This is a genomic window from Halalkalibacter wakoensis JCM 9140, from assembly GCF_000513095.1.
In the GTDB taxonomy this organism is placed as follows: domain Bacteria; phylum Bacillota; class Bacilli; order Bacillales; family Bacillaceae_D; genus Halalkalibacter; species Halalkalibacter wakoensis.
This window is the reverse complement of record NZ_BAUT01000004.1, coordinates 1-57671: the sequence shown is the minus strand read 5'-3', so window position 1 is coordinate 57671 and position 57671 is coordinate 1. Positions and strand designations below refer to the sequence as shown.

Here is a 57671-nt window from a genome sequence, read left to right as displayed (position 1 = left end):
ACCGCAAGTTCATTTTTTAAAAAATCAATATTTTTTTCATACATAATGGTCACTGGATTTTCCACTTTATTGTTACCCATGTTCGATCACCCCCATTCCTTTACATTATTTGCTTCAACTTGTATTTCCATTCATACGGTAGGCATAAACAAATAGATTAGGACATATACATGTGTCAAACTGTTTGTCCATTGGAGGCTAACGATGAATAAATGGAAATTCTCAATCGGATTATTAATTTCTTCTTTTCTTGTGGGGTTATTTCTTGTCTTTACTATTAAACCAGAACCATTGCATGATGCTCTTATTTTTTTCCCGTTAGATTCATCAGCCACATTTGATGAGGCTACATCCCAAATTGAATTTCAAGCAATGGAGGATGAGGATGAGTATATTTTGGACTGGAGTGTAACGTCTGTCTTAAATCAGCCAGCCTACCTAAGACAAGATGTTTCACTCTTATTCGAAGATGGCTATCTAAAAGATACCATGTCCTCTTGGGAAGAAGACACAGACTCCATTGAAATGGAAAAGGATGTACCTTCTGACGATAGTGGTCATTATAGAGTCGTTACTTTTCATCATGCAGAGTTGCATTATCCTAATGATGAAATTAAAAGCGCTCAAAAGCTAAGCTTCGATCAGATGTATGTAATTGATTCACCATTAAGCCCTTTACATGCATTTAGAACCCCGCAAACGGAAGAAGAGAAAGAAAGCAAACGAATTTTGGATTATATTTTGCAACAACAACAAGACTATGATTGGGACGCCCTTTTTGAATATTACAATATTCCAAAAGACCGTTATTTGCGCATCCCTTTAACTGATTTAGTTATGTATGAAGATGAGCCAATTCCAGGTTTATCAAAAGAAAAGACCGCTCAATTTCTAGGCGGCCTTTGGGAAGGATTATATAAAAATTATGTTTTAGGTATAACAAAGCAAGATGGTACGACGGTTAGTCCCATTGGCAGTACCGTACCTGTTATTTTAGTACCTGATACAGCTGATCATTTTTTTGTTTTATTTAGAACATCTGATGGTGAACCTGTTCAACTATTACAAACGCTTCAAAATTAATTTTCCTCTTTGACTCTTTCATACAAATCGAGGTACGCTTCGTCAGGATGAAGCTCAATTGCTCGCTTAAGTGAGCTACGGGCTTCCTCGATTTGTTCAAGTTCGATATAAACGAGAGATAAATTATAATGCGCTTCATGAAAAGAAGGTCTTTCTTCAATCGTTTTTATCAATAACTCTTTTGCAAACTCGTAGTTTTCAAACATGGCTTCAGCGTAGGCCAATAAGAAATACGCCTCAGGCATATCTGCTCCTTCCTCCACGGCTCGTTGTAAAAATGGATAAGCTGCTTCCAAATTATCCTGTTGTAAATACTCTTGCCCAATTTGTAATTCCAATAAAGGTGAACGAGTCTTTTGTTCATTGTTTAATCCAAACAAATAGAGCCCACCCATAAGAAAAATGGTCACGACTAGACTTAATAATTGTTTTGGAACCTTTCGGTGTTTAGGAAGTTGAACGACCATAGCAGCAAGAAATCCTCCGACTAGCCCACCAATATGTGCACCATTATCAACCATCGGGATCGAGAAACCAAAAACTAAATTAATGGCTAAAATGGTTAACAAACTTTTTCCCATAGTTCGAAAAAACAACTTTTTATACACGGTACCAAAATATAACAGAGCCCCAAAACAACCAAAGATTGCACCCGAAGCACCAGCTGCTACTTGTTCATTAAAAGCAAAGCTAGCAATAGAACCAAACAATCCGGCTACAAAATAAATAAAAAGAAAACGAGTGGTACCATACATTCTCTCGACTGCACCACCTAAATAAAATAATGCTAATGAGTTCATGAATAAGTGAAGAAAACCAATATGTAAAAACATGGCCGTAATAAGGCGCCACCATTCCCCTTCCATAATCAAAGGATTGTATTTGGCTCCATATTCAATCAATGTTAGTACGGATGTACTTCCTCCAGCTTGTTCTAATTGATAAAACATATATGAAAGCACGGCTAATAAACCCAATGTCGTCAAGGGTTTCCCATAGAAAAACAATGATTTTTCCTTTTGTTCACGTTCCCTTGTGACGTGATTGATTTGCTGTTTTAAATGCTCAATGGTTAAATTTAAATCTAAATCCTGTATCTGACCTTGTAAAGGAACAGAAGGAAGAGAAAGGGCTGACTGGTTTGCCCGGTCTATGATTTTGGATGTTACAGTTGTTCTCTTTCTTTTGCTTTCGAAAAAAGGCTTTTTGATGTCTTCCCATTCATCAACGGGCGGATATTCTGAAATATAAATATTTTCACCAATTAACCGACGGAACCGAAAGTGACGGCGAATCCGTTCAAATTGCTTTACTGATTCAGTAATGTCTCTTCTAAGCCAAATTGAAAAATCTATATCTACTCGAACAAATCGAATGATTCTCTTTGGATGTGTGTCCTCTTCTTCTAACCAGACTTCATTCCTACTCTGCTCAATCACCCTACATCCTTTTTCAAATATGTAGTGATGGACAGCTTTCCAAAAAACATAATCTTGTTGTCGCTCCATAACAACCTCCTCTCTTTAGTTATTAAACAGTATAGCAACATTTCCCTTTTCTAGAAGAGTCGTTTCAAAAAAAAAAGATAAAGGGTCTGTCTTCAGAAGCTACGCTACTAAATATGACAGACCCTTATCTCTATTAATAACTTTCTTGCGTACGGTTTGATTGAAAAACCGAACCAAGAATCTTATCGCGAACAAACGGGATTTGCATGGCAGCCATAACTGCTACCTTGCGTAGCATTCGACGACCTAGAAAAGCGTTAATGACGCGATAACGATACTTGTAAGCAAAATACATAGACAACACTAAAGATAGAATTGAAATGAGACGTTGAATCATAATCATCCCTCCTACTCTTAATGTGCCTGTGAATCCTGCCTTTTATCCACCGAGAAAAAAATTACAAAAGATTGTGAACGGGCTTTGTTGCTTCTTTTTAAAACACCAGCAGAGTGGTGTAGTTTTTTCTGCTCATCTTCATGTAAATTTAATTCTAGAACTTCTCGTATACCTTGGCGGTTCACAACTGCTGGAACACCAATATACACATCATCTAGTCCATACTGCCCTTTAAGTAAAGTTGAAATGGTCAACACAGAATTTTCATTTCTTAAGATCGCTTTAGTAAGACGAACTAAGCCCATTGCAATTCCATAGTATGTTGCACCTTTTCGTTCAATGATATGGTATGCGGCATCGCGAACATTCGTAAAAATCTTTTCAAGTTCATTCATATTGATATGATTCTCTTCATCAACATAAGTTAATATTGGTTTTCCACCAATGTCAGCATGGCTCCAAACCGGCAACTCGGTATCTCCATGCTCACCCATGATGTAAGCATGAACATTTCTAGAATCTACATCAAAGTATTGACCTAACAAAAAGCGAAAACGTGCTGTGTCTAAAATCGTACCTGATCCAATTACTCGTTCCATTGGAAGCCCAGAGAATTTCCAAGTAGCATAAGAAAGAATATCAACAGGATTTGTGGCTACAATAAAGATCCCATCAAATCCACTAGCCATAACGGACCCAACAATGGACTTAAATATTTTTGCATTTTTTTCAATTAAGTCAAGTCTTGTTTCACCAGGACCTTGATTTGCGCCGGCTGTAATGACAACAAGGTCAGCATCTTTGCAATCCTCATACGTCCCAGCCCAAATTTTCATAGGTGAACCAAATGGCATCCCATGGTTAAGATCCATCGCATCTCCTTCTGCCTTTTCCTTGTTTAGATCAACTAATACAAGCTCATCAACCACTTCTTGATTTAAGAGTGCGTAGGCATAGCTCGAGCCAACAAAACCAGTTCCAATAATAACGACTTTTGTCCCTTTCCCTTGTACCTTCATGCTCACAACACCTTTCTTTATAAAACAATTCAGATTAAGCGTTACCCTCCAATATATTTACTATACAATGTTTTTGCTCTTGAAATATCCTCTGTGCCTTGAATTAATACCCGTCCGTCTGGAAACAAGACGAGACGTTCCCCTTCAGCTAATTGAACTCTTAACAAAAAGGGTGTTTTTTTCAATTCAGCAACTGATTCAAGTTTAACTGACCACATCTCCAGGTCAATGGGCTCTTTACGTTGAATCTGAACTGTCTCTCTTCCGCATAAGGTTGTCACATGATCCTCTTCCTCTTGTAAAGAAGGATATTCTTGATTTTGGCAAGTTGGACAATTCGTTTTTGCTTTGTCCATTTTCAAGTCAAATTGATGATTGTTCCATAAATCAAAGCTTCGCAATGTTCCCCTTAGTGATTGTTCATCCTCAACTAAATACTTTATAACCTCTACCACTTGATAGGATGCCACAATATCAACGACTGGACTTATGACACCGATCGTATCACAGGTTTGACCTGTTCCTTCACCAGGATTAATAAAACAACGCAAGCAAGGCGTTTTCCCAGGAATAAACAAAGCAGACATTCCCCTTGCACTAACTGCGCCTCCATAAGCAAAAGGAATCCCTTTTTTAAAGCACATATCATTTAGTAAAAACCTTGTCCGAAAATTATCGGTTCCATCTAATACTAAATCAATACCTTCTAGTAATTTTGGTAAGTTGTCCATCGTTACATCCGTTACAATACCTTCAATGATCACACTAGAATTAATAGCTTTCAGTTTTCGCTCAGCTGCAACAGCCTTTGGCAAGCTTTCTTTGACGTCATCTTCATCAAAAAGCATTTGCCTTTGGAGATTGCTCATCTCAACATAATCACGATCAACCATTCTAACGAGTCCAACACCTGCTCGGACAAGGTGATTGGCTAAAACCGTCCCAAGAGCTCCAACCCCTACAATTAGTACTGACTTTTGTGCTAGTTTCTGCTGACCCTCTTCACCGATAGGCGAAAAGCGCATTTGCCTCGAATAACGTTCTAATGAATGATGTTCCATTTTTTCCTCCTTATAAAACCAACCATCCAATAACCATACCTAATACGGCGGCAAAGATAGTACAACCAACATTAACAAAATCATTGTTAACCCATTTTACACCTTTTATTTGAAATGTTCTTTCGTCACAATGAACAACACGTTCTGTTTCAATTCCACAATTCGAACAGCGATAGACCACCTGCCAAATGCCACCTATTATTGTATCAAACATATTCCCTAAAAAGCCTGCCATTGTTAGAAGCATGAGAACGGATAGTGATATACTTGGCCATAATAATTGGGAAAACCCAACAAGGACGAGACTACCTATAAGTGCTGCTACTGTACCAATTATTGTAATAGCTCCAGAGGTCCCAACAGAGACACGTTGCCTTTTTACAAGATGATATGGTCTTTGTCTGCTTAATGCCCCTATTTCTGATGCCCAAGTATCTGAATTCGCTGCAGCCAAACTCGCAATAAAACCAAAAAGTAAAAAATCAGCCGGATACAAGGAATAGAGCAAAGCAACAAAAGCCGCAGTTCCCCCATTGGCTAAAACTTGTATTGCATCCCGTTGATGACCTTTCTGTACAACTTCTCCGTCGTTTGCTGATTTGACAGAACCTATAATAGTAGAACTGAAAAAGAAAAGACCTAATACCGCTAATCCATTTAAGCCAAATCCAAAAACGATCAAGATTCCTACAACTATTGCAGCAATAGCACCATCTAATGTTAATTTCTTCTTAGCATAAGCAAAATACGCTATTAACAGAATACCTATAATTAACAAAATGATCATACATAAAACCCATCTACACCTATTACATGTTCAACTTCACAATCATGGGGATCAGTAGGAACTGAAGACACCATTTGACAAGGAAATGCAAGTGCAATCGTTGGAACATGAAGATCAGGTAGAAATCGATCGTAAAATCCCCCACCAAAACCTAAGCGCCTTCCTTCCACATCAAAAGCCAAACCTGGAACAATGACAATATCAAACATGCTATTAGGAACGGCCTGACAGTATTGCGTTTTAGGTTCTTTCAGTTGGTATGGTCGCTCTTCTAATTGTTCAAAACTAGTAATTTGGTAAAAATTCATCGTTTTTTTTGGAAAGTTCGTACGAGGAACGACTACTTTTTTTCCTTGCTTCCATGCTGTTTCAATTAAATAATATGTATCCACCTCTTTGCCTCTCGAAATGGTTAGAGCAATAACTTGAGCATGTTTCCAATAGGATGATTGTAGTAAATGGTGAGAAATATCCTTTGACCACTTGGACCAGTCTTGATGAGAAACTTCATGTAACAGACTCTTAACGTTCTCTCTCAATTCATTTTTTTTATCCATTGTTCGCTCACTTCCAAATAATTCTAATGAAATCTATCAAAAAATACAAAAAAAAGCAGCGGATAATCCAGCTGCTTACTTTGTTTCGCGGTGTAACGTATGACGCTTTAATCTTGGGCTGTATTTTTTGAATTCAATACGCTCAGGATTAGTACGTTTGTTTTTTGTAGTAATATAGTTACGATCTCCTGTTTCAGTGCAAGCAAGAGTTACTTGTACACGCATTTGCTATCCCTCCAAACTGTGCTTACTTCATACTTGAATATGATAGCAAATCTTTCACTTTGAATCAAGTGGTTTTTCTTTACAGCATTTGTTTTGTCACTTGTTCTAGTTCTTCTGAACCTATTTGAAGTTCATGCTTAGCCAAAACTTCTTCCTCACTCTGACCATGAAACTCCCACACTCGTCCATATACTTCTTGTAAAGGTAACAAAGTTAATTTCGTTACCATCATACTTTCAAGTCCTTCTTGACATAACGGTGATACCGCTAACATCCCTTTTGAATTGCACCAAATCTTTTCCTTTTTCCCTACGGCCAATTGACTTTCCTTTTCTTTAAAAAAGTCAGCAGCAAGAAGAGAAATAATGGGCTCACCGTAATGAATAATGGCTTGTTTTAATGGCGATACAAATGCAACTTTAGTAGAAGCACTCTCCATTTTTTGATGATGCATGAGGAACTTCATGTCTTTTTTATCATTAGATTGATTTTTGACGATGAATGTATAGAAAATACTACTATCCGTCTTCTTTTGTTCCTCTAACATTGTAACTTGAATTTTCCACTTTGGATGATAGGCAACCATAATGGAGAGGGTCCCACCTCTTATTTGTTTAGGTGAGATGTCCCATTGACCATCGTTTAGCCAAGAACTTGTTCCATCTATCCATATCCCGACATTTTTTAGTAACTGTCTTTCATTCTTCTGAAAAGCAAACATATTACGATGTTTGTTGTTTAATAACATTAATTTGTTCAATGTACTCACCTGCCAGTTGTTTTGCATGTGCACCATCTTTTGATTGGGCGTACACAGTAAATGTGCCACTTTCTTGATCAGGAACGATAAATGTCCAACTTTCTTCTGAATGTCTCACTTTCATTCCATCAATTAATTCAACATCTTCCCCTTTTAAGGATTCCATTAGCTTTCTCATGACAATTCCTTTTTGTTGTAATTTGCATGTTACTTCTTGTTTATAAATAGCTTGTGAAGGTAGTCTACTTAGAACAGTTGTTAAAGAAGATGCATTATCACTTAAATAATCTAGTAAACTAACAATCGCAAACGGCGCATCATAGGACATAATTTGAACATTTCCCTCAGCTTCCATCATGGCTCTCGCTGACGTCTTTGTTCGAACTAATTTCTTTTCATAGCTAGCTGCAATTTCTTCAAGCGCACTCGCTCCATATAAAGGAACAGCCAACTCTGGACGTAAACCTTTTTCTAATTGCATTTGAACAAAGAGCATCAGTTGTTCCTCTTCCGTAATTAGCTGTCCTTCCTCAGTCATCAAACTGATGAACTCTCCACTTTCACCTACTAAAATACCAAGATCGGCCTGAAGCTCTTTTATTTGAACTCTCATGTCATCAACATCGACCTTATTTGAAACCAATTCGATTGTACAACCTAACTGAGTCAGTATGTTTTTAATTGTATGGGCTTGACTAACTGATTCTTCATGAAGGATTACTTTAAACTTGCTTTTCTTAATTCTTCCAAGATCGATTTGTTCTAATAAATTTCGTACGTAAGCTCGCTCTAGTTCAACACTTGTATCATAATGACCCGCATATTCAAAGGCCACTCTTCTATAAGATTGAAAAGCTACTATTTGCTCAAGTTCACGCTGAGCACCAGAACTAATCGGTAACCCAGTTTCATTGAAGAACTCAATTAAAACTTGCTTACCTTGGTTTTTATCCGCTAAACGTATAAAAACGCCACCTTTTGCCTCTTCTTGTTGAACACTGTATCTTAAAACTGGTAACAGCGTTTTTCCAAGTTCAACTACATGAACACCAGCTGCCTGCAAACTTTGAACAAAAGCTAGTTTAATAACATTCGAGAAAAAATGGCTATCACTAGCAACAAACACTTTTTCACCTTGGTTTAAAAGTGATCCATAAGCAGCTCCTAATTTTGAGGCTTCCTCTGGAGTCATTTCAATATTGGCAACACCACTAGCTCTATGACCTTTTAACAATGATCTTGCTCCTACTTCATTCCACAAATAAGACTGTGGAATAGTCGTTTCTTCTTCCACTCTTTTATAGGGCCAAATTTTCACATCTGGTTGTATCGTTACATGCTCTCCTATCACCGTATGGTGACCAATTACTGCATCCTCAAATACAGTTGCTTTTGTTCCTACCGTAACCCCTTGACATAAAGTTACGCCCCTTAACTCACTATTATCACCAATATAGATACTGTCCCATAAGACAGAACGTTTAATTGAAGCACCATTAGAAATCGTTGATCCAGATCCAATAATCGAATCCTCGCCTAAATAGGCACCTGATCGAATGGTTGAATTAGATCCAATCGAAACAGGCCCATGCAGCTTGACGCCTTCTTCAATAATGACATTTTCTCCAACCCATATATTTGGCTCAATTTCCGTTCCACTAATTGAAGCTTCTAATTTTCTTGATAGTAAATCACTTTGAGCTTGACGATATTGTTTTAAATTTCCTATATCGGACCAATAGCCATCAGCCGCATAACCATACAACGCCGATTGATCTGCTAATAGCTGAGGAAAAACGTCTTTACTAAAATCTACAACAGCATTCTCTTTAATATAGGAAAAAATGTCAGGATTCATAATATAAATCCCTGTATTCACCGTATCGCTAAACACTTCGCTCCAGCTTGGCTTCTCTAAAAATCTCACAATTCTTTGTTTCTCATCTGTCATAATGACTCCAAATTCCAACGGACATTCTACTTGCTTCATAAAAATGGTTACAAGACTATCTTGTTCTGTATGAAAATCAATTCCTGATTGTAAGTTAAAGTCTGTTAAAGCATCCCCACTTACCACGACAAAAGGTTCATCAAGAAACTCTTCTGCTTGCTTAACGCTGCCAGCTGTTCCTAATGGTGTTGTTTCTTCAAAATAATGCAATTGCACTCCAAATTTTGAGCCGTCACCAAAGTAATCTTTGATGACATCAGATAGATATTGAACCGTAACCGCAATTTCGGTAATACCGTATTTCTTTAACAATTCAATGCTATATTGCATAACTGGTTTTTGAATAAGCGGAACCATTGGTTTTGGTACATTACAAGTTAGTGGACGTAATCTAGTCCCTTTCCCCCCTGCCATAATGACACCTTTCATGTAACAGCCTCCCTTAATTAAATGGTTATTGGTAATGAGTTAACAAGACATTTTTCAATTTCCTGTTCCGTTTGGTCAGCTATGGTTCCCCAGTTGAATTTTGATTTAACGTCACGCATCCCTTGGGTAGCTAATGCCTCCCTTAATATTGGATGATTATACAAATAGAGAACTTGTGTTACAAGACTTTGGACATCTCCAGGAATCATTTTCAATCCATTTTCTTCATGCTGGATAATACCAGATAAGCCCCCTGTATCCGACACAATAGTGGCTTTTCCAGCTGCGAGGCCTTCAAGAGCAACAATCCCAAATGGTTCATAATAGCTTGGGAAAATTGCGGCATCACAACGTGAAAACCATTCATTTCTTTCCTCATCACTAACGAAACCTAAAAACGTTATATGAGACTCTAGCTGCCTCTGTGAAACTTGACGTTGGTATTCATCAAGCATAGGTCCTTTACCAGCAATCACAAAACGCACCTTTTCATTTCTACGTTTTAACTGCTCCGCTGCGTCAATAACCGTTTGATAACCTTTTTCCTTTACCATGCGCCCGACAGAAAAAACAGTAAATGCATCCATACTTTCAATACCATGACTACTAAAAGGTTTTAATAGTTCCATATCGACGCCATTTGGAATAACAGATAGCTTGTCACCATCTATAGAAAAGATTGATTGGAGCTCCTCTTTCATATAATCGCTACAAACAATAATACGGTCTGCTTGATTACATAACTCCCATTCTTTTTGATTAATTTCATATTGTAATTCACTATGAATTCCATTGTTTCTCCCATGTTCTGTTGCATGGATTGTCACTAACAAAGGTAGATTTAGTATGTTCTTTGTTGCTATAGCCGACACACTTACCAACCAATCATGAGCATGTATAATATCGAATTTTTCCTTTCTAGCAAGCTTTTCGATATAACGTGTCATCTCAATATTTAAACTACCTACCCAATCAAAGAAATTCATTGCTTCTGGTTGTAAACCTTTTACACGATGTACATGAACACCTTGATTGTTCTCATATTGAGGGTAACCATTCACATGCGAAGTAATAACATGAACATCATGCCGGCCTGAGCCATTGCTCTTGATAAGTCATACACATGGCGTGATAAACCTCCTACCATCATAGGAGGAAATTCCCAACTTAACATTAAAATAGAGCGCTTTTGTTCCTCTATGTTTTTACTTTTTTTAGTTTGAATGTACGCATCATGCGCCGAGAAAAAGACTTGTTCATCAATGTCTTGAAGAAAAGGAAAACTTTGTTCCATTTTGGCAATCCATTGCTCATCTATGTCCCCATCCAACAATTTATCCTTCGTTACGTCAAATCGGTAAAGATGAGTTGAAAAACGCTCATTAGCATATTGAACCGCACTGTCCCCATCTATAATAAACGCCCAATCACTGCTAACGGCTAGCATCCACTCTCTAATCATCTGTTTTAAATAGCGCCTTTCAATGTCTGTAGGACACGCAAATAAAGCCACAACTGTTGCAATATCGGTCTCCATTCGATGATGATGACGATACAAATGTTGATTTTTATCATTTATCCATACATCACCATATCCATCTCTTCCCCATGTAGAAAAAGATACATGAGCTGTTTCAAAATCTTGATAATGTCGATCAATGTATGTTTCTGGTGAAATAAAATGAATACGATCCTTTCCTTTTTGGATTATTTGTCCAATCCAATCTGGTCCTTCAAACCACCAATGCCCAAACAACTCCGCATCAAAAGGAGTCATCATGATATATGGGGGGTAACATTGTTCTCCATGTTCGTTGATTTCTTGTTCGATTGAATGTAAGAAATGATCAGCATGCCTGTCAACTTTCCCTTCAGCCCAATCACGAACATAAATGGCTTTTGATTCACCCTCACCTGTAATTCGTTTATGTTTTATCCCTGTATCCATTCTAATTCCGTCTTCATGCACAAACGGTTTAATGTATTCCCACTCTCTCTCATAAGCAATATCGCGATAAAACTCACGGTAATCAACATCCCCTGGATATCCCAAAGTTGAACTCCATACCTTACTTGATAAACTAGTATGTCTAGGAAATAAAACTAAACCGTGTGGTGAATAAATAGGGGCCCCACTTCCTTTAGCGGGGATAGGATCTGCATTCAAGACTGCATGTTCATCAACAAATGTATAAGAAATTCCTTCTTCAATTAAAATACGGTCTATCCCGGGAGCAAACGCACATTCTGGCAACCAGAACCCCTTTGGTTTTTGACCAAAATGTTTCTCAAAACAATGTACCGCTTCCCTAACTTGGGATCTAATTGCAGCTTTCGTTTTCACAAATGGCAAAAATGCATGGGTTGCCGCACTCGTTATACATCTAATTATTCGTCTTTCAAATAAGTCTCTAAAGCCATTCAAAATATTTTTATCACACGCAACAAAAGTAGTCTTAATATTCTGATAACGATTTTTGTAAAAATTGACTAGGTTTTGTTCCTCTTCCGTTTTAGCTAACTGGCCTTCTTTATTCAACAACTCTTCTGTTTTAATTATGTAGTCTAGAAAACGCTCTTGAATGATCGTATCAGACAACATTTCTAAAACAGGTGGAGAGAAAGAAATGGTAACAACATCTTCTACCTCTACTTTTTGCAGTTCCCATAATAATGGTATGTACGATTCTGTTATAGCTTCAAACAACCATCGCTCTTCAAGCCGTCCTTGTTCTTTGTGACGAACATAGGGAAGGTGTGCGTGCAAGACTAAAGAAAAATAACCTTCCTTCAATGAAACCCCTCCTATTTTACTTTTTCATAGTATGAATACGTACTAAAATGTTCTAACCAATCTGGTTCATGCAAATTCCCTGACTTCCACTGATTTACTGCTTCAATGTGTAATCCTGTCATACCTTCCTCTGAACGAGGAGTGTCTATCGCATTTGAGCGCAATAAAGTTAGAAAAGAACGTTGCTTTGTTTCAATGCCAATATCAACGATGTATGTTCGATTGGGTTCTAGATTATGAACGATCCAATTATTGGTCATTTCTGGAATTGATATATCAAAAAACTTATGGGCATTATGTCCATTAAAATCAATCATTGTACAATCGTATACTCTTATTTTTTTTAGTAACTCATGCCACGGCGTACGAGTTTGATGTTCAGTCATTTGCCTAAGTGTTAAACTCATTTCCCAAAAAGCAAAAATTGTTGTTGGACTTTGAGGCAAGAGCGTTACTTCATCACGTTCGTAACTTGATGGTATTTTTGGAACGATATCCATTTGTTCGATCTCCTTATCTTCTTCTTGTTGTTGAAGGTGCTTTTGATAACGGTATTGTACTTTTCCAACTGTTGTATTTAATTCATCTGCTATTTTCCGAAATGAATATCCTTGTTCTCTTAAGGCAACGATTTGTTCGATCAACCATTTCACCTCCGTCTTAAATTGAGATCATGTCAAATATCAAGTAACTTTTTTATTTATGTAACAGTCTATAAAAATATGACTACGATTTGTTACCTTAATCATACCTTCCAATTTTTCTGCAAACAAGAAGCTCATTTTGTCTCATTTTGTCAGGTGAACGTCGGGAAAGCATTTGAACCGAAAAAAAAATTATTCGGCATTTTTCAACATCTATTTTTGTCTATTTTCTCAGTCGAACAGTGGCGAAAGAATGGGGAAAACAACGAGAAACTATTTACAGTTACTGAGATTGTCGAATATATGTACTTTTAAGAAAGGTATGTACATAAGGATTGAAAAAAATATGGCAGAAACATTACATCTAATAGAGGCATAAACATCTTAGGGATTTCAAATTGTTTAGGTGGTAACTTTAGAAGTTGTCATTGTGAGAGGATCATTCTATTGATAGTTTATCATGCCCCTCTTCAACTGTATGGTAAGCTGATAAATAATCTGACAATAATAAAAAAAGATTGTCTTCAATAGTCATTTTTCTGACTACTAAAGACAATCCCAGAATCAATCTAACACATCATGATGTTTCATAAGAAGATCTTCTACTTTTCTAGTAAACAATCAATTACGATCTTCTGGTTGTTCCAGAATTAGTCTATCAGCTACAACAGGACCATTTCTTTCATTTTTCAATTGAAAATAAACATCTAAAGCCTGGCTCGAAATTTCTTGAGCCATCCCTTGTCTACCACCATTTCTCTCCAGTTTTACATTCGGAACAACAACTGCAAATGCAATTTCAGGATTATCGAAAGGGGCATATCCAACTAGGGTTTGAGTATTCCCATCAACAAATCGACGATTGTCTCCAGATCCAACTGCGACCCTTACTTGTGCTGTTCCCGTTTTTCCAGCAGGTTGATAGGATTTGTTAGAAAATCGTCCGCTCGCTGTTCCTCTCGTCATAACACCACGTAAACCTTGCTGAACTCTTGAGATGTAATGTTCATTCATATCAATTCGATTTAAAACTTTAGGTTCGAATTTTTGAATAATAGCTCCTTGTTCCTCTGTATTTGAAACAGGTTCACGAATTTCCGTAACTAGCCTCGGTTGCATTCTAAGCCCGTCATTTGCAATTGTTGAAATATATTGAGCTAATTGCAATGTTGTATACGTATCATATTGCCCAATCATCAAATCTAGTAAATTTCCGTAGATGGATGAACCACCTTGTAACCCTGTAGAGCTTGAGGGTAAATCAATTCCTGTCTCTGAACCTAAACCAAATTGACTAAAATTATATCTAATTTCATTATAAGCTCTTTCAACAGAGTTGTTTGTCCAATTACATTGATTAGGATAGTTACAACCTGCCATTAACATCGCCATTTCAAACATATAGACGTTCGAAGACACTTCAAGTGCACGAACATCATTTACCCATCCAAAATTACGGACAGACTTTTTCTCAGGAGTAGATGGTAACCTGATTGGTCTGTCATAAAAACTCTTACCAGGTTGCGCAACACCAGCTTCGAACCCAGTTAAAACGGATGCAGCTTTGACAGATGAACCCATTTCAAATGCTTTCGTCACATTCCCGATATGATCAGCATTTGTACTACGGTTTTGATCAGCTGGATCATTAAAACCGGCCATCGCGATAATGTCTCCTGTCCGAGGATTCATCATCACAGCGTAGGCTGAACGATCTAAAATAAAAGAATTTCCCGCTTTCTTCATTTCCTCTTCAATAATTTCCTCTAGTTTTTGCTGAAATTCCATATCAATGCTAAGCACTAAATCATTCCCGCGACTTCCAAGACGTTCATTTACGGAACTTTCAATGGTCTTACCACCACTTGAATGAGTGATGCTCTCGACAACAGCCTTTTGTCCACGCAACACTTCTTCAAATTGCATTTCTAAGAAGCTAGTCCCTACTAAGTCAGATCGATCATACCCCCGCGACAAGTAGTAATCTACTTTTTCTCGAGGAATAGCACCAGTTGATCCAAAAACACTTCGTAACGATTCTCCAAATACATAATTCCTTCGTGAGTCTCTTAAAATATCTATCCCTGGTAGTCGGTATAGATTCTCACTTAATTTATGTGCTTCTTCATCTGTAATACCTCTTTTTATTCGTTGAGGTGAATTGGCATATCCACGTGACATTTCTCGATAGATTGCTAGAATTCTAAGGTCTTTCTCACTCAAAGATTCGATTTGCTCAGTAGGTATTCGTTCAATCTCCAACCTGTATTCCTCTGTTGGACCTTCTAGTTCTTTTCTTTCCTCTCTTGATACAAGCTCATATCTTTCTTCTTGACTCATTTGAAGCAATAGATAATCTTGTTTGTCACGCTCTGTTACCCGACTTATGTCTATATCTATCAACTCTTCTAAATCTCTTGCTATATTAAGCATAGCTTCTGCTCTTGTTGCTCTTGACGGATTTGTATACGTAACCGATAATTCTAATTCATTATCAACAACAACATGTCCAAATCGATCATACATCAATCCTCTAGGTGCATCGATTCGAGCTGTTGAATTGCTTGTACGCTCAAGCTCTTTTACAAACTCCTGACCTTCAACAATTTGAACTACTCCAAGCCTAAGGATAAGAGCCGAAAACAAAACAAAAACAGCAAAGAAAAGCACGTTTAACCGAGCAGGAACATGGTGTTTTTTCTTTTTACGTGATGATCTCTCCACTTATACGTTCCCCCTGCAATATAATAGGCACCTTACAAAAAGGTGCCTAGATTACTCTCATAAATGAAAACCCGCGTATGCCGTTGCTTCAGTTGTTTCATGAACCTACACTCGTAGGTGGGTGCTCGCAGGGACTTGTTCAGCGTCCAGAACAAAGCTGGCATGCTGGCAAAGTCCTCAATATAGAACTCCCTTTTAAAAATCAAGGTTCGAAACAAGGAGAAGCTGACTAACACGGCAGGAAACATTATTTATTTGTTTTTATTATAGCATAATTGAACCTATTGTCAAAAGGGGAAAACATGAAAACTATACACTCGTTCCACCACCGCCAGAAGGGTCTCCATCGCCTCCTTTTTGTCTGGCAAAACTATAGCTTTCTCCACCTTTGTCTTCCTTAAATTTTACATGTCTTACAAAGAAGTAAATAATTGTATGCCCTGCCCCTAACACAAGAAGCAGTACAGGAATACCTCGTTCCTCAGAAAAAAGAGTAATGGTTGCTAAAAAGGCTAATACAGAAACAATTCGTCCTGAATTGACAAAAAGCTCACGTACGACAATATATTCCACTCTCATTTCTGCAGCTTTCCAACCTTTGCCGATCACATCAAATGTTAACGATACATATGGAACCAAAAGCATGGGATAGGCTATTGACACCACAACACCATACGTAATTAATTTAGAAAAGGTTAAATCACCTAATACAATGATAAAAATTGCACCGTATAAAATTAAACCTCCAATTAGAATTAATTTTTTTCGGAATGTTGGCTTAATGATTCGAGTGATAATGTAATAAGCTACAAATTGTGTTGCCGAGCAACTAAACCGTAGGTCCCAATTGCCAGTTCACTACCAGTAGCAATATACACCCATACAACAATGACAAAAACAAATGTTCCTTCCCTTAAACCTTGGAAAAAATTTGCTCTCGTTATTTGTTTCCAATTGGGGTTGTTTTTGCGCTCTTTCAAAATTTTTGTGAAGTAAAACTGTCCCTCAGCAGGCCGCCGCTTTAACATAAAGCTTGTTAATACAGCCGCCACAAAAAGGGAAAGTGATATGGTGAAAATGATCGTGTACCCAGTAAATTGTTCCATTCTTGTAATAATAAAACCTGATAGGATCGGCCCAATCATCCCAGCAAATGAAGTTAACAAACCTAAAAAGCCGTTAAAGAAATCACGTGTTTCCGGTTCTGTTATTTCAAATGTTAATACATTAAAAGCGAGCCAATAAAAACCGAATCCGGTTCCGATCAGCACCCCTAGAAGAATTAAGTATTCATTCGCATTTTCCCCTAAGTACAGAACTGTAGAGAAAAAAATCGCAAGTGCTATAACACCTGCCCTAAGTACAACCACTCGATCAATTTTCTTAGCGAACTTACCTGCAATAATAAAGGCAAAAGGCTGCATCACAACTGACCCTAAATTGTATAGAGCAATATCGACAAATTCTCCTGATTGCTTCCATAGATATACATTTACGAATGTATTCGATAAGGCAATGCTTAAAGCATATAGCCCACCAATAATGAGTAAAAGCTTTAAATCCCTTGTTACTTCTATGTCTCCAATCACTTTCTTTACCAATACCTTGTTCACCGACTCCACCACCCTTATAAGTAGTGTGTCACCTGAAAATTCGGTTATACAAAAAAAGAACCTAAGGATTCATTCCTTAGGTTCTTTCACAAAATTATTTAGCTGCACTATAACGTTTAGCTACTTCATCCCAGTTAACTACGTTCCAGAACGCGTTAATGTAATCTGGGCGACGATTTTGATAATTTAGGTAATAAGCATGCTCCCAAACATCAAGGCCTAAAATAGGTGTCTTGCCTTCCATTAATGGCGTGTCTTGGTTTGGAGTACTTGTTACAACTAACTTGCCTCCGTCAACCACTAGCCAAGCCCAACCAGAACCAAAACGGTTAGCACCAGCGTTAGCAAACTCTTCTTTAAAAGCATCTAAGCTACCGAATGTTGAATTGATTGCCTCTGCAAGCTCACCAGTTGGAGCACCACCACCGTTAGGGCTTAAAAGCTCCCAGAAAAGTGAATGGTTTGCGTGCCCGCCACCATTGTTACGAACTGCACCACGAATATCCTCAGGAACAGCATCAAGGTTAGATACTAACTCTTCAATGCTCTTGCTCGCTAGTTCATCATGCCCTTCAAGTGCTGCATTTAACTTTGTGATATACGTGTTGTGATGCTTACCATGGTGAATGTTCATTGTTGCCTCATCAATATGAGGTTCTAGTGCGTTTGCTGCATAAGGTAATTGCGGTAATTCGTAAGCCATGTTCAATTCCTCCTCTAATTCATCCTTAATTTTTTGCGGAGTATGTACTCCAAAAATGTAGACTTTAGCAACATTTTTGTTTCATAAGTCTTCCAATTCATACATTACCAAAATTTGAGCATTCTTGCAACGGAAATGCTCACGAATTTATAATGTAACAATTTTACTCTACCCTTAAGCTTTTTAATTTAAACGTCATAACGATATGGCCTGGACATAAGCATAGTAATACTAATACTAAACGGGGGAGTCAAATGAATTGGTGGGAAGCTCTTTTAATAGGTTTCATCCAAGGAATATCAGAATTTTTGCCCATCTCAAGTACTGCGTTATTATTAATTATTCAGCGACTTCTCGATATCCCTATAGGACAGAATTTCAAACTTGCCTTTGAGACTTTTTTACATATAGCTTCTGTTTTAGCTGTTATCGTATATTTTCGACACGAACTCACAAAGATCCTTCTCGATTTTTTTTCTTACTTACTAACAAAAAGATCTACAGCAAAAACAAACTTTCGCTTTGTCTTACTTTTAATCCTCTCTATGATTATAACCATCTCACTTGGTAAGGCGATTGAAACTTTCCTAGGTGAGCAATTAACAACACCTGCTACAATTGGTGTTTCTTTAATTATTACGGGGTTATCACTCATCCTCATCGAACACGGACTGAACGAAGGAGGAAGAACAACATCGAAATTGACATGGAAGGATGGTCTATTCATTGGCTTTGGGCAGGCCCTTTCTCTAATTCCTGGCGTGTCACGGACTGGAAGCACATTATTTACAGCCCTTTTTATTGGATTAAGCAAAGACACTGCTCTTAGATATTCTTTCTTCTTGTCAATCCCTGTCTTTGTTGGTATGAGTATTGTCAAATCCCCAGAATTAATTAAAAGTTATACCGAAATAAGTATGGTCGCTTTATGTACAGCTTTTCTATCATCTTTTATTTTTGCACTTATTGGGATTAAATGGTTTATTTCCATGTTACAAAATACAAAGCTCACATATTTTGCTTTTTATTGTATTGGGCTTGGAGTTATTACGTGGGTATATCTTTGATGCTGCTTTGTTTGTTATTTTCATGAGAAATATTCACTCCATTTTGAGAATACCTTCCTCAACTGCACTCAACAAAGAAGCTATTAAAAAACAAAAAAAGGACCTTAATAAAGGTCCTTTACATTATGTAAGTAATATGGCGGAGGAAGAGGGATTCGAACCCCCGCGCGGTTTAACCCGCCTGTCGGTTTTCAAGACCGATCCCTTCAGCCGGACTTGGGTATTCCTCCACGAAAACAGCTTTACAGCTAAGTATAGTTGGTGGACCCTGTAGGACTCGAACCTACGACCGATCGGTTATGAGCCGACTGCTCTGACCAACTGAGCTAAGGGTCCTCTATGGGGCGGCTGATGGGAATTGAACCCACGAATGCCGGAATCACAATCCGGTGCGTTAACCACTTCGCCACAACCGCCGTAAAACTTATTTAATTAAAAGTAGCGGCGGAGGGAGTCGAACCCACGACCTCACGGGTATGAACCGTACGCTCTAGCCAGCTGAGCTACACCGCCATAATGGCTCCACAGGTAGGACTCGAACCTACGACCGATCGGTTAACAGCCGATTGCTCTACCACTGAGCTACTGTGGAATGTCTTTTAAGAGACAAGAATTATCTTATCACTTAACCTCTTTTACGTCAACATTTTTTTGTGAATTTCTTTTAAAAACTACTAAACGTTAACCCTGATATAACTTACCATAATTTTTTTTATTAAACAAGCATATTTTTTCAATCAAAAAGAATGGTCATCAACGTATCTTGTTGATGACCATTCTACAATGTTAATGTTCTTCCCCAATAACAGCTTCGGCAATGTTGACAGAATGATCTCCAATTCTTTCTAGGTTACTTACAATATCAACAAAAACAATTCCAGCTGCCCCAGAGCACTTTCCGTCATTAACGCGTTGGATATGTTGCTTCCGAAGCTTTCTTTCCATTTTATCGATCTTTTCTTCTTTCTCTAATACAGAACGTGCTAAATCACCATCAATAAGCTCCAATGACTGGATCGCCTCTCTTAACGTTTCGAGAGTTAATTCTGACATTTCCCGTAAATCCTCTAATGCTTTATCAGAAATATGAACTTTGTTAACTTTCTGATAGTCTTTTAATTCGACAATATTTTCTATATGATCACCAATTCGTTCAATGTCACGAACTGTATCCATTAGCATCGAATGTAGCTTGGAATCATGAGCTGATAAAGAACGAGAAGAAATTTGTATTAAATAATCTGTAATTTTTCGGTCTAAATTATTAATGGCTTCCTCAAATTGAATAGACATTTCCGCATGACGCTTCTGGCCATTTTCAAGGTATTGGCTTACTTCATAAAGTCCTCTTTCCGAAAACTCAGCCATACGTAGCACTTCTTGTTTCGCTTGACCAAGTGCAATCGCTGGCGAACTCCCGATAAAGCGAGGATCGAGGTGCTTTGCTTTATACTCAATGCTATACTCTTCGCCTGGTACAAGCTTTGTCACGATAATGGCCAAAATGGCAACAAACGGCAATTGAATCATCGTATTTGAAACATTAAATATCCCATGTGCAAAGGCAATGGTCATCGGCCGGTTAAGACCCAATTCAACCGCAAGAAAACTAATAAATTGAAAGAAAAACGGATAAATGATTAGTACAATAATTGTTCCAATTAAATTAAAGATAACATGCGTAAGAGCTGCTCGCTTGGCAGCAACAGATGCCCCAATTGCTGCTAATATTGCCGTAATGGTAGTCCCGATATTATCACCAAACAATACTGGTAATGCAGCATCTAGTCCCATTGCTCCTTGCTCATATAATTGTTGTAATAAACCAATCGATGCACTTGAACTTTGAACAGCTACGGTAAAGATGGTTCCAATTAGAACACCAAGTAATGGATTCTCACTCATACTTACAGTAAGCTCAGCAAACGCTTCGAGTTCTCGAAGCGGTTTTAGCCCATTTCCCATCAGTTCTAGACCGTAAAAAAGTGCTCCAAACCCAAAAACGACTTGTCCATAATTATTCACTTTTTTCGCTTTAATAAAAAAGATTAACGCTGCTCCAACCGCAATAATTGGTAGAGCATAAGCAGATATTTTGATTCCAATAATAAATGCTGTAACAGTTGTCCCAATATTGGCGCCCATAATAACACCAATTGCTTGCTTTAAAGTCATAAACCCTGCATTTACAAGACCAATTGTTAAAACCGTTGTTCCCGTACTCGTTTGAAGAAGTACCGTAACGAACAACCCTGCAAATACGCCCATAACGGGATTTGTAGTAAATTTATCTAGAACATCCCGCAAGCCTTCCCCTGCAACTTTTTGTAAGCCATCCCCCATGTATTTAATACCAAAAAGGAAAATTCCAAGTCCACCAAAAAACATGAACAAGATCGTTTGTAAATCCACAAATCCTCATCCCTTCATCTTGTAAATCAAATTCAATTTTCGACAAACATCAACATGGACACCCAATCTATTATTAAGCATTTATGAATGGTTTGTAAACAGTAAATTATCAAGTTGTCACTATTTATTTCGACCAGCTAAAAAATAACGTTTTTCAAACATAATGTTCTAAAAGTCAATGATGGCATTTTCACGAACGATTCGGTAAAATAACGAAGAATGAGGAGTGAAATAAATGAATTTCTGGGAATGGTTTTTTAAAAGCTTTTATAGCAAAAAAGTGATAGCTTATAGTCGTTTTCGACCCATTACAACGACAATTGCTTATGTTTTATTTATCATTTTTATAGCAAGTATTCCATATTTTATCTCGTTTAACGCTTCAACTGTCACAAGTATTCAACAGCTTGAGCGAATGTTAGAATACAATTCGCCCAATTTCCATTTAAAGGATGGTGCATTAGTGTGGGAAGCAAACGAGCCATATCTATTAACTGAGTTTAGTGAGGGATTCTTTTTAATCGATCCATCTGCTTCTTTTAAGGAAGAGGAGTTACTTACAATGAATGAAGGCATTGCCCTTTTACAAAATGAATTTTTATTTATCTCAGATGGACAAACCCAATCAGTTTCCTATGCCGTATTAGGGTTGCAGGAACTCTCAAAAGAAGAACTTATCGAACGTGTGAATCAATTACAAAGTTTCTTGCCCATTTTACTTATCATCATTACGGCTTTGCTTTATGTCGGATTAGCTGGGCTTGCCTATCTTGGAATTACGATTCTTGCCTATCTTGCTCTTCTTGTAAAAGGTAAACGGAAGTTAGAATATCGTCATATGTGGATCATTACAGCACATGCCTTGACTATGCCGGTTATTCTCCTTTATTGGATGGATACTCTTATTTTATCAATTCCATTCAGTGCGTTTGCCGCTTCAACGTTCTTGATTGTTTTCTTAGCCATTCGGTCCATTCCTCTCCCGAAGAAAAGACAGGTTTAATATTAGAAAGGCTACTAAAGGGACAGCCTTCCCTCTAGTAGCCTTATTGCTGATAGAAAAGTAAAAATGATCAATCATTTTTTTCCTCTTCATCGTCTATCTTTTTTATCACAATTCTCGTACCATCAACTGATACAATCACGATGTCTTTATTTGGTTCAATCCAGCTTCCTCCACTTGTTGCACTATATTGCTCCCCGTCAATTTCAATTGTCCCAGTTGGCCGAAATGAGCTTAAAGTTCTCCCTTTTTTCCCAACAAGCTCATGATATTGTTCATTTATTGAGTTATACCCTAATTCACTTGTTAGCTTATCCTTCAGCGTCATCTTCGCCCATAAATTTCTCGAGGGAAATACTTTCAAGAAAAGAGCTGAACTAAATCCTCCGATAATAAACCCCATGGAAACCAATACTCCATAAAGAAATGATGGTGCTGGAACAGCTAGACCGATAATCATTAGAACGACGCCCAGAAGAGCCACTGTCCCATCCGTTATCACTTTTCCGTCAATCACAATAAGCGCGAGACCAACCATGTATAAAATGACTACCCACAGTCCCACATCTCCAGTAAGGTGATAAGAGAAATACGTAGCCATAATGGCAACCCCTAATATAGCAAAAAGACCTTTTACCCGAACTAATAGCTCACCAATCAAAAATAAAGTTCCTAAAAACACAACAATGAATCCAATACTTGGCGTATCTAACCACTCCATAGTCTCTTCCTCCTTTCCTTATTTTTACGTATGACAAAACATTCCGTTTCATTATTTTTAAAGACAAAAAAAGAGAGGTTTCCCTCTCCCATTATGAACTAAATAAACCTCGAAGGGAATCAATTAAACGATTTATTAAATCCAAAAAGTTGCGAATAAAACCTTGTGTCTCTTCTCGATTCAAAAAATCCCCTAAATTGTCACGTACTCTTGAGATTTGATCTTGTACTTGATTCCAGTCAATGTTTAAGTCTTTCATGCGCATAAACAATGACACTAAACCATCTAACTCTTCATCTGTTAAAGTAATTCCAAGTTCAGCTGCAATTCTCCTAATTAACTCACGAAGGTCCTCTTCTGTTTCAACTGGGTTAGTTGCAATTTCTTCTTTGATTCGATTCATTAACTCCGTAGCTTCTTCCATGCCAATTGAATCACTTAATTCACCTGTACGAATTAATTCTTCATTTGCAATTTGCTTTTGCTCTTCTGGAATTTCAATTTCTGCCGCAATTTCATATGCCTTTATTAACCCAGTTAGCGCCGCTGTTCCTGAAACTGAAATAGGCGCAGTAATATAAATATCAGCATCCTCTACTCCAGCCGTAATCAGAGCATTCGCATACATTTCATCTGATACCCAGTTAATATTGTTTGATTCGACTGCTAGCCCAGAACCTTCTTCCCCTATCGTAATTTTAGAGGAAGATAACGCATTTGTACCAATTCTTGCTGCACTAATATAATTTCCCAGATATTGATGCTCTTCTTCATTTGTCACATAGATAATGGTGTCGTCTTCTGTTGCGCCCATTTCATTTAACAATGCCTGTCTCTGTGATTGGGACAAATCTTCTCCCAATGTAATGATCACATCTCCAGGAATGGCATCTGCACTAACAAACATCGGAAATAATAGTGTTAAGACAAGCGTAAAAGCTATAAACTTTTTCCATTTCAACTTCATTTTCATCTTCTCCTTTATCGACGAACGCTTTAAATCGTTCGTCACGCATTCGTAAATAAGACGAGTGCTCTACTAAATAAGAAACACTTTTTTCTCTTTAATAGAAAGGTACTTTTGGCTCATTTTTTGTATTTACATTAAAGATCTGTAACAGAACAATCTTTCCTTAAAGGGAAACAATTCCAACTGAACACAAAACTCACAATAATCAAAGAGACAAAAAACAGTGAAGTAAACATCATTTGTTCAATATTTATAATCCAATAACCAAAACAAAGAGGTCCTAATGCCACTCCTAAGAAACGAATCATCGAATAAAGAGAAAAAACAGCACCCCTTTCAGAAGGTGATACCACGTTAGCTAAAGCAGAATTAGCTGCTGGCAGAATTATTCCCAAACCTATTGAATAGATGGCTATTGAAACGGCAAACCATGCTAAAGTACTGTTAATGATCATCATAAGAGAAGCGAAGATCAGTGTAAACCCACCATAAAGAAAAGCGCGTTTATAATTGTTCACATTCCCCTTTAATACTCGCGAAGCGAAATAAGACAGAATAGTCATAAAAAGAACAGGAATCGCTAGTAAAAAGCCATTGACAATGGGTGTGTATCCCGCTGTCATTTCAAGTAAATAAGCAAAATAAAACAAATACCCAAACAAAAGAAACATTCCAACAAAACCAGCTGTGAAAATAGGTACAAGCCAACGCCATTCGGTAATAAGGAACTGATGAAGCCTTCTAGATTTGTTCACATCTTGCTTTATCTTTTTTGCCGATTCGCTTTTGGTAAACAGGATAATTCCAAGAAATGCGAACAAACAAATAGCTAGAAATAATACAAAACTGCCGTACCACGAAAAAGCCAAAATGACTCCACCTAATATCGGACTTATAATTTTCCCTGCACCATTAAATACCTCAATCGTACCTAAAGCGCGATTTCTATGTTCTCCTTCAAATACATCAGTTATAAACGCCATAGCTAACGGTGTCACAGCACCTGCTCCAACCCCTTGAATAACTCTCCCTACGATTAAGATAGAAAAAGCCCCTGAGACCTCATTCATCATTGCCCCTATTGATGATACAACACATCCAATCATGATGAGAGCTAATGCAATAAGAGCTACTTGTTTTCTGCCATAGCGATCTGATACGACACCTCCTATCGGAACTAATAGGGCAGCTGGAATAGAAAAGCTTGTTAACAATAAGCCCCCTTCTACAGTCGTCAAGCCTAAATCTGATTGCATTTGCGGGACTAACAGAATAAACATCGAATTTCCCACAACCATAATGAAAGGAAGAAGTCCTATAAAAAAAAGAACATAGGACGGTTGTTTTTCACTCATAGGATCAACCCTTCCCAATAGCAATTATTTTCCTGCATCTTGTCATAATCATCCATAAATTGCATATACTCAAAATGAAACGATATGAGATTTTAAGGAGGACAAGCATATGAAACGAATTGGTGTTTTTTTCATTATCCTCGTTATTTTATACAGCACTTATTATGACCTAACGATTGGCACTTTACCCAACGGATTATCGGACGTAACCTCTCCTTCTCAAGACGAAGAAATGAATGACGATAATGATCTTCAAGAAGTAATGGTAGAAGAATTTGAACCTTTTCAAGAAATTACAGTCGAACCAGGAAATACCGTATTATCCATTGTCGAACATCTTCATGAAGGACCTCTTTCAGCTTCCATTCAACAAATTGTATATGATTTTCAAGAGTTAAATGATGGGACGAAACCAGAAGAAATAAAAATTGGAGAAACATATTTATTCCCTATTTATTATTAAACTTCATAAATTTACAAACATCGCCTTTACTTTATCCTTGCCAAACAATTGCGGTCATTGATAAAATAAGGGCGATTCTCTTTATTGAGACTAGGTGAAGAGTAGACTCTTCAAAATAAAGGAGCGATTGGTCAATGACCGAACTAACACATCGTACGAAAACACGCCCCGTTAAAGTAGGTAATTTAACGATTGGTGGCAATAATGAAGTAATTGTTCAAAGCATGACAACAACGAAAACGCATGATGTAGAAGCAACTGTTGCAGAAATAAAACGACTTGAAGAAGCTGGCTGTCAAGTAGTCCGTGTAGCTTGTCCAGATATGCGAGCAGCCGAAGCAATTGCTGATATAAAGGCACAAATTAATATCCCATTAGTTGTTGACATTCACTTTGACTATAAACTTGCCCTAAAAGCAATTGAAGGCGGAGCAGATAAAATCCGTATCAATCCAGGAAACATCGGGAAGCGACATAAGGTCGAAGCTGTTGTAAAAGCAGCGAAAGAAAAAGGCATCCCAATTCGAATTGGAGTAAATGCTGGTTCTTTAGAAAAACGCATCCTTGAAAAATACGGGTACCCAACAGCTGATGGTATGGTGGAAAGTGCTCTTCATCACATTAAAATTCTTGAAGATTTAGACTTTCATGACATTATTGTCTCAATGAAAGCATCAGACGTAAATTTAGCCATTGAAGCTTATGAAAAAGCAGCGAAAGCATTTGACTACCCTCTCCATTTAGGAATAACAGAATCAGGTACTTTGTTTGCAGGTACCATTAAAAGTGCAGCTGGTTTAGGCGCCATTTTAAATATGGGTATTGGCAATACAGTGAGAATTTCTCTAAGTGCTGATCCTGTTGAGGAAGTTAAAGTGGCAAGAGAGTTATTAAAATCATTTGGTCTTGCCGCAAACGCCGCTACTCTAATTTCTTGTCCGACTTGTGGACGGATTGAAATTGATTTGATTAGCATTGCCAATGAGGTAGAAGAATACATTGCAAGCATAAAAGCCCCAATTAAGGTAGCTGTTTTAGGATGCGCTGTAAATGGTCCTGGCGAGGCACGAGAAGCTGATATTGGAATCGCTGGTGCTCGCGGTGAAGGACTTCTCTTTATGAAAGGCGAAATAGTTCGCAAAGTACCTGAAGAAACTATGGTTGAAGAGCTTAAGGTAGAGATCGATAAAATTGCTGAAGAGTATTTTAAAAAACAGCGTGAATTAGAAAAAGCATAAGCTAAATAGCTTATGCTTTTTCTTTTTCTGTTCCCCTGTCTCCTCATTTTTTAGAAAAATGGGGAGAAAAAGACGGTCATGAGAATCGAAACAGCACCAATACCAATCGCCCAGTTACCTAGCGAAGTGGAGCCATAACGACGTGAAACGAAACCTATAACAATCCCAGCTGCACCAAGCAATACTGGTAAGAAGAATAACGACAATATGGAAAGTACGATCGCAAATGTTCCTACACCTCGACCTGCTGTTGCATCATCGACGTTAGCATCTGCTGTTTCATCTCTTTCCAAGCCATTGATTGTTCCATATTCTGCAGCTGTTTCCTCTTGGAAATCAGTCACAAAAGTCTCATCTTTTTCTTCTTCATTTAATGAAAGGTCACGCGTATCTTCTCTTCCATTTTCATAGCGTCCGCCCTCAACATGGTTATTTACCAATGTTAAAGAACGATCATCTTCATCAACTAGCCTTATTGGTTCATCTTTCGGATGTTCTCGGTCTGCCATGCGAATCCCTCACTTTCTTTTTTTCGGGGGAACAGTCATAGTATGACGCTCATCGTTAAAATTATTGGAGTTAAACTTTTCATATAGAGGAAATACACTAGACCATTTTACAAATTTCGTGTATCGTTATACAGGAAATTTGATTATTCGTGAGGTGAATTATGAGAAAAAGATTTGGATTAGATATTGACGGCACCGTTACTGACCCTAATACATTTGTTCCATACTTAAACAAACACTTTAATAAATCGTTAACGCTAGATGATTTAACTGAATATGACTTAACTTCTATTTTAAATATTTCAGAAGAACAATTTTGGGAATGGATGGGCCAACATGAAGGTCTCATTTATGAACAGGCAGAATTGGCAGAACACGCTGAACCAATTTTACACGAATGGACGAAACATCATCAGTTAATTTATATAACAGCAAGAAGAAATCATTTATCTGATGTCACCCAAAAGTGGTTTATGTCAAAAGCAGTACCTTATGACCATATTGAGTTAGTTGGGAAACATGATAAGCTTGAGGCTGTCCGAGAACATCAATTGGACATTTTCTTCGAAGATAAACATGATAATGCCGTCGCGATTGCTGAAGAATTCAACATTCCTGTCATACTAATGGACACGCCTTATAATCGTCTCCCATCACCTACTAATGTGGTACGAGCACAAAACTGGTTAGAAGCAAAAGAATGGGTCGATAAATGGATAAAAGAAACAACATAAAAAAGACTGGTTGCTTGCATTTGCAAGATCAACCAGTCTTTTTAAATCGTTATTCTTTCGGACGGAATGTATGACAACAAGTCTCTTTTATACCGTTTGCGGAATCTTCGTGCTCAGCATTTCCATAAGGCTCTTCCCCAGCTTCCATTGAATAGTCACGATTTGCGTGTGCATCTATTTCAACAAGAATTGAATCTGCCTGACACTTATTACCTTCTCCCCAAAAAGTACAGTTTGCCACATTACATTTGACTATTGGTTTTGTCATTTGTATCATCCCTCCTACTTTGTAGGATAGAACATCAAAGACAAATCATGTATTTCAAAAATTGGCATCATAAAAAAGCACTAACTAGGATTGGATCTCCTCCTTAGCACCTCTTTTTTAAGCCTTGCATTCTTGGCATTTACCATAAATCTCAAATTTATGACCTGTAACTTGAAAGTCAGGAAATTTTTGTTGAATGTTATCCATTGGACAGTTTTCAATATGTTTTGTTTTCCCACAATCAAGACAGATTAAATGATGGTGATGATTGGTTGTTGAACAACTAAAGCGAAAACGTTTTTCTCCTTCTAATTCTGTTTCTTCTAAAATATTCAGCTCTGTAAATAAAGACAAGTTACGGTAAATTGTATCGAAGCTCATACCAGGATAGTCACTTTGTAACCGCTCCAGTACATCTTTAGCTGATAGATACCTTTTTTCATTTGCAAAAAAATGTAACATTTCTTCTCTTTTTCCTGTATGTTTAAATCCTCTATTTTTTAAGAGCTCCATAGCCTCTTTCACATTCATCTAAAGCACCCCCATTCCTTAAATCTTCAAAATCAGTCTTTTCGCAAGTAAAACAACTAGCATAAGAGCTAAACTAATTAGCACGATCATTCCACCCGTAGCAATATTAAATTGATAAGAAAAATACAATCCCAACAATATAGATACTTGTGCAAATATAATACCAAATACAATTAATTGTTTAAAACTTTTTGAAATTTGAATACTTGTAGCTACAGGAATGACAACAAGAGCTCCCACTAGAAGAATACCCACCACCTTCATGGAAATAGAAATAACAATGGCAATTAAAATGGCGAACATAAAGTTAGCAACTTTGATGGACAAGCCTGATACATGTGCAAATTCCTGATCAAAAGAAATCAGGACAAACTCTTTATAAAATAAAATGATAAAAATAATGACTACTATAGCCATTACTATAATAAATTTTACATCACTTACTGTAACACTGACAATGCTCCCAAATAGGTAAGAATACCATTCATTATAGCCCGTTCTTGCAAGGCTTATAAATATTGCACTCATCCCAATCCCACTCGATAAAATAATCGGGACCGCTAATTCCTGAAAATGTCGATACATTCCCCTTAACCGCTCTGTAATGAGGGCACCAATTAAAGCGAAGATTACTCCCATATACAAAGGATTTACACCTTGAAAAAGTGGACCCACTGTCCCTAAAAAAACACCAGCTGAAATACCAGTTAAGGTAATATGAGAGATGGATTCAGTCATAACGGAAACCCTGCGAACAAGGAGAAAAGCTCCAACAATTGGAGCAATAATTCCGATTATGATCCCTGCTAAAATACCTCTTTCTATAAATGTTAAATTCGATAGTAACTCCATTTCCTGAGCCCCTTTTCGTCTTCTTTAGCTCACTTTTTGCAATCCTAATTTGCGAACTTTTTTCATACTGGACTCAAATAACATCACAAGAAGTAAAATGGCAACTGAAATCATAACAATCATTCCCCCAGGTGCTAAATCCAAATAAAAGGAGCTAATCAACCCAGTCACAACTGCCACTTCTCCAAATAAGATTGAGTAAAAAAACATTTGCTTAAACCCTTTTGCCAACCTCATCGCTGCTGCGACTGGTAACGTCATCAGAGCCGAGACCAGTAATATTCCCACAATTCTCATTGAAGCTGCAATAACAAGCCCTACTATAACAATAAAAATAAAATTAACTAGTTTTCGATTAATGCCCGATACGACCGCCTGCTCTTCATCAAAAGACAAGAAAAATAATTCTTTATAAAATAGAAATAAAACGATTAATACAATAAATGTAATAATGAGAATCGTCCATAAATCCGACCGACTTACAGCAATTACGCTACCAAATAAATAGTTAAACAGGTCATTGTTAAACCCATCTGCTAAAGAGATAAAAACGACACCTAAACCGATTCCACCAGACAATATGATCGGTATAGCAATTTCCTTGTAAGATTTATAAGCGTTTCGTAATTGTTCAATTAGTAATGAACCGCCAACTGAAAATACTAATCCCATATATAGAGGGTTAAGTCCTTGAAAAAAGGCGACATGCTTTCCTAACAGAAGGCTCGCAGCAATACCTGTTAACGTAATATGAGACAAAGCATCTGCTATTAATGCCAGCCTCCGAACAACCAAGAACACTCCTAGTAATGGGGCTAGCAAACCAATTAAAACACCTGAATAAAAGGCGTTCTGCAAAAATTCATAGCGGAAAAATGCGTCCAACATTTATTAATGCCCCCCAGAATGATTATGGGTTAAAAGGTGAACGTCATGCCCGTAAAATGACGACAAATCCTGATTCGCCTCGAAATCTGCTGTATTTCCATGGAAATGTAGCGTCTTATTTAGACAAGCTACGTCAGTAACATGATCTGTCATCGCTCCAATATCATGTGTGACAAGAATAAGAGAGATACCTTTCGCCTTATTAAGGTGATCAAGCATATCGTAAAATTGCTTAACACTTGCAGCATCTACCCCAACAGTTGGTTCATCTAAAATTAACAGTTCCGGTTCACTTACAAGTGCGCGCGCAATAAAAACTCGTTGTTGCTGGCCGCCCGATAATTCTCCAATATTCCTATGAATGAATTTGCCCATCCCGACTTGGTCAATTGCTTCCTTAACAAGTTGCTTATGTTTTCGATTCATAAAACGAAATAATCCAATCTTTCCATAAAGGCCCATTGAGACAACTTCAAAAACAGTTGCAGGGAACCCGGAATTAAAGCTGTTTGCCTTTTGGGAAACAAAACCAATCTTTTCCCACTGTTTAAATTTTCCGATTCGCTCTCCAAACAATGTTATTTCTCCTGCTTGCAATGGGTGTAGTCCTAAAAGTAATTTAATCAATGTCGATTTCCCAGATCCATTTGGACCAACTAAACCTAGAAATGAACCTTTTTTTATGTTTAACGATACATGTTCTAGCACTTTTTGATTATCATACTGAAAGGAGATATTTTTTAGTTGTACAACCTCATTTTGCTCAGGTAAACTCATGATTCTCTCCCCCTTTTTTCAGAACAATTACGATTTAATTGTTTCTTTTCCTATTATAATGGTTATTTTTAATCTGTCTACCTTTGAGCTTGAGTGCTATTTTTTGTTATAATCAACTAATTAACATCGTAATGAGGTGGAGAGAATGTTGGACAAGCAAGTGGCAATTATTGATATGGGCTCTAACTCTATTCGTTTAGTCATTAATAATATTGATCGGAATGGTTATTATACCGAACTACATAATTTTAAAACTGTCGCTCGTCTAAGCGCCCATATTGACGAAAAGGGATTTTTAACAGATACAGGCATTCAAATTGTTTTAGAAACATTAAGACGCTTTAATGAGATTATAGCTTATCATCAAGTCGAGCAAGTAACGGTCATAGCTACAGCTGCTATGCGTAAAGCAAAAAATCAGGATGACATTGTCCGGTTAGTAAAAGAGCATACAGACTTCACAATACGTATCTTGTCTGAATATGAAGAAGCTTCCTATGGGTATTTGGCGGTAGTCAATTCGACAAATATTGAAAATGGATTTACTGTTGACATTGGTGGAGGAAGTACGGAGATTACCTTGTTCGAAGGACGAAAACTAAAAGAATATTACAGTTTTCCGTTTGGTGCTATTACACTGTATCAAGATTTTTTTAAAGAAAAAGATCAAATGGAGGAAAGTATTCAAGCTCTACGTACGTTCATTGAAGAACAGTTAGACACGTTACCTTGGTTAAGAGAAAGAGACAATTATCCGGTTATAGGAATTGGTGGAAGTGCTAGAAACTTATCTCTCATTCATCAACGCCAGGAAGATTATCCTCTTGCCGGACTACATCAATATGAATTTCCCAAGGAGGATTTAATTCATTTAAACAGTATGTTGCAGAATTCCACAACAGAGGAACGACTGTCGCTTGATGGCTTATCAAAGGATCGTGTAGACATTATTATCCCAGCAGCAGAAGTCATTACGTCCATCGTTAAGCATGTAAAAGCCGAGACATTTGTTATGAGCCGAAAAGGACTTAGAGAAGGTGTGTTTTATGAAGAACTTCTCCGTTCAATGGAAACAACTCAATTTCCTAATGTCGTCGAAGAAAGCTTATATCAACTTTCAAATAACTTTGAATTGAATTCAGAGCATGTAACGCATATCTCACATCTAGCCAATCAACTTTACACAAGATTAGTGAATTTTTGTACCATCGAGCACAATATGGATGAAGCAAAAACGTTGCTGAACCAAAGTGCGAGACTGCTTTATATTGGTGAGTATATTAATAATGAAGCTAGTAGCCAAAATACCTTTTATTTAATCACGAACATGACAATAGAAGGCTTGTCTCACCGGGAACGATTAGCCATCGCTCTTATCTCATCATACAAGTCCAAATCACAAATGCACCAATATGCTAAATCCTTCAATAAACTTATTAGCAAAAAAGAATTAAAATATTATGAATTTCTAGGTTCTATAATAAAATTAGCGTTTTCTCTTGACCGAACGAGAAGAAAAGTCATCACAAATATCGGAGAACTTGAAGTAACTAAAGATATTATTACGATCACGCTCTATAATCAAGAAGATGCTTATTTCGAAGATTCTTACGCAACAAAAAACAAAAAGCATTTAGAACGTGCTCTTAAATATGAAATTGAATTTAGATACATGCCTTCAAAAGTTCTGAAAACAAATTCTTAACATAGAATTTACAATCAGCTGTTAAAATGAAGCGTAGAACTTAACAGAGAGGTTGAGTCCCATGCAAAAGGATCATCTAATTCAAAAACAAATTGACCTTAATAACCCAACCTTCTATAACAATCGTGAATTAAGCTGGCTTGCTTTTAATCAACGAGTTTTAGAAGAAGCCATAGATGAACGTAACCCTATTTTAGAACGGTTAAAATTTTTAGCGATTTTCAGTTCAAATTTAGATGAATTTTTCATGGTACGTGTAGCCGGCTTAAAGGATCAAGTGAAGGCCGGTTATAGTCGACCGGAAAACAAAGCAGGATTAACTCCAAAACAACAGTTAAAACATATTGCAGAGAAGAACCATCTCTTGGTCCAATTGCAAGACACTGTCTATACTGAGACATTGTTACCTATGTTGTTACATGAAGGTTTTCAGTTTAATACCATTGAGGAATGTACAGAAGAACAGCTTCAATTTTTAAAAGAGCGATTTCAAAATTACATTTTTCCTGTTTTGACACCGATGGCCATTGATGCATATCGACCATTTCCAATGTTGTTAAATAAGAGCTTAAATCTTGCTGTCATGTTAAAGAAAATCAAAAACAATGATACTGGGAAAGATCAATTAGCTATTGTTCAAGTTCCATCCGTATTAACAAGGTTTATAAAATTGCCAACAGCAAATGGACAAATCACCCAATATATATTGTTAGAGGATGTTATTAGTCATTTTATTAATGACCTCTTTACTGGTTTTCGTGTAAAATCTGTTTCTCCCTTTCGAATTACAAGAAATGCAGATATGACGATTCACGAAGAAGGAGCACGTGATTTACTAAGCGAAATAGAAAAAGAAATCAAAAAACGAAAATGGGGTGCTGCGGTTCGTTTAGAAATGCAAGAAGGACAAATGAACGAACGAGTTCTCAACTTATTACTAGACGTACTAGAGCTTCATCAAAATGATGTGTATTCTTTAAAGGGACCTATTGACTTAAGTTTTTTATTTAAACTGTACGGGCAACTTTCTGTAGAGCACGAACACTTAGCAAATGAAACACTCGTCCCACAAACACCGGAAGATTTAATTGGAGAAGAAGATATTTTTGAGACGATTTTAAAACGTGACATCATTCTTCACCATCCATATGAATCGTTTCAACCGGTAGTTGATTTTATTTCTCGGGCAGCCGAAGATCCATCTGTTCTAGCGATTAAACAAACTCTTTATCGTGTTAGCGGTGACTCTCCAATTATACACGCCCTTGCTTTAGCCGCAGAAAACGGCAAACAAGTTACCGTACTTGTTGAATTAAAAGCTCGCTTTGATGAAGAAAATAACATTCAATGGGCAAAAAAACTTGAAAAGTCTGGAGTCCATGTTATCTATGGCATCACTTCTTTGAAAACACATAGCAAAATTACCCTTGTAGTACGCCAAAAAGGTGACCAAATACAAAGATTTGTTCATTTAGGTACAGGAAATTACAATGATTCTACTGCTATGTTATATACAGATTTAGGTTATTTTACTGCAAATGAAAAATTCGGAGTAGATGCCACTAACTTTTTTAATTATTTAAGCGGTTATAGCGAGAAACCTAATTGGCATTATTTATCAACTGCTCCTTTTGAAATTCGAAATAAATTTCTTTCATTAATAGATGAAGAAATTGAAAATCATCAAAAGAATGGCAATGGAAAAATCATCGCCAAAATGAATTCGATTACTGACAAACCGATCATCCTAAAGTTATATGAAGCTTCACAAGCCGGAGTACAAATTGACCTTATCGTTCGAGGAATTTGTTGTTTGCGTCCTGGGATTCCAGGAGTTAGTGAGAATATTAGGGTGATTAGCATTGTTGATCGGTTTTTAGAACATAGTCGAATTTTTTATTTTTATCATAACGGTGAAGAAAAGATTTACATGTCTTCAGCCGATTGGATGACTCGGAACATGGAAAAGCGAATTGAGATTTTATCGCCTATTATCGATTCTAGAAATAAAATTCGCGTAAAAGAAATCTTAACCATTACGTTACAAGACAACACAAAAGCGCGACAACAAAATGCTAATGGTAGTTACGAATATATTTCCAGAAAACCAAGTGAACAGCCTATTCAAAGCCAGTTGATCTTTCATGAAATGGCCTCTCGCTTTACGATTGTCGATGAATAAAAATCATTTAGAGGGTAGTGAATGATTCACTACCTTCTAAATGATGAAAAAAGCCCACTATGAGTTCGCTCTCGTAGCAGGCTTCTTTTTTTCTCACTCACATATAAAGATCAGTCTTTTTTACGCTTTCTGAACTTTTCTCGATCGCCATTTTCTCGTTAATACACCTTGTTTCGGTGAGAAAAAGAAAGCTAAACCAAATAACACAGAAGCTACTAAAACAATGGAAGCACCAGATGCAACATCATATATAACGGAATAATACATTCCAACAATAGCTGAAATCACTCCAAAAACTGCTGATAACGAAAGCATTACTGGTAATCGGTCGGTTAGTAAATAGGCGGTTGCTCCCGGAGTAATAAGCATTGCAACAACAAGAACGATTCCTACTGTTTTTAATGAAGCAACTGTAACAAGGGATAAAAGCAACATAAGTAAGTAATGAATCATTTGGACAGGTACTCCTGTCGCTTTTGCCATTATTGGATCAAATGTACTTAATAATAATGGACGATAAAATATTACGATCATTACTAATACAAACAAACCAATTCCTACTGTAACCATCAAATCAGATCTTGACACAGCAAGAACATTCCCAAATAAAATATGCCAAAGGTCCACTCCTGTTCCTCTCAAACCTGTAATTAATACAATCCCAAGAGCAAAAGCTGCCGTGAACATAATTCCTATCGCGGAATCATCTTTAATACGACTATTTTGCGAAACATAGCCAATTGCCAGTGCTGTTAAGACCCCCGTAATGGTAGCTCCTACAAAAAAACTAGCTCCAATCATATACGCTATAACGACCCCTGGCAATACAGCATGCGAAATAGCATCTCCCATTAAAGCCATTCCACGTAAAATAATGAAACAACCAATTACCCCACAAATTATTCCAACTAAAATGGCAGCTACTAATGCCTGTTGCAAATAAGAATACCGCATAACTTGATCGATGAACATTGTAATGTTACTCATTACTCACTCACCACCATCATATTTTCATCTGAGCCAAATAACGTGATGCTGCCTTTATACGTCTTCGAAAGAATTTCCGGCTTATAAACAGACTTTACTTCACCAAATTCCACGAGTTCTTTATTGATTAGTAATAACTCATCAAAATATTGTTCTACTTTGCTTAAATCATGGTGAACAACAAACACGGTCTTTCCTTCATCTCTTAACTCTCTAAGTAAATTAATGATAATCTCTTCAGATGTGACATCAATTCCAACAAAAGGCTCATCTAAGAAAAATAAATCAGCATGTTGTGCTAACGCTCTTGCAATAAACACTCTCTGCTGCTGACCACCCGATAATTCTCCTATTTGTCTTTTTCGATAATCCAACATTCCTACTTTATTCAATGAATCAACTACGATTTTTTGATCCAGTTTTCCGGCCTTTTTATACCAAGGAATATGAGTAAACCGGCCCATCATGACAACATCTTCAACTAAAACCGGGAAATCCCAATCAATTTGATTCCGTTGCGGGACATAAGAAATTTGTTTTCTAACTTGATTCACTTTATCTCCAAGTACGGTTACTTTTCCATGAGCCTTCTCTAAACCTAAAATAGCCTTTATTAATGTTGATTTTCCAGCACCATTGGGTCCGACAATCCCAATTAATTTTCCTTGCTCAGCTTGGAAACTAACATCTTTAATTGCTTGATTGTTTTCGTAGTAAACAGAAAGTGAATCAACTTCAATAACATTCGTCATCAGCTTTTCCTCCAATCAATCAACAATAATTATATATGTTGCCATAACGCAACTTTTTCGAGAAAAAACTCCCTATACATATACTTAGCCAAGCTAAAAGAGAGAACAAAAGGGCAACCTTTCATTCGTCATTAACTAACCTAAATAAATATTCAGAACATCTTATGGTCAAAATGAAAAAAGGTGCAAAATTAGGACAGGGCAGAAAAGTTTCCCTAAGTAAACTTTCTCTTATTATAATCTGAATTAACAACATTGTAAATGTATAGCAATTAATCTGTGCGAAATTACAAAAAGACCTGTACCTATTTAAGGTTACAGATCTTTTCCTCATCTACCTAAAGGCAATGAAACAATGACTGTTGTTCCAATGCTATAGGCACTATTTACACGAAAACTACCTCCATGGTCTTCAATAATTTTTTTACATAGTGGAATTCCAATGCCAGTTCCTCTTTCTTTAGTAGTAAAAAAGGGTTTTCCTAACTGCTTTAGGACGGAATCAGGCATTCCCTTTCCGTTATCCTTAACTTCAATAATATAATTTTCTGCCTCTATTGTAGTCGTAATGTTCAAATGACGATTTGAATTTGATTCACCGAACGCTTCAACAGAATTACGTAGGAGGTTCAGCATAACTTGTTTGACCATTGATTCATTTACATATACTTGTTGATTTGTTTCAGTTAAATTTAATTGAAATTCAACATCGTGAAGAAGGCATTCAGCTTTCATGATTTCAACCAATGAATTCATAATATGCGAAGGAGATTGCCACCTTCTCTCCATTTTTTTCCTAGAAACTGATAAAAAGTCTTCAAGAATTCCATTCATTCGATTCATTTCAGACATGATTGTATCATAATATTTTTGGTGATCATTAGTTAATTGCGCCAATTGTAAGAAGCCGCGTATTACTGACAAAGGGTTACGTAATTCATGCGCAACTCCGGCTGCAATATGAGAAACAGCTTCCATTTGATGATGGAAAGTTAGGAGGTTTTCAAATTGTCTTTGAAGTGAGCGATCTTCAAATAAAATATAAGTCATTCCATCTCTTTCAAAAGGGATCACTCTAATTCGATATACTTGATCATCTTCTTCGTAGTCATCCACTTGCTTCCTATTCGTTCTTTGAGCTTCCTTTACCAGGTCAGTACTGAATAATAAGATAGGATGCTCCATACTTAGTTCATGTAATTGAAAAATGTTCAAATCGGACTCATACATATTCATTAATTCTAAAAAAGCTTGATTCCACTTGAGTATATGTAAATTTGGATTAACTTGTAAAAACGGAATGCCTAACTCCTCAATCAGAAAGTGTTGTTCAATCATTTTTTCCTCCGTCATTGTTGCTGAGTACAATGGCATTTCTTGTCCTGTTATCGAAGAATTTGGTGTAATTGTGTTATTTCTATACGGGGCTAACTGCTCTTCTAGGTGCTTATTATTCATACGCCCCACCCCCTCTTCTTGTAGCAATTATTGACATCTATTTACTCATACTCTAAAAAACTGTTAGTTGTTTCACATCTTAAATTCCTTAATTCGATAACTCTACCAAGATTTCCTTTTTTTCTGCACATTTTCTTAAGTAAAATCATAAGATGTCATTATGTTACTTAATGAAAGAGGTGCTTATTATGAACGCAATTATGCAACAGCTTGTTAACAACAAAATCAATTCCCTAACACCACAGGAGTTATTAGGTCTTGCGAGTCAATACAACATTGATCTTAATCAACAACAAGCCGAAAAAGTTATCGCTATTATCCGTTCAGAGCAAATTGATGTTGCTAATCAGGCACAGGTAGAAAGAATGATTCACCGCCTTCAAACAGAAGTAGACCCATATGTATCTTCCGTGATTCAACAACTCTTACAACAATTTAGTCAGTATTTATAAGAGGGCAAGGCACATATCCATTGGACACTGACACATACCTTAAACGAAAAAGAGAGTGTGACACAAGGATTTCATCCTTTGTCACACTCTCTTTTATAACAAAAATTACATCATCATTTTTTGTCTTACACCCTCATCAAACTGTCCGGAGAGTAGCATATCAATTTCGAACTTATATGGTGGCTTTTTATTTTTTTTATCTTCCCCCACAAAAGGTGTTTCTAGAATTTTAGGTATTTCTGCTAATTGTGGGTGATGAATGATGTAATGTAGGGCTTTAAATCCGATATGTCCGAATCCAATATTTTCATGGCGGTCTTTAGCTGCTCCGCGTTCATTTTTACTATCGTTAATATGCAAAACTTTGAGGCGGTCAATTCCAATGATTCGATCAAATGTATCTAGAACCCCGTCAAAATCATTGACAATATCGTAACCAGCATCATGTGTATGACAAGTATCAAAGCAAACGGATAACCTTTCATTATGCGTAACACCATCTATGATTGCTGCTAGCTCCTCAAATGTTCGTCCACACTCAGAACCTTTACCCGCCATCGTTTCCAGAGCAATTTGCACATCGCGCTTATCTTCAAATACTTCGTTAAGACCTTCAATAATTTTTTGAATACCTGCTTCTGTTCCAGCCCCAACATGCGCACCAGGATGTAACACAATTTGTTTTGAACCTAGGGCTTCTGTACGCTCTATCTCCGAACGTAAAAACCGAACTCCTAATTCAAAGGTTTCTGGTTTCGTTGTATTTGCTATATTAATAATATATGGGGCATGAACGACAATGTCCGTCATCCCACTCTCTTTCATATGAGCCAAACCTTCATCAATATTCAATTCCTCAATTGCTTTTCGTCTCGTATTTTGTGGTGCCCCTGTATAAATCATAAATGTATTTGAACCATAAGAAGCAGCCTCTTCACTTGCTCCTAACAACATCTTTTTTCCGCTCATTGAGACATGTGAGCCTAGTTTAACCGTCATTATCTCTCTCCTACCTTACTTTTTCTTATTAATACGTCTTTGTCTTTGATCTTCTTTTGCTTTTTTAAACCTTGCTTTTTTCTTGTAGCCCGGCTTTACACTTTTTGCTCTCGCAACAGCCTTACCACCTGTTCTTTTTTGTTCTTTCGGCTTTGTTTTTGAAGTAGTCTCAACTGCTGTGCGATTCACTTTCTTCTTCCCAGGTACCCCAAGTGGCGCCCGATCAAGTTGAACCCAATTACCTTGTTTAAAGTCGTAATACGTAAATGGCACCCCACGTTTTAATAGCTTTTCTATAGCTTGTTGATCATGATCTTCATAAATGGTAAAAGCGACACCATCTAGTCCAGCACGAGCTGTTCGACCGACACGATGAATATAGAAATCTAAATCTTTCGGAATGTTAAAATTAATAATGTGAGTGACACCTTTCACATCAATGCCACGCGCAGCCAAGTCAGTCGCTACTAAGTACTGGACTTTGACTTCCTTCACTTGTTTCATAACCTGCTTACGTTGTCTAGGTTGTAGTCCACCGTGCAATCTCTCTACATTTAATCCTGCTGAAAGCATGGCATCAGCCACTTCATCGGCTTGCTCTTTCGTATTTGTAAAAACAATAGCCAAATATGGGTTAATTGATTTTGCAATATCTACAACAAACGAGATTTTATCTCGATGTCTTAAGGGAACAATTCGATGTTCAATCTTAGTTGCTGTTACATGTTTGGGCTCAACTTGAACATGTCTTGGATCAGTCATGTATTTCTTGAGAAAAGGTTGAAGCTTCTCTGGAATGGTTGCTGAGAACACCATCATTTGAAGTGATTCTGCCATCCTGGATGCAACTTTATCAACATCGGCAATAAAACCCATGTCAAGCATTTGGTCAGCTTCATCTACAACAAGCATCGTAGCTGTATACACATGAAGGGCTTGATCATCAATCAAGTCACCAATACGCCCTGCTGTTCCAACAATAATATGTGGCTGCACCTTCAAGCTTTCAATTGCTCGAGCACGATCGGTACCACCAACTAATAATTTGGCCTGAATTTCCTCTCCTTCTGGAGAAAACTCAAGAATTTTCTTTAATTCATCAAATAACTGTCCGGCTAACTCCCGAGTCGGTGCTGTAATGACGGCTTGAACCTCATTTTTTTCTGAATTAATTTTATCCAATATAGGGAGTAAAAATGACAGAGTTTTTCCTGTTCCTGTCTGAGATTGTCCAATTACATCTCGTCCATTTTTAATTGCTGGGATTAATCTCTCTTGAATTTCCGTTGGCAAAGTAAACCCTTGGTGACTTAAAGCCTCAATTAAAAATGGCTTAAGGTCAAATCGCTTAAAATTTTCTGATTTCATTTTTTCCTTCAACTTCCTTCCGATCTTTTGTGCAATGCTTCATTTTATCATACTTTGTCATATTATAGTAACAAACTTGCAAAGCTCTCACCGTAAAATGCACTTTTGCATATAGTTGTTATAAGAGTTTAGTAACCTTATTATATTTCCCCAAATGACAAGACCGTACACTTATTATCTGGGATACTCGGAAAGGAGATTGACTCATGCAACCATTTTTCGGTCCCCCTTTTGGTTCAATGCCTATGCAAGGGATGTCTCAAGCCGCAAATATGCTATCTTCAGGAGCTCCACAAGCAGCGAATGCACTAGGTAGTGTGGGAGGGCAAGCGATGAGAGGCGGGGGCTTGCTTTCAAGATTACTCGGTGGATTAGGAGGTGCCTCAGGTAGCGCTGGAACGGCCGGTGCCGCAGGGAACTCTTTAATGAGTGGCCTTTCATCAGCCGCTGGCAGTGGAATGAATTTTACAACGATGCTGACAAACGCCCAAAAAGTGTTAGGTTTGACCCATCAAGTTGTTCCAATGATCCAGCAATATGGCCCACTTGTCCGAAATGCCCCTGCTATTTGGAAAATCATGATGAGCAATAATTCAAATGATCAGAACCAGGCAACAGAAGAACCAAGTGAGACAGAAACAACCCCTGATGAACCCAAAAACACTTCTATTCCGATAGAGGATACAAATATCGAGCAAGAGGAAGCACCTAAAATTGATCCTACACAAACGATAGTTGAAGAGAAAAAAGCTAAAACGGTTACTGCGAATAAACCTCATTCGTTTAAACCAAAAAGTGTTAAGGGAATTCCTGGGCCAAAATTGTATATTTAACATGAAGTTGAGAAAACTACCTGTATAAATTATAGATTTATGTCATTTTTTTATTGACAGAAATCGCACTATAATAGTAAAATTTACTTTTATATTTTTTTATGTTACAATAAGGTTACTACTCGATTGGAGGAATGCCCATGTTTAAAGTTGGTGACCACGTTGTCTATCCATACCACGGAGCTGGAACAATTCAAGATATTGAGGAAAAGGATGTTTTAGGTGAAACGCACTCCTATTTTATTCTTAACTTCCCACTTGTTGATGTGAAGCTGATGCTTCCAGAAAATAAGATCAATGATTCTGGTTTACGTAAAGTGATAGACCAATCAGAGTTAGATTCTCTTGTAGATGCCTTACAAAACGGACCAGAGATTCCGCCTTCTACAAGTCATTTTTCTCGTGAGACCGAGAACCTTCTTAAGAGTGGTAGCATTATTGATGCTGCTCATCTGATCTCGTCTCTTTCTAAAAAGCAAACGGCACGGGCAAACGGCCTCCATATTCAAGACCGTAACCACTTACAGAAAGCTAGACAAATGATTGCTAGCGAGCTTGTCCTCGTAAATGACATGACTGAGGAGCAAGCATACGAATTTATTGATGATGCACTTATTGAGTTAAAAGAAGCATAAGCATTGTCACTCGAAGGAAACTCCATTATACTATATAGCAGGAAAGCAAAGGCTGTCTCGATTCGTGTGAGACAGCCTGCTCTGTTTTCATTTCAAATGTAAGTAAGAATTCTACGAACTACTTGTGAGTTTTTATTAATAGGAGGCCTTTCATGAATGTAAAGAAAATATCTCCAAGAGGTTATTGTTACGGTGTAGTTGATGCAATGGTATTAGCAAGACAAGCTGCTGCAAACTTAGACTTGCCAAGACCGATTTATATTTTAGGAATGATTGTTCACAACAAACATGTGACGGATGCGTTTGAAGAGGATGGAATTATCTCTCTAGATGGTCCAAATCGCTTGGACATTTTAAAACAGGTAACTAAAGGAACCGTGATCTTCACTGCACATGGTGTATCGCCAGAAGTCCGTAAACTAGCTAAAGAAAAAGGCTTAACAGTGGTTGATGCAACATGTCCTGATGTAACTCGTACACATGATTTAATTCGAGACCAAGTAGCAAATGGCTATGAAATCATCTATGTTGGAAAAAAGGGACATCCAGAACCTGAAGGAGCTATCGGGGTTGCACCCAATTCCGTTCATCTAGTCGAATCGCTTGACGATGTAGATAGTTTGAACATATCAACAGATAAAATTATCATTACGAATCAAACAACCATGAGTCAATGGGATGTAAGTGATATTATGAAAAAAGCAATGGAAGCCTATCCAACTGCTGAAGTTCATAATGAAATTTGTTTAGCTACTCAAGTTCGTCAAGAAGCTGTCGCTGAACAAGCAAAAGACTGCGACCTTGTCATTGTAGTAGGAGATCCAAAGAGCAATAACTCTAATCGCCTTGCGCAAGTTTCAGAACAAATAGCCGGAACAAAAGCATATCGAATTGGTGATATTACCGAGTTGCAACAAGATTGGCTACAAGGCGTTGAAACCGTGGGGGTTACTTCAGGTGCATCGACACCAACTCCTATCACAAAAGAAGTGATCACTTTCTTAGAACAATATGATCCAAAAGCAAGCACAGAGTGGAACCCTGAAAAGAAAGTATCTCTTCAAAAAATCTTACCAAAAGTAAAAGCAAAAAATTAAATAATACAAGGGGTGTCCAAAGCCATAGAGACTTCTGGACACCCCTTCTTTGAGTTCTTAAACAAATTGGAATGGATCGGTATTAGGTTCTGAAACAATGACCTCTGTACGATACTTGGACTTCTGTAAAAATTCATCAAAAAACGTCTTCACACCATTTTTCATAATTTTCTCAACATTATGACCTGGATCAACAATATTTAATCCATCCATCATTGCATCATGAGCTACATGGTAATAAACATCGCCAGTAACAAATACATCTGCCCCCTTAAAAATAGCATCTTTCATGTATTTATTACCATCCCCACCAAGCACTGCGACTTTTTGAACATTCGCTGTTAAATCTCCTACCACCCTTGCTCCTTGAACATCAAATGCTTGTTTTACGTGTTCAGCAAATGCACCTAGTGTCATGCCCGATGGTAACTTCCCTATTCTTCCTAATCCAAGTACTTCTCCTTGATTATCTAAAGGATATAAATCAAAAGCAGGCTCTTCATAAGGATGAGCTTTGAGCATCGCTTTTATCACTTTATTTTGTAGAGATGCAGGAACAATCGTTTCAATTTTTACCTCATCTACAAATTCCAACGTTCCTTGCTCTCCTATAAAAGGATTTGTTCCTTCTTCTGGTCGGAACGTACCCTGTCCTTTGCTATTAAACGTACAATGACTGTAGTTTCCAATATGTCCACCACCAGCATTTCCAATCGCATTCCGAACGTTTTCAACATGTGTTTCTGGGACAAAGATGACAATCTTTTTCAAGGCTGTTGTCATAGTTGGTGAAAGCACTTCGGTTTCCGTAAGCCCAAGTGCTTCTGCCATCATGTCATTGACTCCACCCTTAGCAATATCAAGGTTTGTATGGGCAGCATATATTGTAATATCATGTTTAATTGCTTTTGCTACAATTCTTCCGTGGGCTGTATCGAGATCAATTTTTTTTAATGGTCTGAATAAAAGGGGATGGTGGGCAACTATTAAATCTACCTCTTTGTCAATTGCTTCATTCATGACGTTTTCTAGTACGTCTAACGCAATCATCACTTTCTTAATTTCTTTATTTAACGTCCCAACCATTAGCCCATTTTTGTCTCCTTCAACCGCTAATGATTTAGGAGACCACGATTCAAATTGTTGAATGAGAGCTTGACCATTTATGTAGTGACTCATGAATTTAAAACCTCCTCTACCATCGAAATGTTTTTTAAGAGCTCTTGACGCTTCCCTTCCACTTGTTCATTCGTACTCGCCTTCTCAAATTGGGCAACAATCCGTTTCCAATTCATAACCTCAAATTGCCATTTCTTCTTAAAAGCAGGATGTAGTTCTTTTACTAAGAAGGGGCCAAGTAACAGTTTCTGATCCTTATTCGTCGCATACAGCGATGCATCTTCGCCACGGTTTGCTACAAGGATCTCATAAATTTTCTCGTCTTCTTCAAGAATTTCTTCAGCAACCAACTTCCATCCATTTTCTAACAGCCAAAGACGAATCACATTCGCCGAAACATTAGGCTGTAGGACCAATGTTTCTACACCCTTTAATTTTTCTTTTCCTTCCTCCAGAATGGTCGTAATAAGAGCCCCTCCCATTCCAGCCACCGTAATTGTATCCACTTCTCCTTGAGTAATCACTTCAAGGCCGTTTCCTTTTCTCACTTCAATCTTTTTCGTTAAACCTGACTTCTCAACTTGCTTTTTGGCTGATTGAAAGGGGCCTTCGTTCACCTCTCCAGCAATAGCTGTGAGTTCTTGATCTTGTAAGCATAAATAGCACGGTAAATATGCATGATCTGAACCTATATCAGCCATACTTGCTCCTTTTGGAACATATTTTGCCACTCGGATTAAGCGTTCTGATAACTGTCTTTCATTCATTCCATCACCTATTATGTATGTTTTAGTCCTATTTTACCAATGAAATCCCTATCTATCCATGTTTATAACCTTCAAAGAAAAAAAGGTTGTCTCAAAAGTAAGTTTCTAGGCCCAAATAACCCAATACATAGCGATACAGCATGTACTGTAGACATTTGAGGAGTTTAGATCCTTATGAGACAACCTCTTTACAAGTTTATTCAGATTCAGCTAATAAATATTGAGCAATGGCATCAGCTTCCACAGCGTTTAAGTTCGTGATAGCCGGCATGCTTCCATAACCACTTGTAATAATATCAGCAATTTCTTCTACTGAGTATTTTCCATCAAGGGCATTAATGGCTGGACCAGATGCTCCACCTAGGTCACCACCGTGACAACCAATACATGATTGCTGTGCAAGTTCTTGACCAGCTGTAACAGGATCTTCAAACTCTGTTACTTCTTCAGCCTCTTCTGTATCATCAGCGTTCATTTGCGCTCGCTGATCTAAGCCAACTAATGAAAGTGCTACCATTAGCAAGATCCCAACGATTGCTGTGATTGCAAACGGCATAAGCGGTCTTCCTCTCATAACCATATCCTCCTTTTACTATTATCGGATCACACTATCGTCAAACAAGTATGTAGACGCTTTTAAAGATTCCCTTCTCATTCTACTTGATATTGTCTATAAAGAAAAGGGATCTTTTGAGTTTTGCTATTTTTGTCACTCTTTTATTGAAAATAGAGAAATAGTGCACATGTCAATCCAACTATACCAGCTAATTGAAAAATACGAAGCGAATAGCGCCAACCAACAACTACCCAGCTCACACAATGAATTAGTGTTATGATAAATACCATTTTAGTTGGATTAAGACCCAACCCACTTCCCCACTGGACTGTAACCAAATAAAAAAGAACGGCTGCAATCATGAAATAATAGGAGGAAAGGAGTGTATGAGCCGATTTACTCCCAATTAAGATAATTGCCAGCACAAAAGGAACCGCTATTGCTATTTGCATTACATTTGAAAAATCGGTAAAATAAATGACAACAATCGTTAACAGAAATAACAAGTGTATCACGATAAATGGAACAAATGGATACCATCTAAGTACAAAAGATTGTTTTGTCTCTTTATCGTCTTGTTGTCCCTCTGTATAGAGAGTTAGCAAAAAATCACAATAATGTGCAGGTAGCAGTTTCGTTTCTTTCCAATTTTTAATTTCGTTAACAATGATTTCTTTTCTTTTCTCGTCCATTTACTCCTCCTGCTAGCACCTAATCATAGAGTGCAAGCTAAAAGGCCTGGTTCCCAATCATAAATAGTCTATAACTATTTATTTCTTGTGTTGAAACCAGACCTATTGTGAAGACCTTTATCCTATTTGTATTTTATTCTAGGAAATCCTTTAGTCGTTTACTTCGACTCGGATGGCGTAGCTTTCGTAACGCTTTTGCTTCAATTTGACGAATGCGTTCGCGTGTTACTCCGAAAACTTTTCCAACCTCTTCAAGGGTACGAGTGCGTCCATCATCTAGACCAAAGCGTAAACGTAGGACATTTTCTTCCCGGTCGGTTAATGTATCAAGTACATCTTCTAATTGTTCTTTTAATAACTCATAAGCAGCTGCATCAGAAGGAGCTAAAGCTTCCTGATCTTCAATAAAATCACCAAGATGTGAGTCATCTTCTTCTCCAATTGGAGTTTCCAATGATACAGGCTCTTGGGCTATTTTTAAGATTTCACGAACCTTTTCAGGTGTTAATTCCATCTCTTGTGCCACTTCTTCTGGTGTTGGTTCACGCCCAAAGTCTTGCAAAAGTTGCCTTTGAACACGAATTAATTTATTGATCGTTTCAACCATATGAACAGGAATACGAATCGTACGTGCTTGGTCTGCTATTGCGCGAGTAATCGCCTGTCTAATCCACCATGTTGCATACGTACTAAATTTATATCCTTTTTCATAATCAAACTTCTCAACCGCTTTGATTAAACCCATATTTCCTTCTTGAATAAGATCAAGGAAAAGCATACCACGACCAACATAACGTTTAGCAATTGAAACAACAAGTCGTAAATTCGCTTCTGCTAATCTTCTCTTTGCTTCTTCATCACCTTGTTCAATGCGTTTGGCAAGCTCAATTTCTTCTTCAGCCGAAAGAAGGGGAACACGACCAATTTCTTTTAAATACATTCTGACAGGGTCATTTATTTTTATCCCTGGTGGTACACTTAAATCACTTAAGTCAAATTCTTCTTCATCTTTTACCGCTTGCTGGAGATTTGGAACAACATCATCCGTTTCGTTAAGGATCTCAACCCCTTGTTCACCAAGATACTCAAAAAATTCATCCATTTGATCAGAATCTTGATCAAACGCTGCTAACTTTTCTGTAATCTCAGCATAAGTAAGAATCCCTCTTTTTTTACCAATCTCCACTAATTGTTCTTTCACTTGATCGATCGACAATTCACCTTCCGCTAATGGGCGTAGTGGTTTATCAGCCATTCGATCCCCTCCTTCCATTGTTCACAACCAAAGCTTCTTGCCAATACATCAGCAAAGCTCCTGCTTCATTCGATTAATTTCCATTAGGAGCCTAGCTGCTTCTATTGGATCTCTTTCTTGCTTCATTTCTAACTCTTTTTGCTGTATTTTTACCCGTTTTGGATAAGTTTCAATCAATTTCATATAATCAAGAATTTCCTGCTCCTGATATTCCTCATTTAGCGACATCATTGCAAGCTCAGTCGCGATTCTAATTAACTTTTCATCTTGTAACCCTTGTATGAACTGACTTGGGTTTGCTTCGTTTCCTTCCCCAAAAAAAGAGAATAGATGAGCTGCAATTGCTTGATGTTCATCAATATGAAAGTCTCCACCAATTCGCTCCAATACAAGTTCTGTCACTTCAACATCCCTCATCATATGAGCTAATAAAAATCTTTCCGCATTCTGGTGTGCTGGTAATAATCTCTTTGCTTCGAAAGATTTCTTTGGTTGAATTGGCTTCTCACTCGTCTTGTATTGAGTCTGTGCTTGCTTTTTTTTAGCACGATAAATTTGCAACTGCTCTTGCTTTAATGCTTCTAGTGATAGAGAAAACTCTTCTGCTAATTGTCTTACATAATGATCACGTTCAACCGCTCGCGGCAAGTTCGTAATTTCCGTCAATACGTCTTCGATGTAGCTCATTCTTTCAGCTTCATTTTGCAGATTTTTTCCTCTGCGTAAATAACGCATCTTAAAAGCCATTAAAGTCAAACTAGCCCCTATTACATCCGATTGAAAACGTTCCGCACCGTATGTACGAATATAGTCATCGGGGTCAAGTCCTTCAGGCATTTGAGCTACCTTAACCGTACAGCCTGCCTCTTCAAGTATTCTTGCCGATTTAAAAGCTGCATTGGTACCAGCTTTATCAGAATCATAACAAACCGTTACCATTTCAGCATTCCGTCTTATTACTTTTGCCTGTTCTTCTGTTAAAGCCGTTCCTAAAGTAGCGATGGCATTCGTTACCCCTGCTCCCCATGCCGCAATCACATCAACATACCCTTCAAATAAAACAACGGTTCCTTCTTTCCTAATTGAAGGTCTTGCAAGGTGAAGACCATATAAAGTCTTTCCTTTATGAAAAATCGGAGAGTCAGCACTATTTAAGTACTTAGCTTTTCATCAGAAATCGTACGACCACCGAATGCAATGACATTACCTTGACCATCCCATATCGGAAACATTAACCTATTTCGAAAACGGTCGTAGTATCCGTCTTTTGATTCCCGTTCTCCAAGCAAACCTGCTTGAACCATGGTTTCTAAAGAGTAATCTCGTTTTTTTAAGATCGTTACGAGAGAATCCCAACGGTCAGGAGCAAAACCAATTTGAAAATGTTCCATTTGCTCTTTTGTAAATCCACGTTCCTTAACATAGTCTCGACCTTGTGCACCTTGTTCTGTTAGAGTCAAAACATGATAATAAAGTTTTGCTGCTAACTCATGTGCAGTTTTCATATGAACAAGTGGCCCGTCAACGGATCCTGAATGAATCGTTGCTTCAGGTAACTCAATGTTTGCACGATCGCCAAGGTTACGAACAGCTTCAATAAATGAAAAGCCCTCGAGTTCCATCAGAAAAGAGAAAACATTCCCGCCTGCACCACAGCCAAAACAATGGTATAGCTGCTTATCTGGCGACACAGAAAAAGAAGGGGATTTTTCACCGTGAAATGGACATAATCCAATATACTGTCGACCTTGCTTTTTTAGTTGTACATAATCACTAATAATTTCGACAATATCCGATGAGCGTCTAATAAGCTCTACCTTTTCATCTGGTATTCGATTGCTCATTCCTTCATCACCATTCATGCCAATTTCTCTAACATTCGAGTTTTTTTGCTATGTTCCTGCAACAATTTTTCTTAGTTGCTCGATAAATTTGACACGATCTTCATGTCGAAAAGGTTTAGGCCCCTTTGTTTTTCCTCCCATTCTTCTTTGTTTTTGGGAAAGATAACGCGCATCGAGCATCTGCGTTATGGTGTCTTCTTGATAAACCATTCCACGAGGAGATAATGTTCTAACTCCTTTAGATAACAGAATGGAGGCAAGTGCATGATCTTGTGTTACACAAATGTCCCCTTTTTTAGCATGGTTCATCAAAAATAAATCGACAGCTTCTTTTTCATTGTCCACTGTTACCACTTTGACACTTGCAGGCAACGTTAACGTATGTGCATATGATGAAACGAAAACCATCTTCATGTTAACGAACTCACAAATTTCTACTATTTCTGATTTAACCGGACATGCGTCCGCATCTACATAAATTGTCTGTAAGGAAGGATTCATAATATTGAATTCAACATCCCCTTTAAAAGTCCTGCTTTCATTTTAAAGAATTTCGTAGATATTTGTCGAATAATAACTCTTCAACTAGTTCGTTTTTTTTATCCTTACTATCATTACCAAAAAACAAAGAAAAAGTCTTGACTTTTTAAAATTTATTTGTTCTTTTTTTAAATATGCCTAAAAAATCGATCCATTTAAATCACAATTCTCTATTATACGCAACTTTTCCTTCTTTGCCTAGACAAAAAATAAAAGTATCTTGCTTTCTTGCGCAAGATACTTTTATTTTTTTATTTTTTTACGAACATACTCGAAATCAAATTAGCCGTTTCTTCCACTGCTTTATTGGATACATCTATGACAGGACAACCAATACGTTCCATGATTTTTTCAGAATAAGCTAGTTCCTCTTTAATCCGATCTAAATTTGCATAATTCGCTTGGGCCTTTAACCCAAGGGCCTTCAACCGCTCTGCCCTGATATCATTTAACTTCTCAGGACTAATTTTTAATCCTACACACTTTTTTGGTGTAATATGAAACAATTCTTTCGGTGGTTCAACCTCTGGAACGAGTGGAACATTGGCTACTTTCAGTCTCTTGTGAGCTAAATACTGAGAAAGAGGTGTTTTGGAAGTTCTAGAGACTCCAATCAAAACGATATCTGCCCGAATAATCCCTCTTGGGTCTCGACCATCATCATATTTTACCGCAAATTCAATAGCTTCCACCTTTCGGAAATAATCTTCATCTAAACGGTAAATCAATCCTGGTTCATAGCGAGGAGCCTTTTTCGTAAGAGCTCCTATTTTCTCTAACATTGGACCGATAATATCGACCGTTTCAACCCCTGTTTCCTTAGCTAATGTTAATAGGTGCTCTTTTATGTCAGGTACTACTAATGTAAAAGCAATTAAAGCGTTTGCCTTACGAGCTAGAATAATGACTTCTTCAATCGTTTCTTTGTCTTCAACATAAGGAATTCTTCTAACTTCAAGGCCCGCGCTACTAAATTGACTAGCCGCAGCCTTCACGACTAGTTCAGCCGTTTCCCCAACAGAATCTGAAACGACATAAACAACTGGTCGCTGTTTCATCTCTTCCATGACTTGCTCCTCCTCTTCCACACTAAATCACATCATCGTTCGCTAAATCGACCAGCAATGCAGTAATATTTGACTTTGTAATCCGTCCAACTACTTCAAATCGAGATCCATACTCTACCTCTACAACAATAGGCAAACCATCAATCTGCTTTTCAATTAATTTATTGGCTACCTCAATAATTAAATCGTCCTGCTTGCAGACTGTAATATTCGGCATTCTCGTCATAATAATGCTTACCGGAATGGATTCAAGGGCTTGTTTACCTAGACTTGCTCGTAAAAGATCTTTTCTTGAAAGGACACCCACTAATGTTTTTTGTTTATCCACAACAAATAACGTTCCAACATCCTCAAGAAACATCGTACAAATAGCATCGTAAACGGATTCTGACTCTTGAACAACTACTGGTCTTGACTGATACTCATTGACAGTTATATGCTTAATCTTTTCGGCTAACATATGATTGCCTGATTTCCCCGTGTAAAAATACCCAACACGCGGCCTTGCATCTAAATAACCCGACATTGTTAAGATCGCTAAATCAGGACGAAGCGTTGCTCTAGTTAGTGAAAGACGTTCAGCTATTTGTTCTCCTGTAATAGGACCACTTTCTTTTACAATTTCAACAATTAATTCTTGCCTACTTGTTAATTCGATTGGTTTTCACCGTCCTTACCACAAAAGTGCCATACTATATATTAATTATTATATACGAGTGAGCACCAATATGAAAAGAGGGAGCTTATTTGACCTATTTATTGACCAAATAAGCTCTGCCATTATGAAAATACAATCGCGTGAAATTGAGCGAAAGAATGTATCACTTTAGCTAGCTCATTCATTTGACGTAATCGATTTGCTCTTATTTTTTGATCTTCGGCCATGACCATAATGTGATCAAAATATTGGTTAATAATCGGCTCCGTTTTTGCTAATTCTTCAAAAGCAGAGTGAGCATTTCCACCTTCTAGAGCCTGCTTCACCTGTTTCTTCAAGCGTTGAGAGTGTTGATAAAGGACGCTTTCCTCTTCCTTTTCAAATAAGTTTGGATCAATTTCACCGGCATCTTCAGCTTTTTTGGCGATATTGGTTACTCGACTAAGAGCCTCAACAACTTTTTTAAACGATTCGTTATTTCGTTCTTCCGCTATGATTTTCGCCTTAGCCATTACCGTTGGGATATGACCAATCTCTTCACCTAAAACGGCATCAACAATGTCATATTGAATGGCATTTTCTTGTAATAAATTTTTCACACGTAACTTAAAAAACTCAACAAGGTCGCCAGTTATGTCCTCAAGTTCACGTTTTAATAGTTGCCTTCCCTCTACTACATGCAATGTTTCTGCAAGCACTTGTTCTACGGTTACAGGCAATTGTTGTTCATGAAGCATTTGGACAACTCCTGCCGCTTGGCGTCTTAGAGCATACGGATCTTGAGACCCAGTCGGAATAAGACCAATGGAGAAGCATGTAACAATTGTATCAAGCTTTTCAGCTAAGCTTACTGTTGTTGCTGCCATCGTTGCCGGAATTGAATCCCCGGCAAAACGCGGTTTATAGTGTTCGTTAATGCCACTAGCAACTTCTTTTGACTCGCCAGCTAACTCAGCATACACCTCACCCATTCTCCCTTGTAACTCCGGAAATTCTCCTACCATTTGAGTAACAAGATCAAACTTTGCAATTTCCGCAATCCGGTTCGCTGCCTGAACTGTGTTAGAGTCAGCTCCTACCATGTCACTTAATTTGCTAACGAGAGTGTTGACGCGTCTAACCTTGTCACCAACCGATCCGAGTTCCTCATGATATACAATTTGTTCTAAACGTTTTAATGCATCATCAATGTGTAACTTCTGATCTTCAGTAAAGAAAAATGCAGCATCAGCAAGTCTAGCACGCAATACCTTTTCATTTCCCTTTGATACATTTTCAATGTGTTGATGATCTCCGTTACGTACCGTCACAAAATGAGGGAGCAGCTTACCTTGCTCATTCTCAACAGGAAAATAACGTTGGTGTTCTTTCATCGATGTGATTAATACTTCTTTTGGCAACTGTAAAAACTCCTCATCAAAACTCCCAGACAAGGCCGTTGGATATTCTACAAGATGCGTAACTTCCTCAAGTAACTCTTCATCAATAGGAATGACCCATCCATTTCCTTCCGTCATAGACTCAAGTTGGTTTCGAATCGCTCTTTTTCTTTCGATAGGATCCGCGATGACATACTCACCTAATAAAGAACGACTATACTCGCTTGGCTCCCTAAGGTCTATCTCTTTTCCTAGAAAACGATGTCCATACGTCTTGGTAGCCGTCTCAATCCCTGTAATAGAAAAAGGAATCACTTCATTGCCATATAGTGCTACAAGCCATCTAATTGGTCTAGCAAACCGAAGATCATTGCTCCCCCATCTCATATTTTTAGGGAAGTGCAGAGAAAGAATAATGTCTTTTAATTGTGGCAGAAGCTCTGTCGTTTTTTTACCTTCAATGAATTTATTTGCAAAGATATATTCTACGCCTTTTACTTCTTTAAAAAACAGATCATCCGTTTGTACACCTTGACCTCTTGCAAAACCTTGTGCTGCCTTTGACCAGTTTCCTTCACTGTCATAAGCTATTTTTTTAGCTGGCCCTTTTGCTTCTTCTTCAATATCAGGCTGACTCTCACTAAGCCCTTCAAGTAAAACCGCTAACCGTCTTGGTGTCGCAAAAGTCTGAACACTATTGAATTCTAGTCTTGTTTCAATTAGCCACGCTTCTACTTTTTCCTTTAATTGCTTCATGGAGCTTGTTACAAAACGAGCAGGCAACTCCTCTAATCCAATTTCCAGTAAAAAATCTCGCTTATTCATTAGCTGATCCCTCCTCTTTTTTCAACATTGGGAATCCTAAGCGTTCACGTTCATCGTAGTACAACTTCGCAGCAGCTCGTGCTAAGTTTCTAACACGTCCAATGTAACCCGTACGCTCTGTAACCGAAATTGCCCCTCGTGCATCCAACAAGTTAAACGTGTGAGAACACTTTAATATATAGTCATAAGCCGGGAAAACGAGTAATTCATCTAAAGCTCTTTTAGCCTCTTGCTCATACGTTCCAAAAAGAGAGAAAAGCATTTGCGTATCAGAAACTTCAAACGTATATTTGGAATGTTCGTATTCAGGTTGCTTAAAAATGTCTCCATACGTAAAACCTTCAACCCACTCTAAATCAAACACATTTTCCTTATCCTGAATATACGAAGCAAGACGCTCAAGACCATACGTAATTTCAGCTGAAACAGGATTAGCCTCTAGTCCTCCAACTTGCTGAAAATAAGTAAATTGAGTAATCTCCATGCCATCTAACCAAACTTCCCAACCTAAACCTGCGCAACCAAGCGTTGGATTCTCCCAGTTATCTTCAACAAAACGAATATCATGTTCTAAAGGATTAATGCCAAGTGCTTCTAGACTTTTCAAGTAAAGCTCTTGAATATTAATCGGAGAAGGCTTCATAATGACTTGAAACTGATGATGTTGATATAAACGATTCGGATTTTCTCCATAACGCCCATCGGCCGGTCGACGGGATGGTTCTACATAGGCTACATTCCATGGTTCAGGACCAATTGTACGTAGCAGGGTAAAGGGACTCATCGTTCCTGCACCTTTCTCCGTATCGTATGCTTGCATGATCATACAATTTTGTTTAGACCAATACTGTTGTAACGTCAAAATCATATTTTGAACATTCACATTTACTTCCTCCTTCGGTTTATGTACGGTACATCGAGGAATTGGCATAGAAAAAAGCCCTCATCCTTATGTCACAATTGACATAGGGACGAGAGCTAATCCCGCGGTTCCACCCTATTTATTAAAGTCTTGACGTACAAGACCTTAATCACTTTCAATTCATATGCTCAAGAATGCCTTCCTTACCATCAAGATTCCTAGCTCACACCACCCTAGGTTCGCTTTTTCTTGAGAGGATAAGTACTACTTTCCATCAATGCACCATATATTATTATTAGCATCATACATAAAGACTGGCGACGTGTCAATGTTTGTTCTATAAATCGCCCATTCGTTCCATCTGTTCAAGAAAACGTTTTGATTTTAACATGACTCCTGAATACTCTTCATAATAAGCAGATATAATCTGCTTCAATTCATCTTTTGTTTCTTTTTTTAATGATATTTGTCCCAATCGATGCAAGTCAATGTAAAAGAACAACCTAAGAAGTCTTGCTGAATGGTCAGACAAGATAAAAGCTCTTTCATCTTTGGATGCACAACGTTTACATAAAAAACCGGCATGTCGAATGGAGAACTTTGCTGGCACTTCTGTCGATTGACAACTTACACACTGATCAAGCTCTGGTTTAATTCCCGCAACTGCTAACATTTTCATTTCATAAATTCGCAGCAATACATCTGGATCAATACCTTCATTCAAATAATGGATTGTTTGGTGCAACAACTCAAAATGATATGGATTTCGATTTCTTTCTTCTGTTAATTTATCAGTTAATTCTACTATGTATGTTGCATAAGAGGCTCGAAATAAATCACCTCGAACCTCCCGAAAAGAATCCATTATGTCAGCTTGATTTAGTGTCCCTAATCCTTTGCTTTGTTGAAAGACAAATGTACCGTAAATAAACAATTGCGAAGCAGCTGCTAACCGATTTTTCGGCTTTTTAGCTCCTCGCGCCATAACTCCTACTTTTCCTAATTCTCTTGTAAATAGTGTAACAATTTTGTTCGATTCACCATAATCGGTTGTTCGAATGACAATACCTTCAACTTTTTGAATCATGCCCGCACCACACATCCCTTTGTGAGGTGTCAACATACATTAGTGGGTTGGAGCGTCGGATGTTTCGATATCCTCCATGTCTTCTCTTCCGAATTGATCATCTGAATCCCGCTCTAGTTCTTTCAACAATAAATACGTGTCCACATTACCTGTCATTGAAAAGACTTTCCAAGAAAAATCGAGCATTTCAGAATCCACCTTTCTTTAAAGACTTAGACTTAACGCTCTATACTTGTATGATGACCTACTTTTCTAGAATCATGAGAAGGAAATATTGTTAATTTCAAATCCTTGACATTCATGATTTCTTATTTAGTTTTCTAAGTCTATTTTAATTTCTTCTAAAGCAAAAAACAATGGACATTCGCCTATCCATTGTTTGAACTATAAAAAGGTGTTTGTCGATCTTAAGAAAAAAGGGAAGTTCGTCCTTTTTATGATTATCTGAACCCGGTTGCGCTGCTCACATCGCCGTGCGCCTTTTGAGAAGTTCACTCAAAAGGCTTTAAAGATTACGACGGCTCCGCTCAGCGCTTCGAAATGAAGCCAAAAGGGAAAACCACCCTTTT

At 37.6% G+C, this 57671-nt stretch carries 56 protein-coding genes, 5 tRNA genes, 1 other RNA gene and 1 pseudogene (1 of these 63 running past the window's edge); 12 read left to right on the top strand and 51 right to left on the bottom strand.

From position 1 onward, the window contains the following. Positions 1-80, bottom strand: the 5' portion of a protein-coding gene (locus tag JCM9140_RS03195) for a spore germination protein (protein ID WP_034742258.1). 1384 nt of this gene lie to the left of the window's left edge; 80 of the gene's 1464 nt are visible here — the first part of the coding sequence; it begins with the start codon at positions 78-80; the stop codon falls past the left edge of the window. A gap of 124 nt (positions 81-204) precedes the next feature. Here JCM9140_RS03195 and JCM9140_RS03190 point away from each other — a divergent pair, with 124 nt between their 5' ends. Next, positions 205-1083, top strand: a complete 879-nt coding sequence (locus tag JCM9140_RS03190; RefSeq protein ID WP_034742255.1) for a hypothetical protein — start codon at positions 205-207, stop codon at positions 1081-1083. Here JCM9140_RS03190 and JCM9140_RS03185 read toward each other — a convergent pair. The 16 genes and pseudogenes from JCM9140_RS03185 to JCM9140_RS03120 form a co-directional block, all read right to left on the bottom strand. Beyond that, positions 1080-2591 carry a rhomboid family protein gene (locus tag JCM9140_RS03185; RefSeq protein ID WP_034742252.1) on the bottom strand — a complete coding sequence of 504 codons (1512 nt, stop codon included), beginning with the start codon at positions 2589-2591 and terminating at the stop codon, positions 1080-1082. The two genes, JCM9140_RS03190 and JCM9140_RS03185, sit on opposite strands and share 4 nt — an antisense overlap. Before the next feature lie 133 nt (positions 2592-2724). Beyond that, positions 2725-2928 (bottom strand): protein YqgO, encoded by a 204-nt coding sequence (gene yqgO / locus JCM9140_RS03180; RefSeq protein WP_052002027.1) that lies wholly within the window; start codon positions 2926-2928, stop codon positions 2725-2727. 17 nt (positions 2929-2945) lie between these two features. Then, positions 2946-3947 (bottom strand): L-lactate dehydrogenase, encoded by a 1002-nt coding sequence (locus JCM9140_RS03175; protein WP_052002026.1) that lies wholly within the window; start codon positions 3945-3947, stop codon positions 2946-2948. A 41-nt stretch (positions 3948-3988) separates the two neighbouring features. Continuing rightward, positions 3989-5008 carry a ThiF family adenylyltransferase gene (locus tag JCM9140_RS03170; RefSeq protein WP_034742249.1) on the bottom strand — a complete coding sequence of 340 codons (1020 nt, stop codon included), beginning with the start codon at positions 5006-5008 and terminating at the stop codon, positions 3989-3991. Positions 5009-5018: 10 nt separating this feature from the next. Next, positions 5019-5795: a DUF92 domain-containing protein gene (locus JCM9140_RS03165; protein WP_081727542.1), complete on the bottom strand. Its 777-nt coding sequence runs from the start codon at positions 5793-5795 to the stop codon at positions 5019-5021. Continuing rightward, the gene (locus JCM9140_RS03160; RefSeq protein WP_034742245.1) at positions 5792-6352 is read right to left on the bottom strand and encodes a 5-formyltetrahydrofolate cyclo-ligase; all 561 of its coding nucleotides are present in this window, start codon (positions 6350-6352) and stop codon (positions 5792-5794) included. Before JCM9140_RS03160 ends, JCM9140_RS03165 begins: the two co-directional genes overlap by 4 nt. A 75-nt stretch (positions 6353-6427) precedes the next feature. Beyond that, on the bottom strand, positions 6428-6577 hold the full coding sequence (rpmG, locus tag JCM9140_RS03155) for a 50S ribosomal protein L33 (RefSeq protein ID WP_034624960.1): 150 nt from the start codon (positions 6575-6577) through the stop codon (positions 6428-6430). A gap of 79 nt (positions 6578-6656) precedes the next feature. Beyond that, on the bottom strand, positions 6657-7337 hold the full coding sequence (locus tag JCM9140_RS03150; protein ID WP_034742242.1) for a hypothetical protein: 681 nt from the start codon (positions 7335-7337) through the stop codon (positions 6657-6659). Beyond that, positions 7300-9717 carry a sugar phosphate nucleotidyltransferase gene (locus JCM9140_RS03145; protein ID WP_034742239.1) on the bottom strand — a complete coding sequence of 806 codons (2418 nt, stop codon included), beginning with the start codon at positions 9715-9717 and terminating at the stop codon, positions 7300-7302. The genes JCM9140_RS03150 and JCM9140_RS03145 overlap by 38 nt, the downstream gene beginning before the upstream one ends. Positions 9718-9734: 17 nt before the next feature. Then, the gene (locus tag JCM9140_RS24305; RefSeq protein ID WP_235715262.1) at positions 9735-10778 is read right to left on the bottom strand and encodes a glycosyltransferase family 4 protein; all 1044 of its coding nucleotides are present in this window, start codon (positions 10776-10778) and stop codon (positions 9735-9737) included. Next, entirely contained in the window at positions 10775-12511 is a 1737-nt protein-coding gene (locus tag JCM9140_RS24300; RefSeq protein WP_235715261.1) for a glycoside hydrolase family 57 protein, read from the bottom strand. Before JCM9140_RS24300 ends, JCM9140_RS24305 begins: the two co-directional genes overlap by 4 nt. 11 nt (positions 12512-12522) lie before the next feature. Then, positions 12523-13164 carry a DUF4912 domain-containing protein gene (locus JCM9140_RS03135; RefSeq protein WP_235715260.1) on the bottom strand — a complete coding sequence of 214 codons (642 nt, stop codon included), beginning with the start codon at positions 13162-13164 and terminating at the stop codon, positions 12523-12525. A 612-nt stretch (positions 13165-13776) separates the two neighbouring features. Next, entirely contained in the window at positions 13777-15879 is a 2103-nt protein-coding gene (locus JCM9140_RS03130) for a peptidoglycan D,D-transpeptidase FtsI family protein (RefSeq protein WP_034742233.1), read from the bottom strand. A gap of 64 nt (positions 15880-15943) precedes the next feature. Further along, positions 15944-16126: non-coding RNA, 6S RNA (ssrS, locus tag JCM9140_RS22930), on the bottom strand. A gap of 62 nt (positions 16127-16188) precedes the next feature. Then, positions 16189-17492, bottom strand: a pseudogene (locus tag JCM9140_RS03125) (MFS transporter). Positions 17493-17586: 94 nt separating this feature from the next. Further along, on the bottom strand, positions 17587-18195 hold the full coding sequence (locus JCM9140_RS03120) for a superoxide dismutase (protein ID WP_034742230.1): 609 nt from the start codon (positions 18193-18195) through the stop codon (positions 17587-17589). A 254-nt stretch (positions 18196-18449) separates the two neighbouring features. Here JCM9140_RS03120 and JCM9140_RS03115 point away from each other — a divergent pair, with 254 nt between their 5' ends. Beyond that, entirely contained in the window at positions 18450-19262 is an 813-nt protein-coding gene (locus JCM9140_RS03115; protein ID WP_034742227.1) for an undecaprenyl-diphosphate phosphatase, read from the top strand. Positions 19263-19399: 137 nt separating this feature from the next. Here JCM9140_RS03115 and JCM9140_RS03110 read toward each other — a convergent pair. From JCM9140_RS03110 to JCM9140_RS03085, 6 genes are all read right to left on the bottom strand, one after another. After that, a tRNA-Ser gene (locus tag JCM9140_RS03110) sits at positions 19400-19492 on the bottom strand. A gap of 29 nt (positions 19493-19521) precedes the next feature. After that, positions 19522-19598, bottom strand: a tRNA-Ile gene (locus tag JCM9140_RS03105). 4 nt (positions 19599-19602) lie between these two features. Continuing rightward, positions 19603-19678 (bottom strand) — tRNA-His (locus tag JCM9140_RS03100). A 23-nt stretch (positions 19679-19701) separates the two neighbouring features. Further along, positions 19702-19775, bottom strand: a tRNA-Met gene (locus JCM9140_RS03095). A 4-nt stretch (positions 19776-19779) separates the two neighbouring features. Next, positions 19780-19854, bottom strand: a tRNA-Asn gene (locus tag JCM9140_RS03090). Positions 19855-20048: 194 nt separating this feature from the next. Then, on the bottom strand, positions 20049-21674 hold the full coding sequence (locus JCM9140_RS03085; protein ID WP_034742224.1) for a Na/Pi cotransporter family protein: 1626 nt from the start codon (positions 21672-21674) through the stop codon (positions 20049-20051). 235 nt (positions 21675-21909) lie between these two features. On the opposite strand from JCM9140_RS03085, the gene JCM9140_RS03080 reads away from it, so the two are divergent. After that, entirely contained in the window at positions 21910-22677 is a 768-nt protein-coding gene (locus JCM9140_RS03080; RefSeq protein WP_034742221.1) for a DUF1189 domain-containing protein, read from the top strand. Positions 22678-22747: 70 nt separating this feature from the next. On the opposite strand, the gene JCM9140_RS03075 is transcribed toward JCM9140_RS03080, so the two are convergent. The 3 genes from JCM9140_RS03075 to JCM9140_RS03065 all read right to left on the bottom strand — a co-directional run bounded on the left by JCM9140_RS03075 (position 22748) and on the right by JCM9140_RS03065 (position 25723). Then, a complete protein-coding gene (locus tag JCM9140_RS03075) occupies positions 22748-23398 on the bottom strand; it encodes an NfeD family protein (RefSeq protein ID WP_034742218.1) in 651 nt (216 codons plus the stop codon). 91 nt (positions 23399-23489) lie between these two features. Beyond that, positions 23490-24365 (bottom strand): DUF1002 domain-containing protein, encoded by an 876-nt coding sequence (locus JCM9140_RS03070; protein ID WP_034742215.1) that lies wholly within the window; start codon positions 24363-24365, stop codon positions 23490-23492. Between the two features lie 137 nt (positions 24366-24502). Then, a complete protein-coding gene (locus JCM9140_RS03065; RefSeq protein ID WP_034742211.1) occupies positions 24503-25723 on the bottom strand; it encodes an MFS transporter in 1221 nt (406 codons plus the stop codon). A gap of 109 nt (positions 25724-25832) precedes the next feature. Here JCM9140_RS03065 and yqfZ point away from each other — a divergent pair, with 109 nt between their 5' ends. Next, on the top strand, positions 25833-26186 hold the full coding sequence (yqfZ, locus tag JCM9140_RS03060; RefSeq protein WP_034742208.1) for a protein YqfZ: 354 nt from the start codon (positions 25833-25835) through the stop codon (positions 26184-26186). A gap of 134 nt (positions 26187-26320) precedes the next feature. Then, the gene (gene ispG / locus JCM9140_RS03055; protein WP_034742205.1) at positions 26321-27424 is read left to right on the top strand and encodes a flavodoxin-dependent (E)-4-hydroxy-3-methylbut-2-enyl-diphosphate synthase; all 1104 of its coding nucleotides are present in this window, start codon (positions 26321-26323) and stop codon (positions 27422-27424) included. A 50-nt stretch (positions 27425-27474) separates the two neighbouring features. Here the strand turns inward: ispG and JCM9140_RS24100 are convergent, their stop codons facing one another. Further along, positions 27475-27933 carry a hypothetical protein gene (locus JCM9140_RS24100; RefSeq protein ID WP_052002025.1) on the bottom strand — a complete coding sequence of 153 codons (459 nt, stop codon included), beginning with the start codon at positions 27931-27933 and terminating at the stop codon, positions 27475-27477. A 161-nt stretch (positions 27934-28094) separates the two neighbouring features. On the opposite strand from JCM9140_RS24100, the gene JCM9140_RS03045 reads away from it, so the two are divergent. Further along, a complete protein-coding gene (locus JCM9140_RS03045; protein WP_034742202.1) occupies positions 28095-28667 on the top strand; it encodes a nucleotidase in 573 nt (190 codons plus the stop codon). A 49-nt stretch (positions 28668-28716) separates the two neighbouring features. On the opposite strand, the gene JCM9140_RS03040 is transcribed toward JCM9140_RS03045, so the two are convergent. The 5 genes from JCM9140_RS03040 to JCM9140_RS03020 all read right to left on the bottom strand — a co-directional run bounded on the left by JCM9140_RS03040 (position 28717) and on the right by JCM9140_RS03020 (position 31983). Continuing rightward, positions 28717-28935 carry a DUF1540 domain-containing protein gene (locus tag JCM9140_RS03040; protein WP_156314737.1) on the bottom strand — a complete coding sequence of 73 codons (219 nt, stop codon included), beginning with the start codon at positions 28933-28935 and terminating at the stop codon, positions 28717-28719. 117 nt (positions 28936-29052) lie between these two features. After that, positions 29053-29466, bottom strand: a complete 414-nt coding sequence (locus tag JCM9140_RS03035) for a Fur family transcriptional regulator (protein WP_034742194.1) — start codon at positions 29464-29466, stop codon at positions 29053-29055. Between the two features lie 18 nt (positions 29467-29484). Continuing rightward, positions 29485-30318, bottom strand: a complete 834-nt coding sequence (locus JCM9140_RS03030; protein WP_034742191.1) for a metal ABC transporter permease — start codon at positions 30316-30318, stop codon at positions 29485-29487. 24 nt (positions 30319-30342) lie between these two features. Continuing rightward, positions 30343-31206: a metal ABC transporter permease gene (locus JCM9140_RS03025; RefSeq protein WP_034742189.1), complete on the bottom strand. Its 864-nt coding sequence runs from the start codon at positions 31204-31206 to the stop codon at positions 30343-30345. A gap of 3 nt (positions 31207-31209) precedes the next feature. Beyond that, on the bottom strand, positions 31210-31983 hold the full coding sequence (locus JCM9140_RS03020; RefSeq protein WP_034742186.1) for a metal ABC transporter ATP-binding protein: 774 nt from the start codon (positions 31981-31983) through the stop codon (positions 31210-31212). Between the two features lie 145 nt (positions 31984-32128). On the opposite strand from JCM9140_RS03020, the gene ppx reads away from it, so the two are divergent. Both ppx and JCM9140_RS03010 read left to right on the top strand, forming a co-directional pair. After that, positions 32129-33688 (top strand): exopolyphosphatase, encoded by a 1560-nt coding sequence (gene ppx / locus JCM9140_RS03015; protein WP_034742183.1) that lies wholly within the window; start codon positions 32129-32131, stop codon positions 33686-33688. Positions 33689-33749: 61 nt separating this feature from the next. Beyond that, complete coding sequence (locus tag JCM9140_RS03010; RefSeq protein WP_034742179.1) at positions 33750-35870, top strand: RNA degradosome polyphosphate kinase; 2121 nt, start codon at positions 33750-33752, stop codon at positions 35868-35870. Positions 35871-35990: 120 nt separating this feature from the next. On the opposite strand, the gene JCM9140_RS03005 is transcribed toward JCM9140_RS03010, so the two are convergent. The 3 genes from JCM9140_RS03005 to JCM9140_RS02995 form a co-directional block, all read right to left on the bottom strand. Then, on the bottom strand, positions 35991-36857 hold the full coding sequence (locus JCM9140_RS03005) for a metal ABC transporter permease (protein WP_034742176.1): 867 nt from the start codon (positions 36855-36857) through the stop codon (positions 35991-35993). Continuing rightward, positions 36857-37609: a metal ABC transporter ATP-binding protein gene (locus tag JCM9140_RS03000; RefSeq protein WP_034742173.1), complete on the bottom strand. Its 753-nt coding sequence runs from the start codon at positions 37607-37609 to the stop codon at positions 36857-36859. The genes JCM9140_RS03005 and JCM9140_RS03000 overlap by 1 nt, the downstream gene beginning before the upstream one ends. Before the next feature lie 330 nt (positions 37610-37939). After that, the gene (locus JCM9140_RS02995) at positions 37940-39067 is read right to left on the bottom strand and encodes a two-component system sensor histidine kinase NtrB (RefSeq protein ID WP_034742170.1); all 1128 of its coding nucleotides are present in this window, start codon (positions 39065-39067) and stop codon (positions 37940-37942) included. A 188-nt stretch (positions 39068-39255) separates the two neighbouring features. Here JCM9140_RS02995 and JCM9140_RS02990 point away from each other — a divergent pair, with 188 nt between their 5' ends. Further along, entirely contained in the window at positions 39256-39519 is a 264-nt protein-coding gene (locus tag JCM9140_RS02990) for a DUF2624 family protein (protein ID WP_034742168.1), read from the top strand. 105 nt (positions 39520-39624) lie between these two features. On the opposite strand, the gene JCM9140_RS02985 is transcribed toward JCM9140_RS02990, so the two are convergent. Continuing rightward, on the bottom strand, positions 39625-40518 hold the full coding sequence (locus JCM9140_RS02985) for a deoxyribonuclease IV (protein ID WP_034742165.1): 894 nt from the start codon (positions 40516-40518) through the stop codon (positions 39625-39627). 15 nt (positions 40519-40533) lie between these two features. After that, positions 40534-41886, bottom strand: a complete 1353-nt coding sequence (locus tag JCM9140_RS02980; protein ID WP_034742162.1) for a DEAD/DEAH box helicase — start codon at positions 41884-41886, stop codon at positions 40534-40536. A gap of 206 nt (positions 41887-42092) precedes the next feature. Here JCM9140_RS02980 and vrrA point away from each other — a divergent pair, with 206 nt between their 5' ends. The 3 genes from vrrA (at position 42093) to JCM9140_RS02965 (ending at position 44451) form a co-directional block, all read left to right on the top strand. Next, a complete protein-coding gene (gene vrrA / locus JCM9140_RS22265; protein WP_052002024.1) occupies positions 42093-42719 on the top strand; it encodes a VrrA/YqfQ family protein in 627 nt (208 codons plus the stop codon). Between the two features lie 140 nt (positions 42720-42859). Continuing rightward, positions 42860-43354 (top strand): CarD family transcriptional regulator, encoded by a 495-nt coding sequence (locus tag JCM9140_RS02970; protein WP_034742159.1) that lies wholly within the window; start codon positions 42860-42862, stop codon positions 43352-43354. 152 nt (positions 43355-43506) lie between these two features. Continuing rightward, positions 43507-44451 carry a 4-hydroxy-3-methylbut-2-enyl diphosphate reductase gene (locus JCM9140_RS02965; RefSeq protein WP_034742156.1) on the top strand — a complete coding sequence of 315 codons (945 nt, stop codon included), beginning with the start codon at positions 43507-43509 and terminating at the stop codon, positions 44449-44451. A gap of 57 nt (positions 44452-44508) precedes the next feature. On the opposite strand, the gene JCM9140_RS02960 is transcribed toward JCM9140_RS02965, so the two are convergent. From JCM9140_RS02960 to JCM9140_RS22925, 14 genes are all read right to left on the bottom strand, one after another. After that, on the bottom strand, positions 44509-45630 hold the full coding sequence (locus JCM9140_RS02960; RefSeq protein WP_034742153.1) for a Nif3-like dinuclear metal center hexameric protein: 1122 nt from the start codon (positions 45628-45630) through the stop codon (positions 44509-44511). After that, positions 45627-46337, bottom strand: a complete 711-nt coding sequence (locus JCM9140_RS02955) for a tRNA (adenine(22)-N(1))-methyltransferase (protein ID WP_034742150.1) — start codon at positions 46335-46337, stop codon at positions 45627-45629. Before JCM9140_RS02955 ends, JCM9140_RS02960 begins: the two co-directional genes overlap by 4 nt. A gap of 196 nt (positions 46338-46533) precedes the next feature. Further along, on the bottom strand, positions 46534-46911 hold the full coding sequence (locus JCM9140_RS02950) for a c-type cytochrome (protein WP_034742146.1): 378 nt from the start codon (positions 46909-46911) through the stop codon (positions 46534-46536). A 143-nt stretch (positions 46912-47054) separates the two neighbouring features. Further along, complete coding sequence (locus JCM9140_RS02945; RefSeq protein ID WP_034742143.1) at positions 47055-47585, bottom strand: hypothetical protein; 531 nt, start codon at positions 47583-47585, stop codon at positions 47055-47057. A gap of 133 nt (positions 47586-47718) precedes the next feature. Beyond that, on the bottom strand, positions 47719-48840 hold the full coding sequence (gene rpoD, locus JCM9140_RS02940; RefSeq protein ID WP_034742140.1) for an RNA polymerase sigma factor RpoD: 1122 nt from the start codon (positions 48838-48840) through the stop codon (positions 47719-47721). Between the two features lie 48 nt (positions 48841-48888). Then, positions 48889-49878, bottom strand: a complete 990-nt coding sequence (locus JCM9140_RS25375; protein WP_439644261.1) for a toprim domain-containing protein — start codon at positions 49876-49878, stop codon at positions 48889-48891. Between the two features lie 113 nt (positions 49879-49991). Continuing rightward, complete coding sequence (locus JCM9140_RS25370; RefSeq protein ID WP_439644260.1) at positions 49992-50702, bottom strand: DNA primase; 711 nt, start codon at positions 50700-50702, stop codon at positions 49992-49994. A gap of 30 nt (positions 50703-50732) precedes the next feature. Continuing rightward, positions 50733-51185, bottom strand: coding sequence for a YaiI/YqxD family protein (locus tag JCM9140_RS02930; RefSeq protein WP_034742137.1), 453 nt, complete (start codon positions 51183-51185; stop codon positions 50733-50735). Between the two features lie 290 nt (positions 51186-51475). Then, a complete protein-coding gene (locus JCM9140_RS02925) occupies positions 51476-52291 on the bottom strand; it encodes a pyruvate, water dikinase regulatory protein (RefSeq protein WP_034742134.1) in 816 nt (271 codons plus the stop codon). Between the two features lie 22 nt (positions 52292-52313). Beyond that, positions 52314-52949 carry a transcriptional regulator CcpN gene (gene ccpN, locus JCM9140_RS02920; RefSeq protein WP_034742131.1) on the bottom strand — a complete coding sequence of 212 codons (636 nt, stop codon included), beginning with the start codon at positions 52947-52949 and terminating at the stop codon, positions 52314-52316. A 122-nt stretch (positions 52950-53071) separates the two neighbouring features. Then, a complete protein-coding gene (gene glyS, locus JCM9140_RS02915) occupies positions 53072-55153 on the bottom strand; it encodes a glycine--tRNA ligase subunit beta (RefSeq protein WP_034742128.1) in 2082 nt (693 codons plus the stop codon). Continuing rightward, positions 55146-56036: a glycine--tRNA ligase subunit alpha gene (gene glyQ, locus JCM9140_RS02910; RefSeq protein ID WP_034742127.1), complete on the bottom strand. Its 891-nt coding sequence runs from the start codon at positions 56034-56036 to the stop codon at positions 55146-55148. Before glyQ ends, glyS begins: the two co-directional genes overlap by 8 nt. Positions 56037-56352: 316 nt before the next feature. After that, positions 56353-57102, bottom strand: coding sequence for a DNA repair protein RecO (gene recO / locus JCM9140_RS02905; RefSeq protein ID WP_034742123.1), 750 nt, complete (start codon positions 57100-57102; stop codon positions 56353-56355). 39 nt (positions 57103-57141) lie between these two features. Then, complete coding sequence (locus JCM9140_RS22925) at positions 57142-57288, bottom strand: YqzL family protein (protein ID WP_081727541.1); 147 nt, start codon at positions 57286-57288, stop codon at positions 57142-57144. Positions 57289-57671 lie beyond the last annotated feature (383 nt).

What these genes read in the sequence shown, in the direction of transcription:
- JCM9140_RS03190 (WP_034742255.1), top strand. Translation starts at nt 205, where the DNA reads ATGAATAAATGGAAATTCTCAATCGGATTATTAATTTCTTCTTTTCTT.
- JCM9140_RS03185 (WP_034742252.1), bottom strand. Translation starts at nt 2,591, where the DNA reads ATGGAGCGACAACAAGATTATGTTTTTTGGAAAGCTGTCCATCACTAC.
- yqgO (WP_052002027.1), bottom strand. Translation starts at nt 2,928, where the DNA reads ATGATTCAACGTCTCATTTCAATTCTATCTTTAGTGTTGTCTATGTAT.
- JCM9140_RS03175 (WP_052002026.1), bottom strand. Translation starts at nt 3,947, where the DNA reads ATGAAGGTACAAGGGAAAGGGACAAAAGTCGTTATTATTGGAACTGGT.
- JCM9140_RS03170 (WP_034742249.1), bottom strand. Translation starts at nt 5,008, where the DNA reads ATGGAACATCATTCATTAGAACGTTATTCGAGGCAAATGCGCTTTTCG.
- JCM9140_RS03165 (WP_081727542.1), bottom strand. Translation starts at nt 5,795, where the DNA reads ATGATCATTTTGTTAATTATAGGTATTCTGTTAATAGCGTATTTTGCT.
- JCM9140_RS03160 (WP_034742245.1), bottom strand. Translation starts at nt 6,352, where the DNA reads ATGGATAAAAAAAATGAATTGAGAGAGAACGTTAAGAGTCTGTTACAT.
- rpmG (WP_034624960.1), bottom strand. Translation starts at nt 6,577, where the DNA reads ATGCGTGTACAAGTAACTCTTGCTTGCACTGAAACAGGAGATCGTAAC.
- JCM9140_RS03145 (WP_034742239.1), bottom strand. Translation starts at nt 9,717, where the DNA reads ATGAAAGGTGTCATTATGGCAGGGGGGAAAGGGACTAGATTACGTCCA.
- JCM9140_RS03120 (WP_034742230.1), bottom strand. Translation starts at nt 18,195, where the DNA reads ATGGCTTACGAATTACCGCAATTACCTTATGCAGCAAACGCACTAGAA.
- JCM9140_RS03115 (WP_034742227.1), top strand. Translation starts at nt 18,450, where the DNA reads ATGAATTGGTGGGAAGCTCTTTTAATAGGTTTCATCCAAGGAATATCA.
- JCM9140_RS03080 (WP_034742221.1), top strand. Translation starts at nt 21,910, where the DNA reads ATGAATTTCTGGGAATGGTTTTTTAAAAGCTTTTATAGCAAAAAAGTG.
- JCM9140_RS03075 (WP_034742218.1), bottom strand. Translation starts at nt 23,398, where the DNA reads ATGGAGTGGTTAGATACGCCAAGTATTGGATTCATTGTTGTGTTTTTA.
- JCM9140_RS03070 (WP_034742215.1), bottom strand. Translation starts at nt 24,365, where the DNA reads ATGAAGTTGAAATGGAAAAAGTTTATAGCTTTTACGCTTGTCTTAACA.
- JCM9140_RS03065 (WP_034742211.1), bottom strand. Translation starts at nt 25,723, where the DNA reads ATGAGTGAAAAACAACCGTCCTATGTTCTTTTTTTTATAGGACTTCTT.
- yqfZ (WP_034742208.1), top strand. Translation starts at nt 25,833, where the DNA reads ATGAAACGAATTGGTGTTTTTTTCATTATCCTCGTTATTTTATACAGC.
- ispG (WP_034742205.1), top strand. Translation starts at nt 26,321, where the DNA reads ATGACCGAACTAACACATCGTACGAAAACACGCCCCGTTAAAGTAGGT.
- JCM9140_RS24100 (WP_052002025.1), bottom strand. Translation starts at nt 27,933, where the DNA reads ATGGCAGACCGAGAACATCCGAAAGATGAACCAATAAGGCTAGTTGAT.
- JCM9140_RS03045 (WP_034742202.1), top strand. Translation starts at nt 28,095, where the DNA reads ATGAGAAAAAGATTTGGATTAGATATTGACGGCACCGTTACTGACCCT.
- JCM9140_RS03040 (WP_156314737.1), bottom strand. Translation starts at nt 28,935, where the DNA reads ATGACAAAACCAATAGTCAAATGTAATGTGGCAAACTGTACTTTTTGG.
- JCM9140_RS03035 (WP_034742194.1), bottom strand. Translation starts at nt 29,466, where the DNA reads ATGAATGTGAAAGAGGCTATGGAGCTCTTAAAAAATAGAGGATTTAAA.
- JCM9140_RS03030 (WP_034742191.1), bottom strand. Translation starts at nt 30,318, where the DNA reads ATGGAGTTACTATCGAATTTAACATTTATAGAAAGAGGTATTTTAGCA.
- JCM9140_RS03025 (WP_034742189.1), bottom strand. Translation starts at nt 31,206, where the DNA reads ATGTTGGACGCATTTTTCCGCTATGAATTTTTGCAGAACGCCTTTTAT.
- JCM9140_RS03020 (WP_034742186.1), bottom strand. Translation starts at nt 31,983, where the DNA reads ATGAGTTTACCTGAGCAAAATGAGGTTGTACAACTAAAAAATATCTCC.
- ppx (WP_034742183.1), top strand. Translation starts at nt 32,129, where the DNA reads ATGTTGGACAAGCAAGTGGCAATTATTGATATGGGCTCTAACTCTATT.
- JCM9140_RS03010 (WP_034742179.1), top strand. Translation starts at nt 33,750, where the DNA reads ATGCAAAAGGATCATCTAATTCAAAAACAAATTGACCTTAATAACCCA.
- JCM9140_RS03005 (WP_034742176.1), bottom strand. Translation starts at nt 36,857, where the DNA reads ATGAGTAACATTACAATGTTCATCGATCAAGTTATGCGGTATTCTTAT.
- JCM9140_RS03000 (WP_034742173.1), bottom strand. Translation starts at nt 37,609, where the DNA reads ATGACGAATGTTATTGAAGTTGATTCACTTTCTGTTTACTACGAAAAC.
- JCM9140_RS02995 (WP_034742170.1), bottom strand. Translation starts at nt 39,067, where the DNA reads ATGAATAATAAGCACCTAGAAGAGCAGTTAGCCCCGTATAGAAATAAC.
- JCM9140_RS02990 (WP_034742168.1), top strand. Translation starts at nt 39,256, where the DNA reads ATGAACGCAATTATGCAACAGCTTGTTAACAACAAAATCAATTCCCTA.
- JCM9140_RS02985 (WP_034742165.1), bottom strand. Translation starts at nt 40,518, where the DNA reads ATGACGGTTAAACTAGGCTCACATGTCTCAATGAGCGGAAAAAAGATG.
- JCM9140_RS02980 (WP_034742162.1), bottom strand. Translation starts at nt 41,886, where the DNA reads ATGAAATCAGAAAATTTTAAGCGATTTGACCTTAAGCCATTTTTAATT.
- vrrA (WP_052002024.1), top strand. Translation starts at nt 42,093, where the DNA reads ATGCAACCATTTTTCGGTCCCCCTTTTGGTTCAATGCCTATGCAAGGG.
- JCM9140_RS02970 (WP_034742159.1), top strand. Translation starts at nt 42,860, where the DNA reads ATGTTTAAAGTTGGTGACCACGTTGTCTATCCATACCACGGAGCTGGA.
- JCM9140_RS02965 (WP_034742156.1), top strand. Translation starts at nt 43,507, where the DNA reads ATGAATGTAAAGAAAATATCTCCAAGAGGTTATTGTTACGGTGTAGTT.
- JCM9140_RS02960 (WP_034742153.1), bottom strand. Translation starts at nt 45,630, where the DNA reads ATGAGTCACTACATAAATGGTCAAGCTCTCATTCAACAATTTGAATCG.
- JCM9140_RS02955 (WP_034742150.1), bottom strand. Translation starts at nt 46,337, where the DNA reads ATGAATGAAAGACAGTTATCAGAACGCTTAATCCGAGTGGCAAAATAT.
- JCM9140_RS02950 (WP_034742146.1), bottom strand. Translation starts at nt 46,911, where the DNA reads ATGAGAGGAAGACCGCTTATGCCGTTTGCAATCACAGCAATCGTTGGG.
- JCM9140_RS02945 (WP_034742143.1), bottom strand. Translation starts at nt 47,585, where the DNA reads ATGGACGAGAAAAGAAAAGAAATCATTGTTAACGAAATTAAAAATTGG.
- rpoD (WP_034742140.1), bottom strand. Translation starts at nt 48,840, where the DNA reads ATGGCTGATAAACCACTACGCCCATTAGCGGAAGGTGAATTGTCGATC.
- JCM9140_RS25370 (WP_439644260.1), bottom strand. Translation starts at nt 50,702, where the DNA reads ATGAATGGTGATGAAGGAATGAGCAATCGAATACCAGATGAAAAGGTA.
- JCM9140_RS02930 (WP_034742137.1), bottom strand. Translation starts at nt 51,185, where the DNA reads ATGAATCCTTCCTTACAGACAATTTATGTAGATGCGGACGCATGTCCG.
- JCM9140_RS02925 (WP_034742134.1), bottom strand. Translation starts at nt 52,291, where the DNA reads ATGGAAGAGATGAAACAGCGACCAGTTGTTTATGTCGTTTCAGATTCT.
- glyS (WP_034742128.1), bottom strand. Translation starts at nt 55,153, where the DNA reads ATGAATAAGCGAGATTTTTTACTGGAAATTGGATTAGAGGAGTTGCCT.
- recO (WP_034742123.1), bottom strand. Translation starts at nt 57,102, where the DNA reads ATGATTCAAAAAGTTGAAGGTATTGTCATTCGAACAACCGATTATGGT.
- JCM9140_RS22925 (WP_081727541.1), bottom strand. Translation starts at nt 57,288, where the DNA reads ATGCTCGATTTTTCTTGGAAAGTCTTTTCAATGACAGGTAATGTGGAC.